This is a genomic window from Staphylococcus sp. FSL W8-1268, assembly GCF_038003965.1.
GTDB classification, from domain to species: domain Bacteria; phylum Bacillota; class Bacilli; order Staphylococcales; family Staphylococcaceae; genus Staphylococcus; species Staphylococcus hominis.
The window spans coordinates 57,672-115,342 of sequence record NZ_JBBOQE010000001.1; the positions used below are offsets into that span (position 1 = coordinate 57,672).

The window sequence follows — 57,671 nt, forward strand, 5'->3', positions numbered from 1 at the left end:
GTTCTAAATTGAGAAATAAATAGATATAAAAATTAAAAAGAAGTCTTAGAAGAATAACATTTATCAAAAAACGCTTAATAGACGTGAAGAATATCGTCTATTAAGCGTTTTATATTAATATTTTATCAGTACATTGCATTTTTCTACGCCAAACAAGGTAGTTAAATGATACTAGTCTTAATTTTTCACAACATACTATTCGCAATCATAATACGCAAATATATTCTCGTAAACTATAAATGATGACCCTTAAACTATTCGTCGTGTTTAAGCACGCGAGTCATTTCTTCAATTTTGCCGGCATGTAATGGAACATGGAAGGCATTTAGTACTAATAATTCATTGAGTGTTTGGCAACCAGCAACGGGTTCGTTAAGTTCTTGTGATAATTGTTCATCCGTTAGTTTGCGCGCACGTTCAGGAAGTGTTTTTAAGTTTTCTTTAATCGTTTCGATTGATGGAACATCTTGTCCTTCCCAGTTAGCAGGGCTAGATCCGTAACCAAATAGTTTAGTATATTTAGCGACATCTATGGCATTTTGACCACCTATTGATAAAGCAGAATCGAAAATCGTTAACACATGTCCAAATTGCCAATGTAACGTATTTGGAAAAACATCATTTTCTTTATCTAATACGCGTTCAACATTCCAATTATCATATACAGATAGTAAATGATTTACACCTATATCAATTACATCGTAAACTGTTTTATCATTCATTTACGTTTCCTCCTATATTTAAAAAGTGTAGTACTAAAAATCTACCCGTTAAAAATTACTCACAAACACTGTGATTAGAAGTATTAGTTTTAATTACTGTATAGCACAAATGGATGTAAAGAGGATTAAGACTAGCAAAGTATCGGCGTTGTATTACTGAAAAAAATGTTATTAAAATAACAATAATAGATATTGATAACAGAGAGACTTACAACATCATCTATTCAATTTCTTAGAAGGTAACTTAAGCTAGTCATCCTTAGCTTGTTTTGTTTTTTCGAATTCTATTCTTACAATGAAGAAATTTCTTAATCATAGCATCAAAATAATGGAAAAAAAGAGTGGGACAGAATGTATTTTGAAATCATCGTCTCATTTCACCAAGTCTATCAAGAAGAATTAGGATTGAAAAAAGCTTAGCATAAGTGCATTTTCAACTCAGTCATCAACTGCTAACATATTAAAAATGCCCAAGACATTTAATGATGTCTCAGGCTTTTTTATCTATTTGTTCAATAAGTTACGTATATACTTTTTTATTTATATAGTCATTATTGTGGTTTTAAAATGACTTTAATATTGTTATCTTTTTTCTGATCGAAAATATCGTAAGCTTGTTTTGCTTCTTCTAAAGGCATGGTATGCGTTATAATTTCTGTTGGATCAAACACTTCATTTTTAATCATTTCATATAATTTTGGCATTTGATGAATAACTGGCGCTTGACCACTTTTTACTTGAACATCTCTATTAAAAATTAAATCTATTGGAAAATTATCTGCAGGTGTAGCATAAATACCAGTTAATTGAATGGTACCAAATTTTCTTACTGATTCTGCTGCTGTAATAATTGGACTAATATTACCGCGTTGTGCTGAGTTTGAACTAATCTCTAAATCATCTTGAGCGACTTGTCCATCCATTCCCACACAATCTATCACAACATCTGCACCGCCACGTGTAGTTTCACGAAGTAATTTTCCAATATTATCTTCTTTAGAAAAATTATACACTTCAGCACCATTGAATTTTTTCGCATGGTTTAATCTATGTTCCACATTATCAATGGCAATCACACGTTCAGCACCTTTTAATTTAGCAAATTTTTGTGCCATTAAACCGATTGGACCACAACCTAGAACAATAACAGTATCACCAGATTTTACGCCCGCATGTTCTACACTCCAATAAGCTGTTGGGACAACATCAGATAAAAATAATACTTGTTCGTCTTTCAAATCACTATCTGGAACTTTGAAAGAAGAGAAGTCAGCAAATGGAACTCTTAAATACTCTGCTTGTCCTCCCCAATGGTTCCCGTGCATGGCACCAAAACCGAAAAGTCCACCATTGTCCATTTTCCAATTTGCAGGGGATGGATTAGAGTTGTCGCATTGAGATTCCATATGGTTATTACAATAGAAGCAGTCACCACAACCGATGTTAAAAGGTATAACCACTCTATCACCTTTTTTTAAAGTCTTAACGTCTTTTCCTACTTCTTCTACAATTCCCATTGGCTCATGTCCAATAACAAAACCAGGATCCATAAATAAATCGCCTTGATGATAAAGATGTAAATCAGAACCACATATACCTGAAGCGGTTATTTTAATAATTGCATCTGTGGATTCTTCTATCGTTGGATCGTTCACTTCACGAACTTCCATATTTTTATGACCTTGATAAGTAACTGCTTTCATTAATATCGCCCTCCTCCTGTCAATCTACCCCTTGTAACACATTATAAACGCTGAAGAGTCATATATTATGTTTAGATGATACGGATATGTCCGAATTAGAAGCTACTTTAGTAGAAAGGATATAGACGCATCGAAGCTGCATTCATTTGTGGAAATGAAGAAAAAGTAGAGGAAGGTCTTGTAACAATAAGACTTAAACGTGAAGACGTATTTATCACAACTAGACGATGTTAGACGAGACAATGTGGAAAAAAATATCATTAATCATTAGACAATTTTGGTTTAGATTATTTGGAGTTATATTGAGTACACTAACCAGATACAAATGAGGTGGTAATGATTGATACATGAAAAGGGAGGAAAGATTGATATTATTCAGACAAAGTTAAAGTATTGGAGTAAGTCACTTTAATAGAGAAGTTTTGCTTTAGAAACTTACATGATGATGAGCAATACTATTGAAGAAGATAAAAAAAGAGATTATACCATCCGTATAATCCCCGTAGATACATAATATATAATTGAACTCCCAACTCATACATAATCTTTCCCCTAAGGCCATTATGCGACTATGCCTTGTATTTGTCTATGTTCAAATATGTTAATAATAAAAAAATGAGTATAACGTTTATATAAACGTGTACATGGTTTTTACACGATCTGCCTAGTTAGGTCATAAGAAATGAACTATCTATTCAAGACCATACGCAAATTTGATTTTATATAGTTCATGGTCGCTTAAATGAAATTCATTAGTATGGAATACATATTTGCCAAATATATTTTTAGCTTCTTTAGGTGAGATAATATATTCATTTTTTAATTTTTCTAACTCTTGAGCTACACTTGTTGCAAAATTATATTGATCATCACGTGTATGATAATCATTAAAACCGTTTTCTGATTGTTTTATTAAGTTTTCTATTTGAGTTGAATACTTATTATTTCTTGATAATCTAGATTTTCTAAGTCTCTCTAAAGTTTTCATCGCTTTAGCGTATTTATCTTCGATTGCTTTTACTCTATTTAATGTTTTTAATGAAGCTCTATTTGGTATAACGCGAGGTGATGAATCATAAGCATATTTATCTTCAATTGCTTTTAAAGTTTCATTAAATTTATCTGTAGCTTGATCTTCATTGTTTTGACTTGCTCTATTTAATTCACTATATGCATTTTGTATTTCTAATTGCTTGGCGACTTCTTTTAAATATTGTGTTAATTCATTCATCTAGACAAACTCCTTTATTTATTTAATTTTCTTTATTGAACATTTTCTTCATTTGTATATATATATATCACTTAATACATATAATAAAACATTATGATTTAATTATAAATTATTTAACAAGATATAATTATTTAGTATTAAGACTATTATATATATTAAATGTAAAAAAACGATAACAATCAATATTAAATATTGTAAAAAGTATAGTTGGAATCTATAACTGATGAACTGTTTATCTTAAATAGTGAGAGAAAGACTAACAGAAACTTAATATAATAGTTAAGTAATAAAAAATGCCCACATCTCATGGGCATTTTTATGATTACATTGTACTGATATCAATAACAAAACGATATTTAACTTTAGATGCCAACACTCTTTCGTAAGCTTCATCAATATCATCTGCTGTAATTAATTCAATTTGTGGGGCGATATGATGTTCGGAACAGAAATCTAACATGTCTTGCGTTTCTTTAATACCACCGATAGCAGATCCAGCAAATGAACGGCGATGACCAATTAAATTAAATACTTGTAAGGATACAGGCTCAGCTGGGGCACCAACATTAACGAGTGTACCATCTAAGGCTAATAATTTAAGATAGTCATCTATGTCTAATTTTGCACTTACAGTATTAATAATTAAGTCAAATGAACCAGCAAGTTCTTTAAATGTTGATTCGTCACTTGTTGCATAATAAGCTGAAGCACCAAATTTTAAACCATCTTCTTTTTTATTTAACGTACGTGATAACACAGTCACGTTAGCGCCCATTGCATGTGCAATTTGAACTGCCATATGTCCAAGACCACCCATACCAATGATTGCTACATTTTTTTTACCTTCATAGGCTTTCCAATGATTTAAAGGTGAGTAAGTTGTAATCCCCGCACATAGTAAAGGAGCAGCAACCTCTAAACTGATATTGTCAGGAATACGTAATACGAAATCTTCTTGGACAACAATATGTGTTGAGTAACCGCCTTGTGTTTTCTCACCATATTTGTCAGTACTTGCATAAGTACCTACACTTCCATTTAAGCAGTATTGTTCTTCGTTATTTTTGCAGTTTTCACATTCACCACAAGAATCCACCATACATCCAACACCTACACGGTCGCCAACTTTATATTTAGTGACGTTAGGACCGACTTCTTTAACAATACCTGCAATTTCATGACCTGGTACGAGTGGATAATCGACAGGCCCCCATTCTTCTCGAGCAGTATGGATATCAGAGTGACAAATACCCGCATATTTAATTTCTATTAATACATCATGTTTATCCAAATCACGACGTTTAATTTCAGTAGCGAAAAATTCAGAATCTGGGCCATTTACAGCTCTTGCTTTTACATTCATCACAGTCATTTCCCCTTATACATATAAGATAGAATATACGCGTTTGTATGATTCTTCATATTGACAATAGAGACTTAGATTAATTAAGTCAACACATTGAACTCAATATGTATAGCACAAGGTGATTTTAAACTAATCGTTGTGAAGCATGTTTCAATGACTTCATATTAGAAAGGAAAATAAAAACAGATCAATAGGCTTTTAATAAAAATGTAATTATATTGATAACATGTTGAGGGACATCCAAGAGACAGCTCTGATAAATATAGAAGTGGAGGAACAAACGATGAACATTGGTATTATTGGGGCAACAGGTAAATTAGGAACTAAAGTATTAGATGAAGCACAACAACGTGGACATGAAGTCACTGCGATTGTAAGAAATGTTGCTAAATTAGATGCTGATAAAGATGTTAAAGTGATTGAAAAAGATGTATTTGATTTAACTTCAGACGATATTAAAGATTTAGACGTGGTAGTCAATGCATTTGGCGCGCCATTAGGTGAAGAAGAAGTGCACGTTGAAGTAGGACGCATATTGATTAACATATTAAAAGATGTAGATACAAGAGCCATTATTGTAGGGGGTGCTGGTAGTCTATTCGCAGATGATGCGCATACTATACGTGTTATGGATACACCAGATTTCCCGGAAATAGTGAAACCAACAGCTAAAGGATCAAGTCGTAACTTACAAGACTTACAACATGCTGAAGGAATTACTTGGACCTTTATTAGTCCATCAGCGGAATTTGACTTTGAAGGTAAACGTACAGGCACCTATACGTTAGGAAAAGATCAATTATTATTTAATAGTAAAGGTAATAGTTATATCAGTTATGCAGATTTTGCTATTGCTATAGTAGATGAAGCTGAAAATAAAGCGCATATTAATGAACGTTTCACAGTTGTTGGTGAAGAAGAATAATAGTGACTCTAGATGCCCTTTAGGAGAAATAATTAAAAAGGCCAATCTAAATTAAAAGTAATTAGCCAAAATATAATGGTAGCCATAAAAACATTAAATGAACTGTTTAAAGAATGTCCTCCTATGTATCTACATGATGGTATTTAGGAGGATATTTTAGCGTGAGACTACATTATTTTGTTTTTTAATAATAGATTCATAACTCATTAATTATATAAAAGTAGGGTATTAAATATAGGAAGACTTTAAAGGAGAGAATTATGATTAATATTAAAAAAGTTACAAGAATTGTATTACCTTTAGCAGGTGGAATGGTTATTGGGAGATTAACAGCTAAAGCTCAAAATGATTATAAACATTATGAAAGACCACCTTTTTCACCTCCAGCTAAAGTATTTCCAATTGTATGGCCACTACTTTATACCTCAATGGGAGTAGCTTATCAATTATCATATGCGCATGCAGCTCATAAAAGAGAGAAACAGTCTATAACACGTGCTCATTATGCACAATTAGGATTGAATTATGCGTGGACGATACTTTATTTCAATTTAAAACTGAGAAAGACATCTTTAATTGAAAGTTATGTATTACTTGCAGCTGGAAATATTACTGCACATCGTTTTTATGCATCTAATAAGTATGCTGGTTTATTAATGTTACCTTATGTCATTTGGTTAAGTTACGCAAGTTATTTAAATGGAGGTAATTTAATCTTAAATGAAGATAAACCAGGTTATACTAGGGATTAACACTGAGTGATATGTATGACAGAATATATAGTAGGATATATTAAGTGACAGTAGGAGATTAATTTTAAGTATTATTCTTTTATAAATTATGTAAAAAAAGCACAAGCACGTATACATACATGCTTGTGCTAAAATTTATGTTTAAACAGGGACAACATTTGTTGCTTGTTCGCCACGTTGACCTTCAGTGATGTCAAACTCTACTTTTTGACCTTCTTCTAAAGTTTTATATCCATCAGTAGCGATACCTGAGAAGTGAACAAACACATCGTCACCGTCTTCTCTTTCGATAAATCCAAACCCTTTTTCTGCGTTAAACCATTTAACTGTACCGTTATTCATATAGAATACCTCCAAGTGCTTTTGCACATCATATTTGTAACAAATTCATAAATTAAAAGAGAATATTCTATAAAAATATACTACAATCCAAAATACGAGCTTTTATTACGTGAAACCAACTATACACCTTTTGAATGAATAAGTACAGCATTATTTTGAAATTTAGCATAATTTCTTTTGGAATTATAAAAATACATAGATAACAAGACTAAGATTTATAATTTATTAAGATCGTTATTTTACATATATCGAATAAATATATGTAAAATGAATGCTAAGGTGGCGAAACATCTAAGATTTTAATTACTTTTTAATATATCCTAAATTGCCACCAACAGTTTCATAAAAATCAAAACGCATGCCTGATTTGATAACTGAGCCATTTAAATCTTTATCTAAAACTGTAAGGGCTAATTTTCCATTAGGTAAATTCTTTGTTGTAAATTGAACAGTATATTCTCCAGATTTAAAACGATGTTTCTTAATATCTAATACGATGAATTGAGTTGGATTTTTTCGATGTTTTACTTCTAGATACTTTAACTCAGAGTTTTTAGAAAGTATTTTTAAGAACACCTTATCATTCTCTTGAGAGATTTTTAGTAATGTAGGATGCATTCTTTTTTTGTAATGTGTTCCTTTAAACGAATAGTAATATATATCGTTTTTCTCATGAAGCGGCTTATCATCTTTTTTAAGATAGAATTTAACAAAACTGATAATGTCTTCTTTATTCCCCTCACGTATTAGTTTGATGGCTTGTCGGTTTAAATCATCATCTGCATAGTCTAAAGCATCGAAATGTTCATCTACCATATGAATGATATTTTGAAAAATAGGAAGTAACTCATTTATGTTTTTAATAAAGCTTTTTTTATAGAATTTAGCTTCTAAAACATCTTTATTAATAATACGATATAGTAAATTAGGCATTAATTTATTATTTTTATACTTACTCATTAAGTGACGATAGGCTTCACCTTGCCATTTCATACGATTAATATGTGTTGATTTTTCTGATTTTACTAAAGAAATATTATCGTCGTAACGGTTAGCACAATAAACCACATCTTGTGTTGTACTAATACGTTTAGTATTGAAAAAGACTTCTGCGAAAAATTGTAAATCTTCTCCAAAAATCATTTCTGGAAATTGAATATGATTCTTTTTAATGACGCTAGCTTTAATCATACGACCAGCAGGTGCTAAATGATAAAATGATTTTCTAAAGTGTTTTAAATCTACTTTATTATATGCAATTTTAGATAGAGCAACGCCACTTCTAGCTATGCGATCACTATGCACATATTTTGTTAAGCCTGTAGCATAGTCTGTCTTGTTTGTTTTTAAAAGTGTATATAACTTTTCTAGAGCATCTTCAGGTAACCAATCATCACCGTCTATAAACATGATGTACTTTCCCTTACTTAAATCAATAGATAAATTTCGTGGTTTCGCAGGTGTACCCGAATTTTGATCTAATTGAATAAATTTGTAATTAGAAAAACTGTCTATTTTTTTAGAAACAATATCAACGGTTTGGTCAGTAGAACAGTCATCCACCACGATTAATTCAAAATCTCTCATATCCATCGATTGTTTTAAGACACTATCTAATGTTTTATTAATAAATTTTTCTTTGTTATACGTACTAATTAATACACTTACTTTAGGCCTATGATTGATTTCTTTACTCTTTATAACCTTCATTTTTATACTCCTTTAATTAGTAATCTTTTTGATAATCTAATGTATTTTAAAAAGTAGTTAAAATACAAATAATAATCTAATTATATTTAATATAATCAATTTTTTCTATCGTTATTTATTGTAATAATCTAATTATAGATTATGTTATATATTTTGTTTTTAAGTATTAATATATCTATTATCATCACAATAATCTTTAATTATCTATAAAAATACCTAAATTAGGTAATTATGATATATATGAGATTGGAAAATAAAATGAACTCTGATTTATTTATAGGGGATGCGAGCGTTTCCAAAGAAACTCAAAAATGTTATAATTACAGTTGAAAACGATTCCAATGAATTGTTATTTGATATAGCTATTTAATTATTGAATTAAATGACTATATCAAGTAATAAATAGGAGAGATAGAAATGAAAGATACAGATCAAATACATACTAAAAATACTGAAGAACAAGGTATCACACTACCCTATTTAAAAAAAGCAGTTATTTTTTCTATTACATTTGGTTTCTTCGGAGTAAACATGGCATTTGCACTTCAATCAGCAATGATGGGAAGAATATTTCAAACGCTAGGCGCCGACCCTAATAATTTAGGTTGGTTTTTTATTTTGCCGCCATTAGCAGGAATGATTGTACAACCACTTATTGGATACTATTCTGATAGAACTTGGACTAGATTTGGGCGTCGGATGCCATATCTTTTAATTGCTGGTCCAATCGGAGCGATTGTATTAGTCCTATTACCTAATGCAGGTTCGTTTGGATTTGGATATGCATCACTTATGGCTTTGTCATTTGGTGCAATTATGACGTTACTTATGGATTTAACTTCAAATGCGTGTATGCAGCCCTATAAAATGATTATTGGAGATATGGTAAACGAAAAACAAAGAGATATGGCCTGGTCATGGCAACAAATCTTCTCAAATTTAGGTGGTATTATTGCTACACTATTACCATTTTTACTAACAATGATGGGAATGAGTAATGTAGCGCCTAAAGGGGAAGTACCGATGACAGTAAAAATAGCTTATTATATTGCAGCAGCGGTATTACTCATTGCTTCTATTTGGACGGTTCTTTCCGTTAAAGAATATGAACCTAAAACATATAACTATTATCACGGCATTTCAGAGGACAATAGAAATGAGAAATTAAATTTATGGCAACTGTTAAAAACTGCGCCTAAACAATTTTGGCAAATTAGTGTAGTTCAATTTTTTAACTGGTTTGCATTAATGTATCTCTGGACGTATTCAACAGGTGCAATAGCAAAAAATGTATGGAATGCGACAGACCCTTCTTCAGCAGGATATCAAGCAGCAGGAAACTGGTATGGTGTCTTATACTGTATACAATTTTTAAGTTCAGTTATTTTTGGTTTTGTCATTGCAAAATCTAAACCCTCTCAAAGAAAATTTTGGTATAGTTTTGGATTAATTTTTGGTGGATTAGGTCTTATTTCAATGTTCTTTATTCATAACCAATGGTTACTCATTATTTCATTTATATTCATTGGTATTAATAACTTAACGATGAATACTCAACCATTCACACTATTAACCGAAGCAATTGATGGAGAAAATTCAGGTGCTTATCTAGGCTTATTTAACACAAGTATTTGTCTACCACAAATTGTCGCTTCTGTAGTAAGCTTTGCACTTTTCCCACTATTAGGAAGTTCAATGCCTGCGATGTTATTATTTGCAGGAATCATGATGCTTTTGGGTGCAATCTCAGTTAAATTTATTAACGCAAAATTTGAATAAAATACTAAAAAATAAAAAATTTATTTATAATTTGTAAGAGCGAAAAATAATTTTTCGCTCTTTTTTTATAAAAACTATCAGCAATGTTTCATAAACAATATCATGATGTCATTAAAAATTTAATACATTTAAGTAATATCAAACCTTGAAGTATAAGTGAAGACATACTAATGATTACGCGGTAAATCACTCGCTATAGAACATCATTCATTTAATTAATATTGACATTATTAAAAATCTCTGTACAATTTAAATCGTAATAATTACGATTTAAAAGGAGAGAATATAAATGAGTAAGATACCTGTAACTGTATTAAGTGGTTATTTAGGTTCAGGGAAGACAACGTTACTAAATCATATTTTAAATCATCGAGAAGGCCGTCGTATTGCAGTTATTGTGAATGATATGAGTGAGGTTAATATTGATAAAGATTTAGTTGCTGATGGTGGTGGACTGTCTAGAACAGATGAAAAATTAGTTGAACTATCTAATGGATGTATTTGTTGCACGTTACGGGACGATTTATTAAAAGAAGTTGAACGACTTGTACATAAAGGCAATATTGATTATATCGTTATTGAATCTACAGGCATTTCTGAACCAGTACCTGTAGCACAAACATTCTCGTATATCGATGAAGCGATGGGAATAGATCTCACTTCGATTTGTCGTTTAGATACGATGGTTACGGTCGTTGATGCGAATCGATTTGTTAATGATATTCATTCAGAAGATTTACTTGTGGATCGTAATCAAGGTGCGGATGTGACAGATGAACGTTCGATTGCGGATTTATTAATAGACCAAGTTGAATTCTGTGATGTACTTGTATTGAATAAAACAGATTTAGTTACAAATGAAGCGCTAGATAAGTTAGAACATATACTTAGAACATTACAACCAGATGCAAAAATAATTAAAACAACGCAGTCTCAAGTAGATATTAATGATGTCTTAGATACAGGACGATTTGATTTTGAAAAAGCTAGCAATTCTGCAGGATGGATTAAGGAACTAACAGAAGGCGGCCATGAGACGCATACACCAGAAACTGAAGAATATGGTATGAATTCGTTTGTCTATTCAAGACGATTACCGTTTCACGCGAAACGTTTCAATGATTGGTTAGAACAAATGCCTCAAAACATTGTTCGTTCAAAAGGGATTGTATGGCTTGCGCAATATAACGAGGTTGCGTGTTTACTGTCACAAGCAGGATCGTCATGTAATATCAGCCCAGTTACATATTGGGTTGCATCAATGTCTAAAGAAAAACGGGAAGAGATACTTGCTCAACGTCGTGACGTAGCGGAAAGTTGGGATATTGAATATGGGGATAGAAATACACAATTTGTCATTATTGGTACCGACTTAGATCAAGAAAAAATAGAAAAAGAACTCGATGAATGCCTGGTGAATAGTAGCGAAATGAATTCTGATTGGCATCAACTTGAAGATCCTTATCGTTGGAAAATAAGAAAACCTTAAGAAATAATGGATATTAAACAAGTTATGATGATAAAAATATTGATTACAATTTTCATATAAACATCATACTACTTTTCGTAATATAGTATTGCAAGCGCAATCTAATACTAAAACGACCAAACCTTATTATAATTACAGTAGGTAATCATAATGGAATAAAAGTATATATATAATTCTCACAAACAACATTATAGTATTGCCTTTTATACTGAAAACGATAAAATTTAAAATATTTGATTGGTCATTTTTTAGTTTTATACAACAAGAGATTAATAAAATTAAAGAGGAAACGACGAAATTATCGTCACTTCCTCTTTTTTTTATGGCATCATTAATTGAATACCTCTAATGATATTTTTTAAAAATAGCACAAGTGCCCATATAAAGAAAATAACTGCGATGAGGATTGCAATAATCCAGCCGATACCGTGTTCACTATTTACAAAAGCTGGGGAAATAGATAGGGTTACTAATCCTAATACCACCATAACCCAACTCATGATGTGATTGAATAACGCATTTCTAGCATGGGTCGAAGCTGGTGGTTGTGCGACGATCCATACAATAAGTGGAAATAATACTGGTGCAAAGAAGACACTTAAATAGCTAATGCCTCCTAAAATATCACTTTCTCTATAATTTTCATTTGGCATATCATGATCACCTCAATTCTATAAAAACATATAATAAAATAAATAGTAAGTAAGACATTCTAAAATTACAACACTGTAAGTTAGTATAAGATTGATGTTGAAAATAGTTAATTAAATATTTTGATGAATATAGCATATAAATGTATTAAATTGTACAATATTAATATATTAACTTTTAAAAGGTGGATATGATGCGGGATTTTTTAAAACTGTTAGGGGCATTACTAACAGTGATCATTACATTTAGCATTTCAATTTTATTTAGTTTCTTAATACCTCTAATGGTAGAAGGAAATATTTTAAACATGGGGAAATTAAATCAGCCGACATTTATTATGTTGTGGATTATTTTTAGTGTTATATTCAATATTATTATTCTTATTTTAGCTTTTTCATTGATTCAGTTTAGTAGTGACTTTGTAAATAAAATGAAATTAATAGCGACGCTAACCTTTTTTGTAATTATTAGTTATGCATGCTTTAGTCATATAGATATGCAAGGTTTAACTGATCATTTAACATTAACGAGTTCTAAACATGCCCGAGAAGTATCAATCAAACTATTACCATTTATTTTAACGATATCATTAGGATGTTATAGCGCTATTTTATCCTACTTACAACATCAAATTGATAAAGAAGAACGTAATATATAATTTTTGAAAGCGTTTTACATATTAATACTCATTTTTTTGAAACAGTGCTAAAATAAAGGTGAGAACAGATAAAGGGGGAGATTAAAATGTTAGCATACAAAAACATTTTAATTGCAGTTGATGGATCAGATGAAGCAGAATGGGCCTTTAATAAAGCCGTTGATGTAGCAAAACGTAATGATGCAAAGCTCACAATTGTGCATGTGATTGATACGAGAACATATACTGCGTATGAAGTGTACGCATCTCAATTTGACCCGTCTAAAGAGTATTCTGAGAAGTTACTTGAAGGCTATAAAGAACTTGCCGTTAAAGAAGGCGTGACAAATGTAGAAACACGACTTGAATTTGGCCCACCGAAATTACTCATTCCTAAAAATTTAGCAAATGAATTAGATGTTGATTTAATTATGTGTGGTGCTTCAGGATTAAATGCAGTCGAACGTTTTATGATTGGCTCAGTATCAGAAGCGATTGTACGTCATGCCCCATGTGATGTATTAGTTGTACGTACTGAAGAAATTCCAGAAGACTTTGAATCAAAAGTAGCAACTCCAGCATTTAGAAGACGATATTTTGAAAGTTCAGAACATAAGTAATGATGACTTAATATATGACTTCATTCTCACGAAGCAGTGAGAATGAAGTTTTTTATTCTGGAATAAAGCAAATGATTATTTCAGATAATATATAAAATATGGTATCATTTTTATTTAAGTGTCGTGTTCTAAATAATAGCGCACAATCATTTAAAAATCTAAGTATAAAAGGAGTATTATATCAACATGAGTCAAATGAAACAACTGTTTATTAAATTTATTGAACCATTGACGAAGATAGAATTTTATCAAAATTTACTAGCCAATATTTTAATTATTGTTGCTTATATCTTATTAGGTATGATTGTTATTGCAATTTCTAGAAAAGTAGTAACGAAATTTTTTAAAGTCAATGAGAAGAAGAAGACACGCTATAAAATTAAAAGAAGTGAGACACTTTCAACACTTGTTCAAAACTTAATTAGTTATGTTGTTTGGTTTATTGTTCTTACATCGATTCTCTCTCGTTTTGGAATTAGCGTCTCAGCTATTTTAGCTGGGGCTGGTGTTGTTGGTTTAGCAGTTGGTTTTGGTGCCCAGACTGTTGTAAAAGATATCATTACCGGCTTTTTCGTTATTTTTGAAGGACAATTTGACGTCAGCGATTATGTTCAAATTAATTCGTCAGGTGTAACGATTGCAGAAGGGACAGTACAAACAATAGGTTTACGATCTACACGTATTCAATCTGATACTGGAGAAGTGTATACCTTACCTAATGGGACAATTAGTGAAATTGTAAATTATTCTAAGACAGATGTATCGCCTCTTATTGCAATTCCGATTTCTCCAAATGAAGATTATGACGTTATTGAAAAAGAATTAAAAGCATTCTTACCAACATTAAAAGATAAATATGATATGTTCGTTGCTGCACCTGATTTACTCGGTTTAGATAGTATTGATGGTAATGAAATGGTAATTAAATTATTAGCTCATGTTAAACCAGGCATGCATTTTCCAGGCCAACGTTTATTAAGAAAAGAAATCATAAGTTACTTTAACGATGTAGGCATTCATACGCCTAAACCAACACTTGTGAAATTAGAAGATGAAGAAAAATAAACAAATGTTTATAATAATAGGCTTTTAAATTTTTTTCATAAGTTTTTTATAATAACTTTTTATGACTAAAAATTTATTTAATTATCATCATATAAACTGATAAATAATTAATGATTTCTAATTATTTAAGGTTTGCCTATATTACACTTTAGGTGTAATATCAAACTGTAATAAATAGAAAGGGATGATAAGTAATGTGGGTGAAAGACTTTTATTATGATGGTAATGCGTACATCAATAAAAATGTATGGGAGTACATGTGTAAAGATAATGTGACGTTTGATAAAGCCATTGAGGCACTTAATTTAAATTATAAAGATGCGGTTGCGAATGAGAGGGACATTCCAAATTTAGACATTGAGAGAAAAAATATTGTAACAAGTGACTTTTGGTAAGCATGACTATATCAATAAACAGCAGTTACTACGTCAAATACGTAGTAACTGCTGTTTTATTATGTTTTATACTTAAATTGTTCAATCGCATTTTTAATGTCATCTCGAACACGTTGGAATGCTGACCCATATTTTCGGTCATCGAAGCCCCAATGTTCTTTTTTAACACCTGATGGCATAGTAGGACAATGCGCATCAGCATGACTGCATAATATGTTACTATTAAGTTTGATTGTTTTAAAATAGTATCATTAATTAAATCCGAGGTATGATTTGAAATGTCGATACCACTTCTTTCATTGCTTTAATGTCTTTAGGATTAACATCATGTGTTTCAAGGCCTCCGGAATATACATTCCATTCATCACCTAAAATTGCTTTTCCAAAACCCTCAACCATTTGGCTACGACAAGAATTCCCTGTACAAATAAATGGTTTTTTTGGTCATGATAAACCTCTCTATCTATAAAATGAATCTGACTCATTTTACACTAAACCTAACCATTTCCAATACGTTAAGCTAAATAAAATCACAAGAATATAACCTATAATAGTGAGAGGAATACCTGATTTTAAGAAATCTTTAACCGTAAATGTATCTGTACCGTAGGCTAACATATTTTGTGGTGCACTCACTGGTAATAAGAATCCAAAGCTAATCACAAATTGTTGTATTAAAACAAAGCCGATAGAATGCTCGCCTAACCCTAATGTTGATGTTAATGAAATAAATACGGGTATCAGTGCAGAGGATAAGCTTGTTGCACTCGCAAAACCTAAATGAATTAAAATATTGAATAATGTAATGAGTGCAATCGTTGCGATAATTGGTAACTCTTTTAGTCCCATTAACCCAAATGTTTTATCACTGAGCCATTGGGCAGCGCCTGTTTTAAGTAAGACGTTACCAAGTGAGATGCCTACACCAAAGACGATAATTGTCCCCCATGGAATTTTCTTTTCAACGCCTTTCCAAGTAATCACACCGATTTTAGGCATGAGCATCATACCTAATGCAATTAAAGTAACACTTGCTGAATCGATAGGGTGAAGTACTTTTTCAGTAGACCAAAAGATCAGTAATAAGATAGAAATGACAATGAGTCGCCATTCTCTAGCACTCATTGGACCTAGTTCGTTTAAGTCATGTTTAATCAATTCTTTACCACCTTCAATGGCATCTCGTTCAGGTGGTATTACTTTCATCATAATGAAATATAAGGCAATAGACATCAGTATAGACCACGGTGCAGCGTATAAAAACCATTCACCCCAAGACACGTTATAGCCTAAGTTTTGATTAATGAAATTGATAGCGACGATATTTTGCGCAGCGGCAGTTTTAATACCGATATTCCAAATCGATACCGCTTGTACGGATGTAATAATTAAGAGTGATGCTAGTTTACTATCTTTACTCACTTTAAAGGCTGCAATCATCCCGAGTAAAATGGGTACAACAGCACCAGCACGAGCCGTAGCAGAAGGTACAAAAAAGGCTAATACAATTGATACTAAAATTGCACCGATAACAATATGTTTTGTTTTATTTCCTACAATAGAAAGGACATAAAGTGCTAGCCGTTTATGAAGATTGGTTTCTTGCATGGCAGCTGCTAAGAATAAAGCGGCGGTCACAAGTGCTACTGCAGAAGTAGAAAAACCACTAAATGCGAGACTCAGAGCATTGTTTGTGCCTAATAATTCGCTTCCCTTCAGAATGGCGTTTCCACTTTTAGGATGACCAAGTTGTTCTGAGAGATGTTGAACAGGACTAAAGCCAAGTAATAATATAATAAGTCCTAAAATTAAAGTAGCTGAAACTGGATAAGATACTGCTTCAGTAACCCACATGATTACAGCAAAAGCAAGAATGGCAAGTGCTGCTTTAGCCATGACCGGTAAGCTACTTGAAGTAGGTAATAATAAAATCATTACTAATACGATAAAACTAATCACAATCCATAATGGTTTATATTCTTTATTAGATGTTTCTTTTTTAGATTGATTAGTGATTTGATTCCCCTTTGTCATTATCATCGTCCCCCTTAAAATAGTTACACTATTATTTTAACAAGAAAGCGCTTTATTTTAGGAGTTATATTTTAAAATACACAAAATTTTCAAAAAACTATTAATTAAAGCTAATAAACATAGAAATATTGAGATGAAAAGAAACGAAACAATGAATTTAATGGGAATTCTGTTTCACTCTGTTACTTATATATTAAAGTTGTCCGAAATCATTTTTCTTAATATTGTTAACTTAACAGTTGGTTCTTTAGGTTCAGTAATATGGATATGTTGATCATTTTTAATTTTATTTATAGCAATACATTCTCCACTCATTGTTTCAGGCATTACTTTACTTTTGCTATTAAATGTTTCAATAATGCCTTATTTATCTAGAAGAAATTTTTTCATAATAAAAATCCTTTTATAACTTTCGGTCCTTTTTCTGACTGTAGTAAAACAACAATTATATATAATTATTTAATCATTTTCATTTTTTTAAATCGTCCATTGACAATTTCGATATGAAATGCGATTATTAAAACGTAATAATTACGATTTAGGAGAGAAGAAAATGATTAAGAAAAGTTTAATGTTAGTCTTCATCAGTATTTTAACGTTGTCACTTGTAGCTTGTGGAACATCCAATAGTGGTAGTGATAAAGATAAAAAATCAGAGAACAATGAAAAGCTTGAGGTAAAAACGACAGTATATCCACTGAAATCTTTTGCTCAACAAATTGGTGGTAAATACGTTCATGTTGAATCAGTCTATCCGAATGGAATGGATCCACATACATATGAGCCGAGTCAAAAACAAATGGTCGATATTGGTAAATCAGATTTATTTGTATATACAGGGGATAATCTAGACCCAGTCGCTAAAAAAATTGCAAATGCGATGAATGATAAAAATAAAACATTATCATTAGAATCATCTTTAAATAAAGCCGATTTGTTAAAAGGCGAAGAGGATGAACATGAACACGGTGAACACGAAGAACATGGCGAGCACGAAGAACATGAGCATCATCATGGTAAATATGATCCTCATGTTTGGTTAGATCCTGTATTAAGTCAACAATTTGCGAAAGATATAAAGGATGAATTAGTTAAAAAAGATGCTAAACATAAAGATGACTATGAAAAGAATTATAAAAAATTAGTTAGTGATTTGAAGGATTTAGATAAAGATATGAAACGTGCTGTTAAAGGTCAAGAAGGTAAAACAGTATATATTTCACATGATTCTATTGGTTATTTAGCTGATCGCTATGGTTTTAAGCAAGAAGGAATCGAAAATATGAATGCTGAAGAACCAAGTCAAAAAGATCTTACAACTATTGTAAAACAAATTAAAGAGGATAAGGTAAACTATATCCTAGCTGAAGAAAATGTGTCGAATAAAGTTGCAGACACGGTTAGAAAAGAAACACATGCAAAAACAATTTCATTTTATAATATGGGTTCTCATACTAAACAACAAGATAATGACAGTAATACGTATCAATCATTTATGAAGAAAAATATTAAAGCTATTGAAAAAGCTTTAAAAAATGAATCTTAAAATTAAAGTATATTAAAGTAAAGAAGTAAGATATGAAGATCAAGTAAATTCTATCTTACTTCTTTTTTATAGGCTTCCTTTTTCAAAAAAAAGTGGTATATTAAATTTAAATAATATGTAGGGCATTATTTATTATTTTTATGAAGTAAGGGTTTATCACTAATAGATTGGAAGGAGACAGCGTCATGAATATTTATAGACTACGTTACCAACACCATAAAGACATTGTAGATGACAATATTTTAACGGTATTTGTATTGGCCAAAAATGAAGAAGATGTAAGGAAATTTGCGAAAACGGTAAATTACAAAGTTGAAGATGTTAAACATACAACATATGAAGCTTATGAAGAAGCTAAAGCAAAAGGTGAAACATATCGCCTTGAACATGCAGATACATATATTAGCTAAGTCTGTATAACTAAAAATTATATAATTAAGGATAAATATCGATGAGTATAAGGTTACACTTAAAACTTCTTTTTGCATAAAAAATGAATGTAATCATGCAAAGAGAAGTTTTTTTATATATTATTATCTAACTTTTTTAAAAATTCTAAAGAAATTGATTTTAAAAAAATGTATAATATCTATTATGACTTTAAGAGGGAAACGAGGAAAGACAATGAAACAGAAACTTACATTTAAAGAGAATCTCTTTATTGGGTCGATGCTTTTTGGTTTGTTCTTTGGAGCAGGAAACTTAATTTTTCCACTTCATCTAGGGCAAATGGCAGGCGCAAACGTATTACTTGCGAATTTAGGATTTTTAATTACAGCAATCGGTTTACCATTTTTAGGAATTATTGCGATTGGTATTTCTAAGACGAATGGTGTATTTGCAATTTCTTCACGCGTAAGTAAAATTTATGCATACATATTTACGATTGGTCTTTATCTTGTTATTGGACCCTTCTTTGCTTTACCAAGACTTGCAACAACATCATATGAAATTGCTTTTTCACCATTTGTTTCTCCAAGCAGTGGAAAATGGATTTTACCTGTCTTTAGTATGTTGTTCTTTATCGTAGCTTGGTTTTTTGCACGTAAACCCTCTAAAATCTTAGACTATATTGGCAAGTTCTTAAATCCAGTCTTTTTGATTTTATTAGGTATCGTGGTCGTACTTGCATTGATTCACCCAATGGGCAGTATAAGTCATGCACCAATAAGTCCTGACTACAATAAGAGTGTATTATTAAAAGGTTTTATCGATGGGTATAATACATTGGATGCACTGGCATCACTAGCATTTGGAATCATTATTGTAACGACTATTAAAAAATTAGGTATTACAAATCCTAATGATATTGCTAAAGAAACAGTGAAATCGGGGGCCATTAGCATTATTGGCATGGGTGTCATCTATACACTTCTTGCAGTAATGGGAACAATGAGTCTTGGAGAATTTAAAGTAAGTGAAAATGGGGGCATTGCCCTTGCACAAATTGCCCAACATTATTTAGGTGATTTCGGAATTATTGTTTTATCACTTATTATTATTGTGGCGTGTTTAAAAACGGCAATTGGTTTAATTACAGCTTTTTCAGAAACATTTACAGAACTATTTCCTAAAACGAACTACATTGTATTAGCCACTATGGTTAGTGTATTGGCGTTTATATTTGCGAATGTCGGATTAACAAAAATTATTATGTACTCATTACCCGTATTAATGTTTATTTATCCATTGGCCATTACACTGATTTTACTAACCTTAGTAAGTCATTTATTTAATAATTCGTCAATTGTGTATCGATTTACTACATTATTTACAGTGATTGCTGCATTTTTTGATGGTATTAAAGCGAGTCCAGAACCTTTTGTGAAAACGAACTTCGCACAATCATTAATCGATTTTGCTGAGAATTATTTACCATTCTTTGATATTGGTATGGGATGGATTGTCCCAGCATTAATTGGATTTATTATCGGACTTATTGTCTATAAAGTTCGTGGCAACAAACACGAAGTTCAAGCATAATTAAGCCATTTACTATAAGCTATAAGAAGTTGAAATCATACGATCTTATAGCTTATTTTTTTATATATTTAAAGGTATAAATATATTTATAAAATGCATTAAAATGAAGATAATAATAATTTTGAGGAGAAATAAAGATGGACTATAAAATAGATAAAACATGGGCAATCTTTTATAAAGCCTTAGCTCATAAATTGTTAGAATATCAAAATTGTCGTGATCAATTGATTGAGAAAATACAAGAACTTTATATTAACACTCAAATCAATATGCCTAAATTAGAAATTAATAATGAAATGATAGATATGGATCCATTTACTGTGTTTGGATTATTTAATAAGAGTTCTATGACTAAAAAAAATAGAATTAAAATTATAGAAGAAATGGCCAAACTATTTGATGTGAAAGCAGATATACCACAAAATTTTGATGGTATTCCGACAGTGATGAATTTACGTGCTACATTTTATAATTTTAAGAATGATCGTGAAGCACAAGATATTGAAAATTTATGGTCGTTGTTTGAAATTGCTTTATTGTATTCAGCAGATAAAAGTGAAGATAATGAAAATAACTTTAAGAGAAAATTTAATCAAGTGATGGCTCAGCCTGGAATCGGTATGGGTAAGTTAACCAGTGGATTATTTTGGATTGATTCTGACACATTTGCCAATTTAGATTCTCGAGCGATTTGGTATATTTTTGAAGAAAGCGAAATCAGTACAAAGTATATCAATTTTGAGGTTAACTTAAAACAATCATTAACTGCGACCACGTATTTAATGATTATTGAAAAATTAAAATTATTTTTAAAAGAGGATAACTATTTGAATGATTTTATTGATTTAAGTTATGAAGCATGGCGCAAATCAAAGGAAGTCAAGCAAAGTTCAAAAGTAAAAGATATCGATGCAGATAAGGATTTAGAAGTCGTGAATTATTGGATTTATTCTCCAAAACCACAAGATGTTGATTTTGCTTCTTTTATTGAGAATGGAGAAATGTCTATTGGATATAACGAGTTAGAAGATTTCTCGAAATATGCATCTAAAGAAGAGATTAATCAAAAATTACAACAATTGAACCATAATCAGCATCATTATATTCATACGGTTAATGCCATATGGGAATTTAGTAAAGAAATGAAACGTGGGGATATTGTTTATGTGAAAAAAGGACAGACTGATATTGTAGGATGGGGCGTTGTTTCATCCAATCATCAATATAAAAATGATAAAAATATCATTCAGCTTGTTTGGAAGGAGAAAGGAAACTGGAAGATTCCAATCAAAACATTAAATAAGACGCTCACTAAAATTACGCCATATAGTGAAACGATTCGGAAATTTAATGAGTTATTTTCAGTTGAACATTCTGATGGAGTGGTTGCTACACAAACGACTTATCCCATTTATACAGCAGAACAATTCTTAGACGACGTATTTATGAATGAAGAAGACTATGACACGCTTGTGCAATTAATTAGAAGAAAAAAGAATGTCATCTTACAAGGGCCACCAGGCGTAGGTAAAACGTATGCAGCGAAACGATTGGCTTATTCAATGATAGGTGTTAAAGATAAAGAACGTGTGAAACTTGTACAATTCCATCAAAGCTATTCATATGAAGATTTTGTGATGGGTTATCGTCCTACTGAAACTGGCTTTGAATTGCGTACCGGTGCGTTTTACAATTTTTGTAAGCAAGCAGAAGAAGATAATGAGAAAGACCATTTCTTTATTATCGATGAAATTAATCGTGGCAATTTAAGTAAGATATTTGGTGAGTTGTTTATGTTAATTGAAAATGATAAGAGGGGAATGGAAATAGAATTACTCTATGCAAATGAGAAATTCTGTGTTCCAGATAATGTTTATATTATTGGTATGATGAATACAGCAGATCGAAGCTTAGCCATGCTTGATTATGCACTACGACGTCGATTTGCATTTTTTGATATGAATCCTGCCTTTGAAACCATACAATTTAAACATTATCAAGAAAATTTAAAAAATCCACAATTTGATGCATTAATTGATACAATTCAAGCACTGAATGTCGACATTCGAGATGATGATATGTTAGGTGAGGGGTTCGTTATTGGCCATAGTTATTTCAGTAATATGGTTGATGTCACAGAGTCTGAATTATCAAATATTATTGAATTCGAAATGATACCATTATTAAAAGAATATTGGTTTGACGACCCTTCAAAAGTGGATAGTTGGAAGGTACGTTTAAGGGAAGCGATTCAATGATTAACATTCATAATATTTATTATATGTTGTCTTACGCGTTTACAGTTTTGAATAAGAAAGGCTATCAACATATAGCAACAGAATCATTTAATAATGTGGCAGATTTATATAGTGCGCTCCTGATTAAAGGCGTATCGAGTCAATTAAAATATGGTCTTCAACATGACTATTTAGAACACAATGACTCGCTTAATGTGATACGAGGAAAGATTAATGTCACAGCATCCATACAACAAGGAACAATGATGCATAAACAGTTAAATTGCACGTATGATGAATTTTCAATTAATACGTATATGAATCAAATTTTAAAAACAACAATGCTTAATGTTCTAAAATTAGATATTTCGCGCACACGTAAAAAAGCGTTAAAACGACTGCTGATATATTTTGAACAAGTAGATATATTAGATTATCGACATATTGATTGGCAGTTACGATTTGATCGTCATCACGAAACATATCGTATGTTAATGGCTATTTGTTACCTTGTTACGCAAGGACGAATTCAGTCAGAAAGAAGCGGTTCAAGAGAAACGATGATGTTCGAAGATGAACAACAGATGGCGCGTTTATATGAACGGTTTGTTAGGGCTTATTATAAAAAGGAATTTCCACAGTTAAAAGTCACCGCGTCTCATATTCCATGGGCCATTGATGATGATTATCGTCACATGTTACCGACAATGAGAAGTGATGTTATGCTAACTTATGGTACGCAATGCTTAATCATTGATACGAAATATTATACGTCGACGTTACAACAGTATTTTGATACAAGAACGATTCATTCTGGAAATTTATATCAAATATTTGCGTATGTAAAAAATGAAGCATTTCACTTAAAATCGAAACAGATAAATGTTGCGGGGATGTTATTGTATGCGAAAACGGATGAACAACTTGTACCTGATAATACGTTTCAGATGAGTGGCAATACGATTAGTGTCAAAACATTGGATTTAAATCAAGATTTTATTCATATTGCTAAACAACTAGATGATATTGTATATAATTATTTTAAGATATAAAATAGTTAGTAGATATTGTAAAATTTCAACAATTCATATACGATATATGCAAATTAAAATGACAATTTTGACTTATAACAAAGGGGTTAATGACAATGAAACACATGCATTTATCTGTTTTAGCTTATAGTACAGGTCTACATCCTGCCTCTTGGAGACTACCACATTCATATGTTGAAGAAGTTGGAGATATTGATTTTCAAATTAAGTTAGCGAAATTAGCCGAAAAAGGTAAACTGGATGCATTCTTCTTAGGTGATGGTCAATATATATCTGGAGAAGAAACGGGACATATTTCTTATTATTTTGAACCACTAACGGCGCTTGCTGCCATTTCACGTGAAACACATTCAATTGGTTTGATAGGTACCATTTCTTCTTCTTTTTATGAACCTTATCTTGCAGCACGTATGCTTTCAAGTTTACATCAAATATCTCATGGGCGTATTGGGGCAAATATTGTAACATCTCAATTTGATTTAGAAGCACAAAACTACTCGATGCAAGCTTTACCACATCTTGAAAAACGTTATGAACGAGCAGATGAATTTATTAATGTAATGAAAAAATTATGAGAATCATTTACTGTAGAGGCTATCGTTAATCACAAAAACTCAGGAATTGGCTTAAATCATCAGTATATTCATCCACTTCATTATCAAGGAAAGTATTTTCAAGTTGCCGGAGCTATTAACATTCCAACACCAAAATATGGTCGACCACGTTTATTTCAAGCAGGAACTTCTATTCCAGGTCGTGATTTAGCAGTACGACACGTGGATGCTATTTTTTCAATTGCATGGAATTTACAAGATGGCCAACAGTTCAGACAAGACATTCATCAACGTGCCATGGAAGCAAATCGTCAACCCCCTCTTGTATTACCAGGTCTCACTGTTTATGTTGATGAGAATGAAGAGGATGCTTATAAACTTAAGCAACAATTAGATGATATGATTCCACTTGAAAAACGTAAGAAACAATTATCTAAAGCCATTGGTCTAGATATAAGTGAGTGGACACTAGATGAAGTCGTGCCATCATTGCCACCTTATGATGCATTAGAGAAAAAAGTTGTAAAATCTGTTTATGAAGCTGTACAGCGTGCTGTTATGACCGAACACCTTACCTTACGCGATGTATTAGATCGATTTGGTACTTGGGTAGGGCATAAAACGATAGTGGGGACACCGGAACAAGTAGCGGATGAAATGATTGAATGGTTTGAAAAAGAAGCGTGTGATGGTTTTATGTTAATGTCACCAACATATCCAAACGCATTTGAAAAATTTATTGATTTAGTCATTCCAGTTCTTCAAGCGCGTGGCATGTTTAGAAAAGAATATGAAAGCCATATGTTAAAAGATCATTTAAATATAAATACAGAGAAACTATAATTAAGCTTCTCTTTTATTTAATAGATATCATGAAAAAAGACTTCCTCCATTAGGGGGAAGTCTAAAATGTTCTTTATATTATTCCATTTTAACTTTCGCTTTGTCTGATTCTTTTTTATATTTTTGATACATAATCCAAAGAATAATTGCCCATACGGGTATAAATAATACTCCAATTCTAGTTGAACTGTTAATTAATAAGATAATAAAGATAAATGCGAAGAAAGCTAGAATCGCAAATGCCATATATTTTCCGCCAGGCATTTTGAACTTACTATCTTTGTGTAATTCAGGATTACGTTTGACATAATTTAGATAGGCAATCATGATAAGTGTCCAAATTAAAATATTCAATACTGTTGAAAATATCGTAATTTGAACGAACACTTTTGTTGCATCTTTAAATACTGCATTCAAAATAACTGAAATACTTAATAAGCCGCATGTAACTAAAATAGCATAGTGAGGTACACCATGTTTATTTGTTTTATGCAAGAATGATGGGCCTTGTTTACGACCTGCTAAACCGTACATTGTACGACTATTTGCGAAAATACCACTATTACATGATGAAGCAGCTGCTGTTAAAACGACAAAGTTAATAATACCGGCAGCAAATGGAATACCAATCAGGCCGAATAATTTTACGTAAGGACTGTCTGCAGGGTTTAATTTATCCCAAGGTACGACAGACATAATCACTGCTAATGAGCCAATATAGAAAATTAAAATACGCGCAGGTACATTGTTAATTGCTTGAGGAATCGTTTTGTGTGGGTTCTTAGTTTCCCCAGCTGTAATTCCAATTAACTCAATACCAATAAATGAAAAGATAGCCATTTGAAATGCCATCAAGAAACCTTGAATACCATTCGGGAAAAATCCACCTCTAGACCAAAGGTTCGTTACACTTGCTTGCCCGTAAGAGGTTTTCATTCCAAGCACAATCATCACAATACCAACAATGATTAAGGCTACAATTGTTATCACTTTAATAATTGACAGCCAGAATTCTAACTCTCCAAATAGCTTTGCACTGAATAAGTTCAAAGCGACTAATACTAAGATAGTAAATGCAGCTGTTAGCCAGTTTGGTACTGTAGGATACCAATATGAAACATATTTAGCAACTGCTGTCACTTCTGCCATGCCTGAAATAATCCAAGTTAACCAATACGTCCATCCGACCATAAATCCAGCAATTGGTCCAATATAATGATGGGCAATATCCCCAAATGATTTGAATCCTAAATTCGATAAGAGGATTTCTCCCATTGCTCTCATAAACATAAATAATACAAAACCGACAATAACATAAGTCAATAAAATAGACGGTCCGGCTAAATGTACAGATTCACCTGATCCAAGGAACAGTCCTGTACCAATTGCGCCACCAATAGCGATAAGTTGAATATGTCTATTACTCAATTCTCTTTGCAGTTTATCTTCTGCCATAATTTTCTTCCCTTTCATGAGTAATCTTATGACTGAAACTTTATGACTGAATCCAATACCCTTTGTTATAACATAAATAATTTTTCTAAATTTCAAATTATTTATTTGTTAAGGTTAAGGATACCCTATTTAGTTAATGTTAATCAAATAATAGTTTAATGAATAAGTGTTAATACATTATTAATTATAATTAATAATGTATTAAATTGAGTGTCTTTTTAAATCTATAAGCAAATTACTTCTCTTTATTTTCAATTTATTTAATAATCTAGGTTACGTAATTAAAATATGAAAGTAGGGAAATGAATGAACGATTTTAACGAAATATTGGAAAGTAGAAAATCTGTGAAAGGATTTGATTCAAATTATAAAATTCCACATGAAGAAATGAATGAAATCATTAGAAAGGCAACAAAAGCACCTTCATCAGTGAATATGCAGCCGTGGCGTTTTGTTGTTGTAGAAAGTGATGAAGCGAAAGCAAAATTACGTCCATTAATTCGATTTAATACATCACAAAATGATACATCATCAGCGATGATTGTTATTTTCGGTGATTTACAATGTTATGAGGAAGGCGAGTTTATCTATAACAAAGCGGTTGAGGAAGGACATATGCCTCAAGAAGTAAAAGACCAAATGTTACCTTTTGTAATGGATACTTACAAAAATAGTTCACGTGAAGTTATGAGTGACATCGTAAAAGTGGATAGTAGTTTAGCTGCGATGCAATTAATGTTAGTTGCAAAACAATATGGCTATGATACGAACCCTATCGGTGGTTTTGAGCATGACAAAATTGGCGAAGCATTCGGATATGATTTAGAACGTTACGTTCCAGTGTTAATCGTTGCGATTGGTAAGAAAGAAAAAGAACCTCATACATCATATAGAATGCCAGTTGATAAGGTAGTAGATTACCAATAATTAAAGTTTAATATAAAATATCAAAAAATATATTTTCATAAACGATTATAAAAGAAAGTTCTTTAAATAAAAATTTATGGGAATATATTTTTTCTTTAAAATGATTAATTCTTTTATAAATGGGAATAACTAACTGTATCCCGTAATAAGGAAACAATGTACATAACAATGTATTTACGATACCAATCTATATCTAGGAGAGATAAGTATGGATCAATCAAATGAAAACAAAAAACAACAACAATTAGATGCTCTAAGAAAAAATAATGATGGTACAGCAATGACTACAAATAGTGGTATGAAAGTAAGTGAAGATGAAAATTCACTGACAGTAGGGGATAGAGGTCCGACTTTACTAGAAGACTTCCACTTCCGTGAAAAAATGATGCACTTTGACCATGAACGTATTCCTGAACGTGTGGTACACGCACGTGGATTCGGTGCACATGGTGAATTCCAAGTGTATGAAGATTTAAGTGAATATACAAGTGCTGACTTCTTAACACACCCTGAAAAAACAACACCTGTATTTGTGCGTTTCTCTACTGTACAAGGTTCTAAAGGATCTCCAGATACAGTACGTGACATTCGTGGTTTTGCTACTAAATTCTATACTGATGAAGGTAACTTCGATTTAGTAGGTAACAACGCACCTGTATTCTTTATTCAAGATGCAATTAAATTCCCTGACTTCGTACATGCATTAAAACCAGAGCCACATAATGAAATGCCACAAGGTGGTTCAGCGCACGATACATTCTGGGATTTCATTGGTCAAAACCCTGAATCTATGCACGCAGTATTTTGGGCAATGAGTGATAGAGGGATTCCTAAAAACTTCCGTCAACAAGAAGGTTTTGGTGTACACACATTTAGACTTGTAAATAAAGAAGGTCAATCTTACTTTGTTAAATTCCACTGGAAACCTAAACAAGGTTTAGAAAGCTTAGTATGGGATGAAGCACAAATCTTACATGGTAAAGACATTGATTTCCATCGTAAAGATTTATATGAATCAATTGATAAAGGCGACTATCCTGAATGGGAATTAGGCTTACAAATTATCAAACCTGAACAAGAATTTGACTTTGATTTTGATATTTTAGATCCAACTAAATTATGGCCAGAAGATCAAGTACCTGTGAAAATTGTTGGTAAAATGACGTTGAACCGTAATGTAGATAACGTCTTTGCAGAAACTGAACAAGTTGCGTTCCACCCTGCACATATTGTTCCAGGTATTGATTTCTCTAATGACCCATTATTACAAGGTCGTTTATTCTCTTACACAGATACACAAATTTCTCGTCTTGGCGGACCAAACTTTAACCAAATTCCTATTAACCGCCCAGTTGCAGACGTTCATAATAATCAACGCGATGCAATGCATCAATCATATATTCATCAAGGTCAAACAGCCTACCATAAAAATGGCTTGAACAATAATGACCCTCATACGACACCTAAAGAACAAGGTGGTTTCGAGCATTATCATGAAAAAGTAGAAGGTTATAAAGTACGTCAACGTAGTGATAGTTTCAAAGATTACTATACTCAAGCTAAATTATATAAAAACAGCTTAACTGAAGCAGAACAACAACATTTAGCTGATGCATTTTCATTTGAAATTGGTAAATGTAAATCAACAGAAGTAAAACAAAATGCTGTTAATCAAATTAATAAAGTTGATCGTAAATTAGCTGAATACGTAGCAAATAATGTAGGTGTAGAAGTTCCGGCAGAAAACGAAGAAGTGCAATCAGATGCTAAAGATAGCCAATTAACATTAGAAAAATTTGATATCCCACTAAAAGGACACTCTGTAGCAGTGCTTGTAAATGGTGATATTAGCGCTGAAACATTAAAATCATATGCAGAAGTATTTGTTAACAACGACTTAAACTATGCATTTGTTGGACAAACAGCTAAAAACCTTAATGATGATGAAATTGGTATTACTGAAACTTATAGCACAGCAAGTTCAACAGTATTTGATAGTGTAATCGTTCTTTCAGACGGTAAAGAAATGTTACCGACTGCGATTGACTTTGTTGAAATGAGCTATAATCATAAAAAACCTGTTGTAATCACTGAAGAAGCGAAAAATGTATTACAAAGTAATCGTATTGATTTAGATGCGCCTGGTGTTGTAGTATCTAGCGAACCACAAGCTATCCTTGACGCATTCAAACGTTACAGATATTTCGATAGAAAATAATGAATGATTTTTTGAAAAAGCCTGAGACATAATGTGTTGTCTTAGGCTTTTTTAATATATTGGCAGTCGATGATTGAATTGAACATGCGTTTGTTCCAAATTCTTTTCAATCAACACAAGTTGGAGATACGTTACTGGAGTGGACGATAAATTCAAAATGAATGCTGTCTTGCACTCTTTTGAGTAAGGAGGAGATATGATGAATCGAGGTATTAATCATATTGGTCTTACGGTTCCTAGTATTGAAAAAGCCACTGCTTTTTTTAAACAGGGACTAGATGGAAAAATTGCATATGATAGTCAAACTAAAAATGATGAACCAAGAGGTGGCGAATATGTCGAGCATATCTTAGGGCTAGAAAAAGGAACTTCAATTATTCATAAACGCATGATGGTGTTTGGTTGTGGTCCTAATATTGAAATGTTTGAATTCCAACACGCTCAACAACATGAACCACAATCACTACAAGATATAGGTTTTACACATATTTCTTTTTATATTGAAAGTGACGAATTTGAACATGTATTAGAACGTGTCAAACAGGCAGGAGGAGAGCCACTATCTGAACCACATTCTAATACAAAATATGAGAATACAGAGAATAATAAAACCGTTTATATTCGAGCGCCATGGGGAAGCTTAATCGAACTTCAAACTGTACCTAATGGTTTTTATTATCCAAAAGATAGTGAAGCGAAGGTATTTATTCCTAAAAGTAACGATGAGTAATAAAATGGACGCAGTAGTGCATTACATTTTTCGACAGTGACGATTTTGTGTACATTTTCTAGAAACAGGGTAATAAACTAGAAAGCCTATCAAATGGCTTAATGACAGTTTAAGGGAGTAGAACAAATGATTGATATTCAAATTCAAAAATGTGACTTAATTGAAGTAATTGAATCAATAATCAATGAAAAAGTCGAAGTTGACAATCAAGATGCATGTGAATATTTAGCGACTGAAATTGTGAATGGATTAGAAAGCTACAATAGTGAAGAAACTCAAGCAAATAATTTATTAGGATTGAATAGTGCATTACGTCATGAAGTCAAAGCTTCTAACCACTCTAAAAAGATCACACTTTCAGCAAATGAAGAAGCATTCTCGTCAAACGATAATAATATAGATGTACGTTCATCTAACTAGACTGAAAAACTTACAGCACTTTATGACATCATGTTCTTACAAATCTTACATAATAAAAAGCACTTCCTAACGAGTGAAAATGTCTTCATCTCATTCGGAGGTGCTTTTATTTATATGAAATTAGAAAAATAATGCTTTAACTATTCTGAAGAAAGAACCAAGTAATTGAAAGACATCACCAGACATTAGACAACCACCTTTCCGCAAAAAATTATATTAAGCTTCGTTAGTTGAAGTTAGCGCTTCTGTTTGAACTAAATCATCTGCTAAATCATACCAAAACTGTTGTAGTTCTTCTCTTGAACGTTTTGTATCTGTACTGTCTTGACCTACAAAATCGACATGATCCCAGTCGTGTTTAGTAGGTGTTACTTGCCAAATACCTTTTTGATTTGTATCAGTTGCTTCTGTATAAGCTTGATTGAAAGGATGTTGAGATGAAATCACAGATACAAGACCATCATTTTCTCTCCATTCTTTTTCAGTAGCTTTACCAATCACATTTCCTGTCACTGTGAATGGTAAGAACATATTATAGTCTGCTTTTTGTTTTCCTATTAAAGTCGGATGCGTTGCCTCAGCTGTATACGTTTTATAAACGATATTTGGATTAAGTGATGTTTTGCGGTTAAGATCTGTCGCGCCATCACGTGTTAAATCATAAAAACCATTATCTTTAGATTGCCATAATTTAGAGTTTTTAACGCGTAAAAGGTAAGAGATGTAGCTTTCACCAGGTTGTTGTTTTAGACCCCATTGAGACAAACCGAAGTCTACACGTGAATTTTTATTACCTAATCGTTTACCTAAATCAAAAACCACTTGACGAACAAGTGCTTCATTTCCTAATTCATCTGCAGCGTGGGTACCATTATGCGGTGTGCCTAATGTTGTAATTGAAGAAACCATATTATCGTGTCCACCTTGTAGTAAAGGAGAAATGTCACCACCATGTGTTTTTTGGTATTCAATTTCTTCTTGACTACCATTTCTTAATAATTCTTCTAATTGACGAACAGTTTGTCCTCCCATACTATGACCAACTAGATGCACTTTTTGACCAGGTTGCCAATCTTTATAAACGCCTTCGTATGTTTTACCATAGCGTTCATGTCCATATCTTTCTGCATGTGCAGCACCATAATCTACAGTACCACCTTTAATATAGTAATAAAGTTCAACGGCACGGTCATAGTTACTACCAAATGCACTGATACTTGCTTCATAAGCGTTATAACCATTTTGTTCTAAATCTTGACGAATGTTTAATTTATCGCCGCCCCAATAATGTGATAAAACATTAGGATTGATATCATCAGTAAATCCATTAAAACCATGAACAAGAATGATTGGATCTTGGTTTTTGTATTGACCTTGTTTAGCAACTTTATTGGTTTGATCTTTTGTTTCTGTCGTACCTTGCTGTTGAGATGTATTATTTGTTGTTGCTACTGCATTATTAGCTAATGTCTCTAAGCCAGCCTGTGAATTTTTTTGATCTTTAGCATCTTTATGTCCAACAGTTTCATTTGTTGTACCGTCAATTGAGATCGCTTCATCTTTAGTGTTTAAAGTATTCACTGTAGGTGCAGCAGGATCTGTGGGTTGTTTAGCTGTCACTGTTTGTTTTGTTTCAGTTGTGTCTACAGTATCGTTTGTTTTTCCAGTAGATGGTGCCTCTACGTCATTATTTTTTATTGCATCCTGATTTACATTTGAATCTTGTTGAGTTTTTGATGGTGTTAATTCTTTACTCTCTGTTAGAGGTGTTGACTGAGATGTTTTTGTTGAATGACTGTCAGTTGTTTTTGAAGTATTGTCTTTTGTAGATGATGTGTTGGTTTCAGCAGTCGTTGTTTGAGTTGTTGTTTTCTCTTCTGTCGGACTTTCATTTGTCACGTTTTCTGAAGAGTGAGCTTGATTTTTAGTAGTTGATGTTTCAGTTGTGTTATCTTTTTTATCTGAGGCTAGTGTGTCTTTTTGAATTGTGTTTTTAGTCGATTCTTGTGTTTCAAGAGAAGGTTGCTCCTCTTTAGTTGAAACTGATTCAGGGTCATCAGAAGATGTTTTTGTAGTTGATGCTTCTTCAGTTTCAGCTACTGAATGTTTTGTAGATTGATGAGTTACAATGTTGTCAGTTGTTCCTTCATTAGTATTTAATTGATCAGTGCTATCTTTAACTTGAGTTGAAGCTTTGTTTTCATTATGTAAGCGTTGTGCTTCATTTTCATTAGTTACTGATTGAGATGTAGAAGTAGCTTGTTCGTCAGATTGAACATTGTCTTGTTGTGTTTCTTGATTATCAGATTGTTTTTTATGATCCCCAATAGATTGTGCTACAGCTGATTCAGGATTTCCCACTTCCTGATGTGTTTCTGCTGCCTGTGCAGCACCGCCTCCCATAAATAGCAATGTCGCTACTAAAATGGATGATGCACCCACACTGAATTTACGAATACTGTATCTGTTTTCACTTTTTTTCATAAATAGCACCTCTATTAATAGTTTTTTGTTATAAAATATATAGATTAAATAAAAATATTAATTATTGAACGTGGAATAAATCCGAAAAGTTTACTAAATATCGCTTTAATATTTTCCAAAGTAACCATCCTTTCTTAACAGACAATTTAGAAAGCGTTTACAAATATGGCGAAAAATTGTCGTATGTAGAACAGAGCTACATACGAGATTTAACCATCAACGTTGTCTATTGAGTGTAAATAGATAGTAACGCTATATGAAAGCGTTGTCAATAATCTGTCACAATTACATAGAGTAAATGTACATTTTAAGGATATATGAACTTGAAATGTGTAATAACATCGTAAACTAAGAAGCGAAACCCTAATAAAGTAAACTGTTCCTTAAAAATCATTACTTGTGTATATTCAAATGTAACTCGGGGTTTTTAGGCGAACGAGGTGGTGTAATACGTCTCCCTTTTCCAAGAGACATTTGGATAATCGATGATACTAACATAATCGAATTGAAAATAATCATTAGTAGAAATACTTTATGATCAGCATCAATAGCAATATCTTTTATACGCTTAATATAAATTGAAGTGTTTGTAATATTTTCTGTATAAACAGATTGTGTTCCTTTTTGAATATTATATTTAATCAGATAGGCAATCACTGGAACAAGAAATGCTGCCGCGTAGTTACGTATTGTGTGCATCGTTTGAGAACGCTGACCAGCTTGAAGTAAATCGCCATCTAATAATGTTGCCATAGCACCACTTACAAGTGTCATACTTGCACCAAAACCAAGTAGGAAACCTTGAATATAAAGTAAATGAATATTTACAATATCATGTAAAATCATCCAATGAACACTGACATAAAGTAATGCTGATGAGCCTAATGTGCCTAAAACACCAGCTCCCACTGCACTATAGATAAACATTTTAATAAATCCTGTCACAATGACACCTATGAAAAAGAATAAATAAAAATGTAAAGATATAGTGAAAGGTAATTTTAAGATTCTAATTATATACACATTAATTCCTGCAATACCACATAATAAGGCTAAATGTGAAGATATAGCCATTGTTGCACCAACAAATGGTTTCTTTGTTAATAACGTTTTAAAGTGAACAAATGGATGTTTTGCTTCGTGATTAAAAACTACAAAATTTACAATGAATAAAATTGCTATAATTAGGATAGGCCAGACCCAGAGAGACCCGTACCCTTTTTGTGTAAGCATCCCCATCGGTAGCGTAAGAGCAATCGTACTAAGAACTAATGAAATAATCATAGGACGACTAATATGAATAGGTTCAGAATGTTGATATTCTTCTTTTGTTAAGAATATTGAACCTAAAATAAGACATAAGATAGCTGAAATAATATTAATAATAAAGATCCAATGCCAACGATCTAATTCTAAAGATAGACTACCTGATAGACCTCCCAATGCATTTGCGCCAAATAAACCTACAATAACCATTAATAAGAATACATTGCGGTATTGTCTAGGGAAGTTGAGAAAGAGTTTTGGTAAAAGTGTGAAGAATAAGACGCCGGTACTTAAACTTTGTAAACCTTTAGCAATAGATAAAATAATTAGGTCGAAAGAAAAAAGCCCGATAATCGAGCCGATTAAAAATAGAGTTACAAAGAATAAAAAATTACGTCTAAACCCGAATTTGTGTGTCAATGTATGTCCAAGTGGCACGCCAAGTGCAAAGGCAAAGTTAGCAATCACAGAAGGTATAATGAGATATTGAGAACCTATACTAAATGATGTTTGTAAAATACCTTGATTTAAACTATAAGCCAAATTTGAAAAATATTGTGAACCAATGCCGAAGATAGTTAGTATGCCAAGTATTGATATTTCTAGCATTTTTCCTTTTTTAGATGACCAAAAGTCCATTTTTTTCACTCCGATATATGAATATGGTGTATCGTCATTTCGCAACTTAACTATTATACTCCTGTAAATGGGAAAAATAAATAAGAGTGTCTTATATATAAAATATAAAATAAAAAGAAACCTAAGAATTTAATCTTAGGTTTCTTAGATAGCGGAGGGAGAAGGATTTGAACCAACGCGAGCTAAAAGCTCCTACTAACCATAAAATGGTTAGCCTCTTAAGCCAGGCTTGAGTATCCCTCCATGATTTTACTTTAATACTATACTATATATTTTGAAGTTTGTAAAGAAAAATATTTTCTATGTAAATACTTTATAAATGTAAATTAAAGTTAAAAATAAATTGTTTTATAAAAAAGACGCATACTGTCCTTTGTTTGTTTTATAATATTGATGTACATATTTTATTTTAAACATAAAACAAATTCATTTCTAAATGGAAGAAAGCAGGGGACAAATTAATGTTAAAATCTAAATTTGGTAAATCATTAGTAGCGAGTGTCATTATTGGTGCCAGTGTACTCGGATATTCCGCCCAACATCAAGAGGCTAAAGCTGTAGAAACCAACTATTATTATGACGGTATACAAAGAGGCTCATATCAAGCCTATTTAAAAGCGAAAAAAATTAGTAACAGCAGTATTTCAATTCAACGCTATCCAAATGCCTCGCAAAATAATTTAAAGGCGATTGGTCGTGTATCTAATTTAAATGGCTGGAAAAAAGGCTCTCGCGATGCATCTGTAAGAAAACAAGATTCTATGGGAACAGGAACAGTGATTGGGGCTCATACATTTGTAACAAATGCACACGTGATCGATGATCAATATGGTCGTGCAGCGGCTCCGAAATATATTAAATTTCAAATGAATCGTGATGGAAGTCGTATGCCATATGTTTTCCAAGCAACAGAAGTGATTAAAGTACCACAATATGATATTGCAGTGGTTCACACAAAACAAAATATGTCTAAATATGTGAAACCAGTTAAAATTGCAACGGATTCAGAGATTAAACAATTGAAATTCAATTCGCCACTTTATTCATTAGGATATCCATGGCAATATAACGACAACACAAAAGCCTATTTTAATAAACTTCGTGTAACTCAATTTTCAACAAATGGTACCGAGATTCAAACGAAAGATATTTTTAGATCAGGCGCTTCAGGCTCACCAATGTTAAATAGTACATTTACAAAAATGTATGGCTTAAGAACATATGGATATAACTTAATGGGTGGTTCAACGGATGCTTATGCTAAACAAGAAATGTCTGGTGGCGAATCATTTAAAGGATATGCTGGTCGTTTCGTACGTCAACATATTAAGTAATTGATATAAAAAAGTACATGCTTTAGATAATGAAGTGTGTACTTTTTCATAACGACATACAGAGTCTGTTTAATATTGTCAGTTGAATATATATTTTTTATTTTAAAAGGAGCGAAATAAATGAAGAAACATTACTTAGCTATCGGCGCAATAACGGCGACAACTTTACTTGCAGGTTGTGATTTAGGAGATATGATTGGGCTCAATAATTCTAGTGAAAAATCAGAACATACTACATCACAAAGTAACCAACCATCAAATAAAAACACTTCAGATAATCATAAAAATAATACCCAACAAGATAGTAATAAAAGTTCAAATGATAGCAATCAACGAGAGAATAAAACAAATAGTAATATCGACAACTTATCTCAAGCTGAAAAAGTAGCGTTGGCTTTAAATGATCCTTCAGTGTCAGACTATGCTATTACTGCAAATGAATTAAGAAATCATTCATATTTTGCGAATTATAACGGTGGCGGCGAACAAAAAAGTATAGATACGTATCAATTAGAAGCATTAGACAATGGAGTAGAGGGTGCACCAAGTAATATGAAATTCTATGCTACTCAGCCTGCTAAAGGCTCATTTTCTACGCTTATTGGAGTAGGAGGCGATAGGGTTACAATTATCGCAACCCAAAGTCCAGGCACATACAGTCAATTTGTAAATTCACAAACAGGTCATGAATTAGATCTCCATACCTTACTTGAGAAATACGGTGAGAATTCTAATTATAAGGAGATTGTGAATCAAATCGTTTTTACTAATGGAAAAACATATACTGATTCAAACAATACAACTAGTGAATCATCTTCATCTACTGAAAAAGTAACACGTGCAAATGTCATTGATAAGGTAGAAGATTATGAAGGTCATCAATTAGATACTGATACGTACACATATAAAGAACCAGAACAAGATGAAAACGGAGATTGGGGCTTCTCAATTTTAGATAAAAATGGAGATTTAGTTGGCTCATATATCGTTACTTCTGACGGTGTAGTAACAAAATATGATGAACATGGAGATCCAATTGATTAATAAAAAGCAACAGCTGATTTTAATGGTCAGCTGTTGTTTTCTGTGTAAGTACGTTTAATTTCATCTAAACGCTCAATAAAACTATCGATATATGATTCTGGAGCAATAATTTTTGCTAGAGGGGCAAGTTGATAAGCAATATAATAAGCATCAAATCGCGTGCAATTTACCCATGCCAAAATGGTGTCTTCATTACGGGAAACAATCTCTTTAATTGAAAATTGTTGTTTAAATTGATTCCAAATGGTTGTACTCATTTCAAATAATACTGCATTATTCGCGAAGTCTTTAGAAAATTTTGTATCTAGAACGTGTAAGGATGATATCGATTTCAAAGAAACAGCATGTATTTTATGTTGAAATTCGTAAGTAAACCAATAATCATAATGCATATACAAAATAGATAATGGTTTAATAGTTATTTTGTTATGATCTACTTCAATACGCACTCTATGTTTATTGACGATGGCTTTTTGAAGATCCATTAATAGTTTTCCAGGAAGTAAATCATCACGTACTTTGAATTGATGTAACATCGTCATCAAAATATGTTTATCTTCTATTCTGACAGACGACAGCGCATTTAAGAAAAATTTGTAAATATCGTAATGAAGAATAGGTGTGAGACTTTGTAACTTAATGAGTAAACTTAGTACACCAAGACTTTGTTTGTTCGTAGTATCATGTGTGAGTTCATAACCGCCTAATTGATAATTATAGACGATTTTAGTATGATTGCTTCTCCAAAAATGACTTTCATAAAAAAATGTATTAATTGTATTAATATCACGTTGAATAGATTTTTTGCTGACATTTGTAAACCGATCTAAGTCTTCTTGAGTGACAACATGACCATTTAATAATAATGTCAACATATTAAGTATACGTGTTGCTTTATCCAAAGATATATCTCCCTTTTATTAAAGTGAAAAAGTTTTTAAAAATAATTATATAGCTTGTAATAGAGTTTGTTACTATATAATTTGACAAAATATTAATAGTTAAACATTGATTTTAACATTAATATTGAATGGATAAAGAATGGTGAGACCGTAATAATGCGTAAACTGTATCTAACGATGGGGTAGAAAGATGATGTGTTCTAGCCTTACGATAAATAAAACCTTGAATTGCTTCTACTTCAAGGGGCTGATGATTCATAACATCATAATACATACTTGTCCCCATATGATCTGGATAACCAGCATAGATATGCATAATATCTGCAACAATCGTGTTAGGCAATGTAATACCTTCTGCCATAGCGACTTGTTTTCCTTCTTCTAATAAGCGCGTGCATAATTGATAGACTTCCGAAATTTTTAAAATTTGTGCAGTATTGCCACCTAATGCAGTCATCGAATTAATACCAAGATTGACAAGTAATTTATACCAAATCGTTGTTTCTATGTGATCTTCTAATATAAGTTCTATTTTAGTATGTTCTAAATAGCGTTTAAGTTGTTCAGTCCGACGATCATGCTGAATATGCAAACGGTAATCTCTGAAATGGATCACTTCATCGTCTTTTTTCTGCCCACTAATATAGACCACAGCTTGGTAGACATATTTAAATGGTAAAGTTGAACGTAAACCATATCCATTTTGAGCTAAGATAATAGTTGTCTCATCATGAGTAAGACGGTTTAAGTCTGGAACTAAAGATTCAAGTTGATGCGTTTTGACTGCCACGATAATCACATCGAAGGGGTCAGCCATAGACTTAATGTCTTTAACCATGACATGTTGATTTGCAGGTTGAAAGTGAATGGACTTATTTGTTCTTCCAAGTAATGTAATATGAGGTAATACTTGTTGTAATTCGTAGGCAATCGTTGTACCTACAGCGCCTGGTCCAATAATCGCAATACGCATTTATAACTTTCCTTTCTTTAAAATATTACATATAATTATACGTGATGTTATTGAGATAATGTTATAGGAGATCGATAAAATAATGAAAAATTTGTCAAAACTTATGGAAATGAAGCAAAATGGTACAAAAATTTCAATGGTTACAGCATACGATTATCCCAGTGCAAAACAAGCGCAACAAGCCAATATTGATATGATTCTGGTTGGTGATTCGCTAGGAATGACAGTTTTAGGTTATGATACAACCACTCAAGTTACTTTAGATGATATGATTCATCATGGTAAAGCTGTTCGTCGAGGCGCCGATGATACATTTATCGTTGTAGACTTACCTATCGGAGCGGTAGGCGTAAGTGCGGAACATGATTTAAATCATGCGATAACGTTATATCAACAAACCAATGCGAATGCATTAAAAGCAGAAGGTGCCCATTTAACTGACTTCATTAAAAAATCGACACAAATTGGTATTCCAATTGTTGCACATCTTGGTTTAATGCCACAAAGTGTCGGTGTTATGGGTTACAAGTTACAAGGTGGTACAAAAGACGCAGCAGAACAACTTATTCGCGATGCACATGCCGTTCAAGAAGCGGGTGCAGTGGCTTTAGTATTAGAAGCTATTCCAAGTGACTTAGCTGGATTAATTAGTAAACAATTAGACATTCCAGTTATTGGTATTGGAGCAGGCAAAGATACAGACGGACAAGTATTGGTGTATCACGATATGTTGAATTATGGTGTAGAACGCTATGCTAAATTCGTAAAACAGTTTGCAGATTTATCTGTAGGTATTGATGGTATGAAGCAATATGATAAAGAAGTGAAAGCGGGAGCATTTCCTGCAGAAGCACATACGTATAAGAAAAAAGTATTAGATGAGGTTAATAAAAATGACACAAGTAATTAATACTGTAAAAGAAATGCAAACAATCGCACAACACATAAAAGCGTCTGGTCAATCAATAGGTTTCATTCCAACAATGGGTGCGCTTCATGAAGGACATTTAAGTATGATGCGACGTTCAGTTGAAGAAAATGATGTGACAGTCATTAGTGTATTTGTAAACCCATTACAATTTGGACCTAATGAAGATTATGATGCATATCCCCGCCAAATTGATAAGGATGTTTCTTTAGTTAAAGCTATTCATGTCGATTATGTATTTCATCCTTCCGCTCAAGAGATGTATCCAGATGAATTAGGCATCACATTAAAGGTGGGACGTCTAGGGGAAGTCTTAGAAGGGCCACAACGTCCGGGACATTTTGATGGTGTCGTTACAGTAGTTAATAAATTATTTAATATCGTAAGTCCTAATAAAGCTTATTTTGGTAAAAAAGATGCACAACAATTAGCAATTATTGAGAAAATGGTAAACGATTTTAATCATCCTATTGAAATTGTCGGCGTCGATATAGTACGTGAAGACGATGGGCTTGCGCGTAGTTCTCGTAATGTGTATTTGACTGATGAAGAGCGTAAAGAAGCGGTTTATCTAAGTAAAAGTCTAAAATTAGCCAAAGACATGTATGCAGAAGGTGAACGTCGAAGTCATATACTTGTAGGTGCAATAAAAACATACTTACAAGAACATACAAGCGGTCATATCGACGAAGTCGCAATTTATAGTTATCCTGAACTTGAAGTTGTTAATGAAATAAATGGGCAAATTTTTATCGCTTTAGCTGTGAAATTTTCTAAAGCACGTTTAATAGATAATATTATTTTAGGGAGTAAATAGAGAAAATGATTAGAACAATGATGAATAGTAAAATTCATAGAGCACGTGTCACAGAATCCAATTTAAATTATGTAGGAAGTATTACGATCGATGCCGATATTTTAGATGCGGTTGATATTCTTCCAAATGAAAAGGTTGCTATTGTAAACAATAATAATGGAGCACGTTTCGAAACATATGTGATTGCGGGTGAACGTGGTAGTGGGAAAATTTGTCTCAATGGTGCTGCATCTCGCTTAGTAGAAGTAGATGATATTGTTATTATTATGACTTATGTACAGTTGGACGAACGTGAATTAATCGATCATGCACCTAAAGTAGCGATTATGAACGAAAATAATGAAATAATTCAAATGATTCATGAAAAAGAAAATACAATAATTAAGTAATTAAGTGAGCGTGCAGTCTTAAAGAGATTATTTTGGAAAGACTAGCACGCTTTTTATATAAATTTTCTTAAACCCTAAAAATAGATTGTCATTCCTGTTATAATAGGCGCTATGTTAAAAAAGGAGCGTTGATTATGACAGAAACATTAAAAGACGAATGGTTAAAAAATCCTGGTAAAAATATAATGGCAGGTATTGTTGTTGCTTTAGCACTAATTCCAGAAGCTATCGCGTTTTCAATTATTGCCGGTGTAGATCCTATGGTAGGATTATATGCTGCTTTCATTATTGCTACCGTTACAGCGATTGTTGGCGGACGGCCTGCTATGATTTCAGGTGCGACAGCAGCAGTTGCACTGGTTGTAACACCGCTAGTCAAGGATTATGGGGTGCAATATTTATTTGCAGCAACCATTTTAATGGGATTGATTCAGTTATTACTTGGTATTTTAAAAGTAGGACGATTGTTAAAATTTATTCCACGCTCAGTAATGATTGGATTTGTGAATGCATTAGGTATTATGATTTTTTTATCTCAAGTTGAACATATTTTTGGTATTTCTATTGATACTTATATCTATGTCACGATTACATTATTAATTGTATTTATCTTACCTAAATTCTTTACTATAGTCCCAGCGCCACTTATTGCGATTGTCGTTTTAACTATACTTTATCTAACCATGGGTGCTAATATTCATACAGTAGGCGACTTAGGTACCATTAAACAAGCTTTACCACACTTTACTATTCCTCACGTACCTTTTAATCTAGAAACATTAAAAATTATCTTCCCTTATTCGTTATCTATGGCGATAGTGGGACTCGTTGAATCTCTGTTGACAGCTAAGATTGTAGACGATTATACAAATACCTATAGTAACAAAAATAGAGAGGCTCGTGGACAAGGTATTGCCAATATAATTACAGCTTTATTTGGTGGAATGGGCGGTTGTGCCATGATAGGGCAGTCAGGGATTAACGTAAGATCAGGTGCGAATAGTCGCTTATCAACTTTAACAGCGGGATTATTTTTAATTTTCATGATTATGGTGCTTGGTCATATAGTGATACAAATACCTATGCCAGTGTTAGCAGGTATTATGGTTATGGTTTCTGTAGGAACTATTGATTGGGGTTCATTTAAATATATTAAACATGCACCCAAAACAGATGTGTTTGTAATGATTTTAACAGTGGTTATTGTATTATTTACACACAATTTAGCACTGGGTGTTGTTATAGGAATTGTATTTAGCGCATTGTTCTTTGCGACTAAAATCTCGAATATTAAAGTAGAGACAAGAAAAGAAAATAATCAATATTTTATTGTTTTTAAAGGACCCATCTTTTTTGTGTCAATTGATACTATGATGACCCAAATCGACTTTAATGTTCAACGTGAAACAATTCAATTAGATTTTAGTGACGCGCATATTTGGGATGACTCGGCTGTAGATGCTATTGAAACAATCGTGCGTAAACTTGAAGATAAGCATAATGAAGTATATGTTAAAAATTTAAATAAAGATAGTCGGAAAGTGGTTTCCGAGTTAAGTCAATTAAAAGAAAACCAACTTATTTAAAAAGAAGAGTCCGGGACATAAATCCTGGACTCTTCTTTTTTTGCAATTTATTATTTTAATCCTACATATTCTTCTAATGTTTTACCAGATTGATATACTTTGGTTGCAGTATCTTTTCCTAAATAACGTAAATGCCATGGTTCGTATTGATAACCAGTAATTTTTTCTTTTCCTTTAGGATATCTCACAATAAAGCCGTATTTATGTGCGTTTTTCGCAATCCATTGACCTTCTTTTGTTTTTCCGAAACTTGCATATAAGTTTTTATCTGAATTAACGCCACCGATGTCAAATGTAAGACCTGTTTGATGTTCTGAGTAGCCAGGACGTGCGCTATACTTATCTGCAGCTTTTTTACCATCACGTGCAACGTAGCGATTGTATAGTTGTACTTGAGTAGGATAACTTCTGTAACCACTCATTTTGTATAATTGAATGCCATCTTTTTGTGCAGCACTAAATAATTGTTGTAAAGCTTGTTGGGCTTTTGGATCTTCACCAGGATTATAATTTGAAGGAAGACCGATATCTTTGTTTACAATTAAGACACCATCGACATACGTACGACCGTTTTTAATGACTTTTGTATGTCTTTGTTGATTGTCATCACTTTTATTAGGTTGAGATGTTTGTTTAGTATTATTTTCATTTTTACCATTATTATCATTACTATGTGAGCAAGCTGAAAGTAATAAAGCGCTTGTTATTAAGATTGCAGAGAATTTTTTCATGCTTAAACTCCTTTAAATTTTAATTGCTATAAACAATAATGAAACATTGTACACAGTGTAACATAGTTTTTTAATTATATAAGACACAACTTTTATGAAAAAGTGGTATTTTAACAAAATTTATATTTATCTTCCCCTTCAAATAATGTATAAATAATGTATAGTATATTAATAAAATGAGAAGAATGTATGAGGGGCCAATAGATGAAAAAAATTTTATTTTTGGGTAGTATCATGATGATGTTATTAGCTGCTTGTAGTACGCATGAATCTTCAAAAGAAGATCATAAATCAAAATCAAATCAAAATAACGTTCAAAAAGCTAAAAAGAACGAATCAGATAAAAAAGATGAAACGTCATCGACCAATACGTCTAAATTATCCACGAAAGAACGATTAGCATTAGCATTCTGTATTGATGGTGTCGATCAATATACATTGACTAAAAATGAAATTCTAACTGGAATTTATGAATATAGATTACCTACGGGCAAACATAATTATAAATTAGTTGATTTTACATTAGTTAAAATGAAACAACCAGTAAAACATGCACCAAAACATATGCAGTTCTTTACGGTTTATCCAGATAAAAGTACCTATCAAGCGCTAATTGGAGTTAATAAAGATACAGTTTATGTAGGACGTATGCAAAAAGGTACATTGGATTATAACGATTTACTTGATAAAGGAAAAGAAGCTAGTTTAGAAGAAGTATATAAACATAATAAAGATAATAAAGCTTTACCAGAACTTATAAGTAAAATGCATATTTCAAACGCGTTACCTGATAGTGCTAATGATAAAGGGAATCCGTTAGCTTCAAATGATTTAGAAAAATCTGGTAGTGTCAATACACGTTATCGTAACGAAGTGTATCAATTAATTTCTGATTTTGATGAAGTAGAATTAAAAAAATCAGGTTATTTATGGGATGATGTGAAAATGACAGATCATAATGGGAATTGGATTGTGAATTATCGTAACAAAAAAGGTGAAATTCTAGGCACTTATAGAACAAAACATGGAAAGATTCAAAAGTTAGATGAAAAAGGTAACATTGTAAAAGAAGAAAAATAAATTATCGTTTAATAAAACGTTGTGAGAGGATTAAATTAAATCTTGTCATAACGTTTTTCTTATTTTAGCAGTACAATCAAACGCTGTATCAGTTAGAAAAGTGATTAAAGGAGCACCATGGAATATTGTGATTTTTTCAATTGGTATGTATTTAGTGGTCTTTGGATTGAAGAACGTTGGTATTATAAGTATGTTAGGACAGATATTTTCAGCAATATCCAATCATGGACTGTGTACAAATATCATGATTGTAGGTTTCATCTCGGCTATATTATCTTATATGATGAATAATTTATCGACCGTGCTCATTGATGCGATTGTTATTCGTCAATCACAAGCAGCGCATATACTTAAAGAAGATATGATTTATGCTAATGTGATTGGATCTGATTTAGGCCCTAAGATTACACCTATTGGTTCTTTAGCAACACTATTATGGCTTTATGTCTTATCACAAAAGGCAATTAAAATATCGTGGGGCATTTATTTTAAAACAGGTATTGTCATAATGGTTCCAGTCTTATTTATGACTTTATTAGTATTATATATTACATTACAGCTCTTATAAAAAAGCCAAAAATCAAAAGATTTATGGCTTTTAATCATTTAAGTGACGATAAAATATAATATCACCGCGATAACTTTTTCTGAATAAGGCATTGACGATCAATATCTAGCATGATATTCGTAGGGATATCATGAAGTATGTCATGTTTAATAGTAAATATTGCATAGTCTTCTTTGAAATAACAGTAAGTGATGTCATTTAATAAATTGTTATAAAAATTGTAATCTTATCATTTACTTATAAATAAGGTATGATAATAAATATATTTTATATTCAAAGTTCATATAAAAAAGGATGGGATACTATGGAACAAAAGAAAGAAGGGAAATTTAAATTAAAGACGCCACATACTTATGCAATATTAATGTTTATTATTCTAGTTGCTTGGCTTATGACATATATTATTCCAGCAGGAGAATATGTTAGAGAAAAGAAAAATGGACAAACATTAGTGGTGTCAGGTACATATCACACTATTTCGTCAGAACACATTAATTTTTTAAATATTTTTAGAGCAATTCCAGAAGGACTTATAAGTGGAGGCGAAATTGTATTTTATGTATTTTTAGTAGGTGGTGCATTTGGGATTGTGCATAAGACAGGTGCATTTGAAAATGGCGTCAATAAAGCTATGAGAACATTAGGAAGAGCGAATTTTTTAATGATTCCTTTAACTATGACGGCTTTTTCAATTTTAGGTTTTACGATTGGTTTGGCAGAAGAAACGATTATTTTTGTTCCAATTGGTATTATTATTGCACGAACATTAGGATATGATGCATTGACAGGAGCAGCTATGGTGATTTTAGGGGCCGCGAGTGGGTTTAGTGGAGGAATGTTAAATCCATTTACAGTAGGGGTTGCTCAAACTGTTGCGGAACTTCCGATGTTCTCTGGTTGGGGGCTTCGTACCATCATATATCTCCTTATACTAGCAACTGCTATTACAACTGTCATGGTCTATGCAAATAAAGTCAAACAAGATAAGACGAAGAGTATTGTATATCATTTAGAACAAGAAGAAGGACTTATTCAACAAGATATTGAATATCAACACTTTAGTAAAAAACAAGCAGGTAGTTTAATCATTATTATGGCCACAATAATATTTAATGTTTTTGGTATTTTTAAATTCGGATGGGGCTTTAATGAAATGAGTGCCAATTTTTTACTTGCAGGTATTTTAGCTGGATTTGTAGGTGGGCTTGGTTTTAATGGAACATTTGATGCCTTAGTTGAAGGAATGCAAAATATTCTATTTGGCGCGATGATTGTTGGATTTGCAAAAGGAATTATCGTTTTATTAGAGAATGGAAAAATTATTGATACTATTGTTCATGGAATGACGACGTTACTAACAGATGTACCCTCGTCTTTAGTCATTATCGCAATGTTCATATTGCAATTTATGCTTAACTTTTTTATCCCATCAGGATCAGGTCAAGCTTTAACGACTATGCCATTGATGGTGCCTATTTCAGATTTACTTCACATTAATCGACAATTGACAGTGCTTGCCTTCCAATATGGTGATGCAATCAGTAATATTCTATTTCCTACATCAGCAATTTTAATGGGAGCCCTAGCTGTAGGTAAAATTTCTTATACGGAATGGGTAAAGTTTGTATGGAAACCTATATTAATATGGATAATGATATGTAGCGTTGCTATGTCTATTGCTTTAGCTATAGGTTATTAAGGAAAATATACACCTAAGGTAGACTAACGTTTGTCTGAAGGTATTGAGAAGGACGTCTTAAAAAGATATAAAAGTAAAGGTATTAAATAATGTCTCCCTTTAGGAGACTTGTTTTAATCATTAAAGATAGTTTATAGCCTTAGTAAATAAAATATATAAATTGTTCTTTTGTGCTACTATTTATGGAATAAAGGAGTAAAGTTAAAACTTTGTTCAAAAGTTCACAAACTTTTCATGGTATTTTTCATACAAAGTGCTAACATAATAATTGAAAGTTATATTACTTTAAGAGGTGTAGTAAATGGGCAATTCTAAAAAAGTAGCACTTGTTACAGGTGCGGCACAAGGTATTGGTTTCAAAATAGCAGAACGTTTATTTAATGACGGTTTTAACGTTGCTATTGTCGATTTTAATGAAGAAGGCGCAAAAAAAGCTGCTGAAGCACTTTCAAAAGAAGGTCAAGAAGCAGTCGCATTTAGAGCTGACGTATCTGACCGTGAAAATGTTTTCGATGTGACACGTAAAGTTGTAGAACATTTTGGAGAGTTAAATGTAATCGTAAATAATGCTGGTTTAGGACCAACAACGCCTATCCATACAGTCACACCTGAACAATTTAATCAAGTTATCGGAGTAAATGTTGGAGGCGTATTCTGGGGCATTCAAGCGGCTTTAGAACAATTTGAAAAATTAGGTCATGGCGGTAAAATTATAAACGCAACATCTCAAGCAGGTGTTGAAGGTAATGCGGGATTATCGTTATACAGTAGTACGAAATTCGCAGTTCGTGGATTAACTCAAGTTGCTGCGCGTGATTTAGCTGACAAAGATATTACAGTAAATGCATTTGCACCAGGTATCGTTGAAACACCTATGATGGAAGGTATTGCTAAAAAATTAGCCGAAGAAAATAATCAACCAGAAGAATGGGGTTGGAAACAATTCACTGATCAAATCACATTAAAACGTTTATCTAAACCAGAAGATGTAGCTAATGTGGTTGGTTTCTTAGCTAGTAGTGATTCTGATTATATTACTGGTCAAACTATTATTGTCGACGGTGGCATGAGATTCCACTAATTTAAGCAAATTATTATTTTTAAAACTGATATGCACCCTAAAAGTTGGACTTAAAATCTAACTTTTGGGGTGCATTTTTATATTCTTTTAGAAGACATATCTGTATATGATGAAATATTTAACCTTATTGATGTTCATAATATATCAATAATAAATGGATCCATCTAAATTATATAACTCATTAAAAATGAGTATTTAGTAAAAAATAATTAAAAGACAATGAACGTTTTAATTTTGATTGTTTATGCATCTTATACATCATACTTCTTAACTTTGTTTTAAAAAATATTTAGAGATTCAATCAAAATTAAAAATACTCTTATTTAGATAGGATATTTTATATTTAAAAAAATAATGATATATAGTAAATTTAAATGTAAATATAGTATATAATATGATTCATATCTTACAGAAAGGAAGACATCAATGAGATTAAACAATATGAATATAGTTTCTGGTATCTTATGTGTATTATCATTTCTACTTGCAGTTTCGATTACATTTACAGATATGTTTTGGTATTTACCTGGCTTTTTTGTCATGCTATTGTCAGTGGTTTCAAGTGTTGTAGGTCTAATGAGTGGCAACAAAGTATTTAATAGTATCACGTTATTTTTAACAATTATTTTCTTTCTTATTTTTTCAAGTCCATTATTACTTGCTTAGAAAAGAAAACGATTTTATATCATACTAATATGAACGGCAATCTTTGCAGCTATAATGTGAAGATTGCTTTTTTAAATTAAATTAAAAAACATTGAAACGCTTTCAATTAATACGTATAATATTTACTAGTTTGAAAAAGGAAGGATAGTATATGAAAGTAAATAAATATTTGATTTTTATTTTGGGTGCTTTAGGAGGTTTGCTTTACGGTTATGATAACGGTATTATTTCCGGCGCATTACTTTATATTCCTAAGGACATTCCTTTAAATAATGGTGCGATGGAAGGGTTAGTTGTGTCATCAATGCTTTTCGGAGCGATTGTAGGTGCAGGTGGCAGTGGACCTTTATCAGATAGAATTGGTCGTCGTCGCTTAGTACTATTTATCGCATTGGTATTTATTGTTGGATCACTTGTTTTAGCACTTTCAACAAATATTGTTATGCTTATTATTGGTCGTGCCATTGTTGGACTTGCCGTAGGGGGTTCAATGTCAACAGTACCTGTATATCTTACTGAAATGGCACCTACAGAACTACGTGGATCTTTAGGTTCACTTAACCAATTAATGATTACAATTGGTATTTTAGCTGCATACTTAGTGAACTATGCCTTTGCAGATATGGGCGCTTGGCGCTGGATGTTAGGTTTAGCTGTAGTTCCTTCATTAATTTTATTAATTGGTGTAGCATTTATGCCTGAAAGTCCACGTTGGCTTCTTGAAAATAGAAGTGAAAAAGCAGCGCGTGACGTAATGAAAATTACATATAATCCAGATGCAATTGATGCTGAAATTAAAGAAATGAAAGAAATAGCTTCTCAATCAGAATCAACATTCTCAGTAATCAAATCACCTTGGTTACGTCCGACGCTTATTATTGGGTGTATCTTTGCGATTTTTCAACAATTTATCGGAATCAACGCAGTTATTTTCTATGCCCCAACGATTTTTACTAAAGCAGGTCTAGGTGGCTCTGCTTCAATTATCGGTACAGTCGGTATTGGTGTGGTAAACGTATTAGTAACGATTTTGGCATTATTTATTGTTGACCGTGTCGATCGTAAAAAACTCCTCGTTATAGGAAATATCGGAATGATTGCTTCATTGGTTATTATGGCGATGCTTATTTGGTCAATCGGTATTCAATCATCAGCCTGGGTCATTATTATTTGTTTATCATTATTTATCGTGTTCTTTGGAATTTCATGGGGTCCAGTTTTATGGGTCATGTTACCTGAATTATTCCCAACGCGTGCAAGAGGAGCAGCAACAGGTATTGCAGCATTAGTATTAAACTTTGGTACGTTAATCGTTGCACAATTATTCCCAATTTTAAATCATAATTTAGATACAGAATGGGTATTCTTAATTTTTGCTGCTATTGGCATACTAGCGATGTTCTTTGTGATTAAGTATCTTCCAGAAACACGGGGTCGCAGTTTAGCTGAAATTGAACATGAGTTACGATTACGTACAGGTGTTAAATCTGAATAACGTATGTATATCGCTACTTCAATGATTTGGAGTAGTGATTTTTTATTTTTTAAAAAAAGGGTAAACATAAAAAAGCAATGCTATGAACGGAGGAATTAAGATGAAACAGTCAAAAGATTTAGAACGATTACTTAAATCTTTAGACGGACAAAAATATGGCGCTTATAAACGAACGAAAGGGATATATCAATTTGATCAATTCCGTCTAGCTATAGATCATGTCCAAGTCGATCCTTTTGCGCCACCTTCAAAAATGCGTGTCATTATTGGGAAACATGAGACTGAAATTCCTAATGAATTATTAGACACTAAAGATAAACGTATAGCGACTTCAGACTTTTTAACTCGAACAGTGGATACCCAGTTAAAACATTTCAATCGTACAGTGAAAGGCTCTGGTAAAAATGGGAAGATCTTTATTGATCATCCAGGACAAGAGATACTCGAACGTACATCTGTAGTGATTAATAATAAAGAGATTGAAATACGTATTGAAGTTGGACTACCAGCAGCTGGACGTAAGATTCTAGGAAAAGCAGCATCACATACGATAATACATGGCATTCCTCAAATGGTAGAAAAAGCGATACGATACGAAAATTTAAATCAACAAGCATTGAACGAACAAGTCGCATTAAAACTAGACCAGACTTATATGAGACAACAACTTGAAACAGAGCACTTAGTCGCATTTGTGGCAAATGGTTCAATTTTACCAAGAAAAAGTGGTGTGTCAGACGCTCCAATGAAAGGTGCCATTCAATTCACAAGTCCTAAGAAATTTGAACATACATTCAATCTTCCAAGTGGCCGGGCAGTCACAGGGATGGCTATTCCACAAGGAATTACACTTATTGTCGGTGGAGGTTACCATGGTAAATCGACACTATTAGAAGCGCTTGAGCGTAGTGTATATGATCACATTCAACATGACGGTCGAGAATTTGTGGTGACTCAACATGATGCGATGAAAATACGTGCTGAGGATGGTCGAAACGTTGAAAATGTCGATATTAGTCCATTTATTGATAATCTGCCAGGAAAGAAAGATACGACACACTTTTCTACAGAAAACGCAAGTGGTAGTACATCTCAAGCCACAAATGTAATCGAAGCTTTAGAAGCAGAAAGTTCATTATTATTAGTCGATGAAGATACATCAGCTACTAATTTTATGATTCGTGATGGTCGTATGCAACAACTGATTGCTCCTGAAAAAGAGCCCATTACTCCATTTTCTAATAAAGTAAAATCATTATATGAAGATTATAGTGTTTCTACTATTCTTATTGTGGGCGGTTCAGGAGATTATTTTGATGTTGCTGACCAAGTGTTAATGATGGATGAATATCATTTAAAAGACGTAACAGAAGAAGCAAAAGAAATTGCGAATACTGACGGCTATAAGCGAGAAATTGACGGTGATCAGTCATTCGGAATGCTATCTCACCGCATACCGTTAACGGATTCTTTCTCTAAAAAAGGAAAAGAAAAACGTTTTAAAGCAAAAGGATTACATTCTATTATGTATGGTCATAAGCCTATTAACCTAACAGGATTAGAACAACTTGTGGATGATAGTCAGACAAACGCTATTACGGTGATGTTAGATTACTTTAGACGTCATGGCATCAATAATCAGAATTCCATAATTCAAGCCACAAATGAGATGTATCACTTAATTGACCATGAAGGGTTAGAAGCGCTCTCTCATTTTAATGGACATCCAGGACATCTTGCCTTACCACGTAAACAAGAATTTATCGGTACCTTAAATCGATATAGAGGATTGAAAGTGAAATAAAAAGAGCAGATATTATCTTTTTTAGTAGGCGGGTAGTCTTATTTTTAAAAAATTAAAAGTCTGCTTAATAGTGAAGCATCTGAATTAATAACGGAAGAATACGGGAAACTACGAAAAGAAGATTAAAGAAATAAATATTTATCGATTGGACATATGTAAATCATAGACTCACTTTTCTTTTTATTAAAGGAAAGTGAGTCTTTTCTAATTAAAATAGCAAAAGTATTAGGGAGTGAAACAACAAATTTAAAATAAATTCTATCCCGCACCTTCAACATTTTAGAAATGTTTGGATATTTATCATTTGATTAATCGTGCGCGATTGTTTATACTAAAATAAATCTTGCACGATTGAAAAGAGGTGTTGTATTGGACAAGAACGAGATGACTTTAGCGAATCAATTATGTTTTTCTGCATATAATGTGAGTCGCTTATTTGCTCAATTTTATGAACAACAACTAAAGCCATTTGGATTAACCTATTCACAATATTTAGTGTTACTGGCTTTATGGGAAGAAGATAAACGGACATTACACGACATTGGTAAGCAACTTGATTTATCAAGTAATACGTTGACACCACTTTTAAAAAGATTAGAACAATCAGGATGGGTCATAAGAGAACGTTCTGAAACTGATAAACGTCAACTGATGGTGACACTTACTGAAAAAGCACATCAACAACAAGAAGCAGTTTTTGAAGCGGTATCCGAATGTTTACCTTCAAATTTTGATAAAACGAAATATAACCAAGCAAAAGACGTATTAGAACAATTAGAACATGGTTTGAAACAACTCAATAAAAAATAAAGAAGAGGATGAGTTAAATGAAAACATACGACGTTACATTTATTGGTAGTGGACATGCAGCTTGGCACGCAGCTTTAACATTAAAACATGCAGGTAAAGAAGTAGCAATTATCGAAAAAGAGCGTATTGCGGGAACATGCACAAACTGGGGCTGTAATGCTAAAATCTTACTTGAAAATCCATTTGAAGTGTTAGAAGAAGCAACACACTATCCTGGTATTGTTGAATCACAAAATCTTAAAGTAAATTGGTCAAACTTAATGGATTATAAACATAAAGTGATTGATCCAATGGCTGGTCAGTTAAAATCATTATTTGAACAACAAGGTATTGATGTATATGATGGTACAGGTGTAATTAAAAATGAACATACAGTTGAAGTAAATGGTGAATCTATTGAAACTGAAAATATCGTCGTTGCGACAGGTCAACATAGCAATCAATTACCTATTGAAGGTAAAGAATATACACATGATAGCCGTGACTTCTTATCGATGGAAGACACACCAAAAAGTATCACATTCATTGGTGGCGGAATTATCAGTATCGAATTTGCATCTATCATGATTAAAACTGGCGCTGACGTTCATGTGGTTCATAATACAGATGAGATTTTACCAGGATTTAACCGTAATCATGTAGATAAATTAGTTAAAAAATTAGAAGATGAAGGCGTTAAATTCTATCTAAATGAAAATACAGCTGCAGTTAAAAAAGAAGGAGACGCGTTTACACTAACAACTGAATCTGGATTATCAATCAATACAGAATATGTACTTGATGCAACAGGAAGAGTTCCAAATGTTGAAGGTATTGGATTAGAAAATGTCGGTATCAATTATAGTAAAAAAGGTATTGAAGTAGATGAGTACTTAAGAACAAATGTTAAAAATATTTACGCAAGCGGTGACGTTTTAGATAAAACGATTCCTAAATTAACGCCAACTGCGACGTTTGAATCAAACTACATTGCTGCACATATTTTAGGTATGGTACAAGATGAAATTAAATATCCAGCTATTCCTTCGGTACTTTATTCGCTTCCACGTTTATCACAAATTGGTGTAACTGTAGAAGAAGCAAAAGAAAATGATCAATATACAGTAAAACATGTGCCATTCGGTAAACAAATGGTATTCGAATATAAGAATGAAACAGAAGCTGAAATGTATATTGTACTAGATGAACATAAACACTTAGTAGGTGCTGAAATCTATGCAGATGCTGCCAATGATTTAGTAAACTTACTTGTATTTATTATTAATCAACATATGACAGCGGAAGATTTAAATCAACTTATCTTTGCATTCCCAGGTGCTTCAACAGGCGTAATCGATTTATTAAGATTAAACATGCTATAGGTAATAATAAAACGGTTAGTTCTTGTAACTAATCGTTTTTATTACGGAAGAATGAAATGTTTAAATTTCTCTAAAATGTAAATAACTATATTGTATGAAAAATGAAATGTCATCTCATTTGGAGGGATTTATATTATGGTTAAAGAATTTGAATCAAATGGTGTTAACGTAGAAATACCAGATGAATTAGAATCAGTTGTTGCGTTAGAATATTCTTTTGTAGAAGCATTAGCTAAATTAGAATTGAACGTCACAGGTATTGCTGATGACAAAGATAAAAATAACTTAGAAGATTCTATTAAACGATTAGTAGGTAACTACACATCTGTTGGTTCACGTTTGGAGCCTGATACAGAATTAATTAAAAAAGCAGAACCACAATTAATCCTAGCAGATAAAACAAGACATGAATCAATATTTGAAAAATTAAATACGGCAGCACCAACAGTATTATTAGAAAGTTTTGATGCTAACTATGACCAAAGTATTGAAACATTTAAACAAATTGCAGAACTCGTATCTAAAGAAGATAAAGGCCGTGAACTTGTTGTTCAACACAATGAAAAAGTTGAAGACTTAAGCAAAGATATTAAACTTGATAAAGACGTATCAACTATTGCTGCTGTACCAACACATGATGGCTTATATGTTCATGCATCACATTCATATGTTGGACAATTCTTGCAAAAAGTTGGTTTTAATGGTTCTATTCCTGAAGATATGGAGAACCACCTACCTGAATATATGGGTGCAGATTACTTAAAAGTAGATACAGACCGATTTGCAAGCTTCAATCCAGAACGTATATTGATTATGGTAGATGAAGATAACAAAGCAGATTATGAAAAATTAAAAGAATCAGAAGCGTGGTCAAATATTGAAGCAGTTAGAAATGATCGTGTACACGATGTAAACCGTGAACGTTGGGCAAAATACAGAGGCTTAATCGCATCAGAATTAATCTTAGAAGATTTAACAAACATTGAAGAATAATGATTAAAAAAGCGTGCATTTCAAAATGGTGAAATGCATGCTTTTTATTTTAAATATAATCATATAACATGTTCACTTATTTAAACATTATAGAAGTAACTAAGAGAGTTATTCCAGACAGACAAATTGAAGTTATACATATCACTATGAAAGGTTTAAGTGCCTTTGAAATAACTTTTTTTAAAACGATATTCAATCCTAGAGCAACCATCGCCATTAACATACATACCGTTGTAATAACATTTATAATATTCATAAGTAATGAAGGAATAGGAACAAATGTATTGATACAAGCCATTATGATAAATCCAATGAGAAAGTAAGGAATATCGATTTTTTTTTGTACTTGACTTGAGTGTGACTTATAACGCATATACAAAATTAAGACAATGCTTAATGGAATAAGTAAAAACACACGGCCTAATTTTCCAAGTAAAGCAAATGTCATTGCCTCTGGCCCGCCAATATCTGCTGCTAAGACGACATGAGCGATTTCATGTAGACTGATACCTGTCCAAGCGCCATAAGTTATAGTAGGTATGTTAAAAATAGCCTCGATAGCTGTATAAATAAGTGCAAATATAGTTCCAACTAGTGCAATAATACCTACACTTATTGCAGTGTCTTTTTCTTTAGATTTTAAGATTGGTGCTGTAGCTGCAATAGCTGCAGCTCCACATACTCCTGTACCAATACCAAGTAGTATAGAGATATCTTGATTTCCTTTAATAATTTGATTCAAAATTAAAGTTAAACTTATTGAAAAGATAATTACGATAATATCAATAAGTAGTAATTTCCAGCCTTTACCTAGAATATCTCCCATATTTAATTTTAACCCATATAAGATAATCGCAAATTTTAATAAACGTTTCGATGCGAACGTAATACCTGGACGAATGTGTTCTGGATATCCCATCACTTGGCGATATAGCATCGCAAAAATAATAGCAATAGCTAATGCCCCAATCGTATGTAAAATAGGAAATTCAGCTAATATATAACTGATCATTGCGATCATAAATGTAAACATAATACCTTTCATAAATGAAGGCTGCGTGATTGATTTCATAGTACTTTCACCTCGATATGAAATCTTAGCACGTTATTGTTATAACGTTAAATAAATAATAAGTATAGTATATATATCAAAAATGTTATATTAGACTTAAAGGAGAATGATGTATGGATCCGTACAAGGTATTAATTGAAGTAATGAAAACAGAAAGTTTTACTAGAGCAGCAGAAAATTTATATACTTCGCAGCCTTCTGTGAGTCGTGATATTAAACGTTTAGAATTAAAATATAATATTAAAATATTTGAATTTAAATCTCCATATTTAAAACTAACTAGAGATGGCGAAAAGCTATTACAATATGCATTGCAGCGGGAAAGTATTGAACAAGAATTATGGCAAAACTTAACATCGGAATCTGAGATCATCTCAGGCACTTTAACAATTGGAAGCAGTTATACATATGGTGAATATTTATTATCAAAACAGCTTACCAGTCTTATGCAACAATACCCTAAGTTACATATTCATTTACGTGTTAATAATTCAGATTCTGTTATAAATGATATTAAACACAACAGAGTAGATATAGGTATTGTAGAAAAGGAAATTCAAGAT

General features: G+C 32.2%; 49 protein-coding genes, 1 tRNA gene and 3 pseudogenes (1 of these 53 only partly in view). 35 read left to right on the forward strand and 18 right to left on the reverse strand.

Features of this window, described 5'->3' with window-relative positions:
- Nucleotides 1-254: 254 nt before the first annotated feature.
- From NST64_RS00315 to NST64_RS00330, 4 genes are all read right to left on the reverse strand, one after another.
- Nucleotides 255-722: a bacillithiol transferase BstA gene (locus NST64_RS00315; protein WP_049417549.1), complete on the reverse strand. Its 468-nt coding sequence runs from the start codon at nt 720-722 to the stop codon at nt 255-257.
- A 551-nt stretch (nt 723-1,273) separates the two neighbouring features.
- Nucleotides 1,274-2,425, reverse strand: coding sequence for a zinc-dependent alcohol dehydrogenase (locus tag NST64_RS00320; RefSeq protein ID WP_049417548.1), 1,152 nt, complete (start codon nt 2,423-2,425; stop codon nt 1,274-1,276).
- 691 nt (nt 2,426-3,116) lie between these two features.
- Complete coding sequence (locus NST64_RS00325; protein WP_049417545.1) at nt 3,117-3,656, reverse strand: hypothetical protein; 540 nt, start codon at nt 3,654-3,656, stop codon at nt 3,117-3,119.
- Nucleotides 3,657-3,978: 322 nt separating this feature from the next.
- The gene (locus tag NST64_RS00330) at nt 3,979-5,022 is read right to left on the reverse strand and encodes an NAD(P)-dependent alcohol dehydrogenase (protein WP_049417543.1); all 1,044 of its coding nucleotides are present in this window, start codon (nt 5,020-5,022) and stop codon (nt 3,979-3,981) included.
- Between the two features lie 283 nt (nt 5,023-5,305).
- On the opposite strand from NST64_RS00330, the gene NST64_RS00335 reads away from it, so the two are divergent.
- The gene (locus tag NST64_RS00335; RefSeq protein ID WP_049417538.1) at nt 5,306-5,947 is read left to right on the forward strand and encodes an NAD(P)-dependent oxidoreductase; all 642 of its coding nucleotides are present in this window, start codon (nt 5,306-5,308) and stop codon (nt 5,945-5,947) included.
- A 260-nt stretch (nt 5,948-6,207) separates the two neighbouring features.
- Nucleotides 6,208-6,699, forward strand: coding sequence for a TspO/MBR family protein (locus NST64_RS00340; RefSeq protein ID WP_107632257.1), 492 nt, complete (start codon nt 6,208-6,210; stop codon nt 6,697-6,699).
- A gap of 141 nt (nt 6,700-6,840) precedes the next feature.
- On the opposite strand, the gene NST64_RS00345 is transcribed toward NST64_RS00340, so the two are convergent.
- Both NST64_RS00345 and NST64_RS00350 read right to left on the reverse strand, forming a co-directional pair.
- Entirely contained in the window at nt 6,841-7,041 is a 201-nt protein-coding gene (locus tag NST64_RS00345; protein WP_017174716.1) for a cold-shock protein, read from the reverse strand.
- Nucleotides 7,042-7,344: 303 nt separating this feature from the next.
- Nucleotides 7,345-8,751, reverse strand: a complete 1,407-nt coding sequence (locus NST64_RS00350; RefSeq protein WP_002449263.1) for a glycosyltransferase family 2 protein — start codon at nt 8,749-8,751, stop codon at nt 7,345-7,347.
- A 417-nt stretch (nt 8,752-9,168) separates the two neighbouring features.
- On the opposite strand from NST64_RS00350, the gene NST64_RS00355 reads away from it, so the two are divergent.
- Together NST64_RS00355 and NST64_RS00360 are read left to right on the forward strand one after the other, a co-directional pair.
- Nucleotides 9,169-10,530, forward strand: coding sequence for an SLC45 family MFS transporter (locus NST64_RS00355; RefSeq protein WP_002449336.1), 1,362 nt, complete (start codon nt 9,169-9,171; stop codon nt 10,528-10,530).
- A gap of 289 nt (nt 10,531-10,819) precedes the next feature.
- A complete protein-coding gene (locus tag NST64_RS00360) occupies nt 10,820-12,019 on the forward strand; it encodes a GTP-binding protein (protein ID WP_002449372.1) in 1,200 nt (399 codons plus the stop codon).
- 320 nt (nt 12,020-12,339) lie between these two features.
- Here the strand turns inward: NST64_RS00360 and NST64_RS00365 are convergent, their stop codons facing one another.
- Nucleotides 12,340-12,672, reverse strand: coding sequence for a hypothetical protein (locus NST64_RS00365; RefSeq protein ID WP_049431596.1), 333 nt, complete (start codon nt 12,670-12,672; stop codon nt 12,340-12,342).
- Nucleotides 12,673-12,863: 191 nt separating this feature from the next.
- On the opposite strand from NST64_RS00365, the gene NST64_RS00370 reads away from it, so the two are divergent.
- The 4 genes from NST64_RS00370 to NST64_RS00385 all read left to right on the forward strand — a co-directional run bounded on the left by NST64_RS00370 (nt 12,864) and on the right by NST64_RS00385 (nt 15,387).
- Complete coding sequence (locus NST64_RS00370; RefSeq protein WP_049437715.1) at nt 12,864-13,328, forward strand: hypothetical protein; 465 nt, start codon at nt 12,864-12,866, stop codon at nt 13,326-13,328.
- 86 nt (nt 13,329-13,414) lie between these two features.
- Nucleotides 13,415-13,927 (forward strand): universal stress protein, encoded by a 513-nt coding sequence (locus tag NST64_RS00375; protein ID WP_002449321.1) that lies wholly within the window; start codon nt 13,415-13,417, stop codon nt 13,925-13,927.
- 186 nt (nt 13,928-14,113) lie between these two features.
- On the forward strand, nt 14,114-14,992 hold the full coding sequence (locus NST64_RS00380) for a mechanosensitive ion channel family protein (protein WP_002449266.1): 879 nt from the start codon (nt 14,114-14,116) through the stop codon (nt 14,990-14,992).
- A 194-nt stretch (nt 14,993-15,186) separates the two neighbouring features.
- Complete coding sequence (locus NST64_RS00385; protein WP_002449526.1) at nt 15,187-15,387, forward strand: hypothetical protein; 201 nt, start codon at nt 15,187-15,189, stop codon at nt 15,385-15,387.
- A 59-nt stretch (nt 15,388-15,446) separates the two neighbouring features.
- Here NST64_RS00385 and NST64_RS00390 read toward each other — a convergent pair.
- The 3 genes and pseudogenes from NST64_RS00390 to NST64_RS00400 all read right to left on the reverse strand — a co-directional run bounded on the left by NST64_RS00390 (nt 15,447) and on the right by NST64_RS00400 (nt 17,748).
- Nucleotides 15,447-15,786, reverse strand: a pseudogene (locus tag NST64_RS00390) (arsenate reductase/protein-tyrosine-phosphatase family protein).
- Nucleotides 15,787-15,873: 87 nt separating this feature from the next.
- Nucleotides 15,874-17,421 (reverse strand): SLC13 family permease, encoded by a 1,548-nt coding sequence (locus NST64_RS00395; RefSeq protein WP_340731009.1) that lies wholly within the window; start codon nt 17,419-17,421, stop codon nt 15,874-15,876.
- A 186-nt stretch (nt 17,422-17,607) separates the two neighbouring features.
- Nucleotides 17,608-17,748 (reverse strand): hypothetical protein, encoded by a 141-nt coding sequence (locus NST64_RS00400; RefSeq protein WP_153801330.1) that lies wholly within the window; start codon nt 17,746-17,748, stop codon nt 17,608-17,610.
- A gap of 226 nt (nt 17,749-17,974) precedes the next feature.
- Here NST64_RS00400 and NST64_RS00405 point away from each other — a divergent pair, with 226 nt between their 5' ends.
- From NST64_RS00405 to NST64_RS00430, 6 genes and pseudogenes are all read left to right on the forward strand, one after another.
- Nucleotides 17,975-18,967, forward strand: coding sequence for a metal ABC transporter solute-binding protein, Zn/Mn family (locus NST64_RS00405; protein WP_002449309.1), 993 nt, complete (start codon nt 17,975-17,977; stop codon nt 18,965-18,967).
- Nucleotides 18,968-19,152: 185 nt separating this feature from the next.
- A complete protein-coding gene (locus tag NST64_RS00410) occupies nt 19,153-19,377 on the forward strand; it encodes a hypothetical protein (RefSeq protein ID WP_002449204.1) in 225 nt (74 codons plus the stop codon).
- Between the two features lie 214 nt (nt 19,378-19,591).
- Nucleotides 19,592-20,950, forward strand: coding sequence for a branched-chain amino acid transport system II carrier protein (gene brnQ, locus NST64_RS00415; RefSeq protein WP_107632255.1), 1,359 nt, complete (start codon nt 19,592-19,594; stop codon nt 20,948-20,950).
- 137 nt (nt 20,951-21,087) lie between these two features.
- The gene (locus tag NST64_RS00420) at nt 21,088-23,208 is read left to right on the forward strand and encodes an AAA family ATPase (protein ID WP_107632254.1); all 2,121 of its coding nucleotides are present in this window, start codon (nt 21,088-21,090) and stop codon (nt 23,206-23,208) included.
- Nucleotides 23,205-24,239 carry a 5-methylcytosine-specific restriction endonuclease system specificity protein McrC gene (gene mcrC / locus NST64_RS00425; protein ID WP_340731010.1) on the forward strand — a complete coding sequence of 345 codons (1,035 nt, stop codon included), beginning with the start codon at nt 23,205-23,207 and terminating at the stop codon, nt 24,237-24,239. The genes NST64_RS00420 and mcrC overlap by 4 nt, the downstream gene beginning before the upstream one ends.
- A 104-nt stretch (nt 24,240-24,343) precedes the next feature.
- Nucleotides 24,344-25,636, forward strand: a pseudogene (locus tag NST64_RS00430) (NtaA/DmoA family FMN-dependent monooxygenase).
- Nucleotides 25,637-25,714: 78 nt separating this feature from the next.
- Here the strand turns inward: NST64_RS00430 and NST64_RS00435 are convergent.
- The gene (locus NST64_RS00435; RefSeq protein WP_107632251.1) at nt 25,715-27,091 is read right to left on the reverse strand and encodes an amino acid permease; all 1,377 of its coding nucleotides are present in this window, start codon (nt 27,089-27,091) and stop codon (nt 25,715-25,717) included.
- Between the two features lie 306 nt (nt 27,092-27,397).
- Between NST64_RS00435 and NST64_RS00440 the strand changes: the two genes are divergently transcribed.
- The 4 genes from NST64_RS00440 to NST64_RS00455 all read left to right on the forward strand — a co-directional run bounded on the left by NST64_RS00440 (nt 27,398) and on the right by NST64_RS00455 (nt 31,386).
- A complete protein-coding gene (locus NST64_RS00440; protein ID WP_107632250.1) occupies nt 27,398-28,018 on the forward strand; it encodes a nitroreductase family protein in 621 nt (206 codons plus the stop codon).
- 208 nt (nt 28,019-28,226) lie between these two features.
- The gene (locus NST64_RS00445) at nt 28,227-30,236 is read left to right on the forward strand and encodes a catalase (RefSeq protein ID WP_002449504.1); all 2,010 of its coding nucleotides are present in this window, start codon (nt 28,227-28,229) and stop codon (nt 30,234-30,236) included.
- A gap of 196 nt (nt 30,237-30,432) precedes the next feature.
- Nucleotides 30,433-30,966, forward strand: a complete 534-nt coding sequence (locus NST64_RS00450) for a VOC family protein (protein ID WP_002449191.1) — start codon at nt 30,433-30,435, stop codon at nt 30,964-30,966.
- Between the two features lie 126 nt (nt 30,967-31,092).
- Complete coding sequence (locus NST64_RS00455) at nt 31,093-31,386, forward strand: hypothetical protein (protein ID WP_107632248.1); 294 nt, start codon at nt 31,093-31,095, stop codon at nt 31,384-31,386.
- A 216-nt stretch (nt 31,387-31,602) separates the two neighbouring features.
- Here the strand turns inward: NST64_RS00455 and lip are convergent, their stop codons facing one another.
- The 3 genes from lip to NST64_RS00470 form a co-directional block, all read right to left on the reverse strand.
- Entirely contained in the window at nt 31,603-33,870 is a 2,268-nt protein-coding gene (gene lip, locus NST64_RS00460) for a YSIRK-targeted triacylglycerol lipase (protein ID WP_017174735.1), read from the reverse strand.
- A 393-nt stretch (nt 33,871-34,263) separates the two neighbouring features.
- The gene (locus NST64_RS00465; RefSeq protein ID WP_037554240.1) at nt 34,264-35,775 is read right to left on the reverse strand and encodes an MFS transporter; all 1,512 of its coding nucleotides are present in this window, start codon (nt 35,773-35,775) and stop codon (nt 34,264-34,266) included.
- 152 nt (nt 35,776-35,927) lie between these two features.
- Nucleotides 35,928-36,018: transfer RNA gene (locus NST64_RS00470), tRNA-Lys, on the reverse strand.
- A gap of 218 nt (nt 36,019-36,236) precedes the next feature.
- Between NST64_RS00470 and NST64_RS00475 the strand changes: the two genes are divergently transcribed.
- Together NST64_RS00475 and NST64_RS00480 are read left to right on the forward strand one after the other, a co-directional pair.
- Complete coding sequence (locus NST64_RS00475) at nt 36,237-37,109, forward strand: trypsin-like serine peptidase (RefSeq protein ID WP_002449519.1); 873 nt, start codon at nt 36,237-36,239, stop codon at nt 37,107-37,109.
- A gap of 120 nt (nt 37,110-37,229) precedes the next feature.
- Nucleotides 37,230-38,153 carry a hypothetical protein gene (locus NST64_RS00480; protein ID WP_002454621.1) on the forward strand — a complete coding sequence of 308 codons (924 nt, stop codon included), beginning with the start codon at nt 37,230-37,232 and terminating at the stop codon, nt 38,151-38,153.
- Between the two features lie 26 nt (nt 38,154-38,179).
- Here the strand turns inward: NST64_RS00480 and NST64_RS00485 are convergent, their stop codons facing one another.
- Both NST64_RS00485 and NST64_RS00490 read right to left on the reverse strand, forming a co-directional pair.
- Nucleotides 38,180-39,055: a helix-turn-helix transcriptional regulator gene (locus NST64_RS00485; protein WP_107632441.1), complete on the reverse strand. Its 876-nt coding sequence runs from the start codon at nt 39,053-39,055 to the stop codon at nt 38,180-38,182.
- Between the two features lie 118 nt (nt 39,056-39,173).
- Nucleotides 39,174-40,028, reverse strand: a complete 855-nt coding sequence (locus NST64_RS00490) for an oxidoreductase (RefSeq protein ID WP_002454623.1) — start codon at nt 40,026-40,028, stop codon at nt 39,174-39,176.
- An 82-nt stretch (nt 40,029-40,110) separates the two neighbouring features.
- On the opposite strand from NST64_RS00490, the gene panB reads away from it, so the two are divergent.
- The 4 genes from panB (at nt 40,111) to NST64_RS00510 (ending at nt 43,748) form a co-directional block, all read left to right on the forward strand.
- Nucleotides 40,111-40,938: a 3-methyl-2-oxobutanoate hydroxymethyltransferase gene (gene panB / locus NST64_RS00495; RefSeq protein WP_002449348.1), complete on the forward strand. Its 828-nt coding sequence runs from the start codon at nt 40,111-40,113 to the stop codon at nt 40,936-40,938.
- Nucleotides 40,922-41,773 carry a pantoate--beta-alanine ligase gene (panC, locus tag NST64_RS00500; RefSeq protein ID WP_107632442.1) on the forward strand — a complete coding sequence of 284 codons (852 nt, stop codon included), beginning with the start codon at nt 40,922-40,924 and terminating at the stop codon, nt 41,771-41,773. Before panB ends, panC begins: the two co-directional genes overlap by 17 nt.
- Nucleotides 41,774-41,778: 5 nt before the next feature.
- On the forward strand, nt 41,779-42,162 hold the full coding sequence (gene panD / locus NST64_RS00505) for an aspartate 1-decarboxylase (protein WP_002449536.1): 384 nt from the start codon (nt 41,779-41,781) through the stop codon (nt 42,160-42,162).
- Between the two features lie 134 nt (nt 42,163-42,296).
- On the forward strand, nt 42,297-43,748 hold the full coding sequence (locus NST64_RS00510; RefSeq protein WP_107632443.1) for a SulP family inorganic anion transporter: 1,452 nt from the start codon (nt 42,297-42,299) through the stop codon (nt 43,746-43,748).
- A gap of 50 nt (nt 43,749-43,798) precedes the next feature.
- On the opposite strand, the gene NST64_RS00515 is transcribed toward NST64_RS00510, so the two are convergent.
- Nucleotides 43,799-44,479, reverse strand: a complete 681-nt coding sequence (locus NST64_RS00515; RefSeq protein WP_002449285.1) for a M15 family metallopeptidase — start codon at nt 44,477-44,479, stop codon at nt 43,799-43,801.
- Nucleotides 44,480-44,683: 204 nt separating this feature from the next.
- On the opposite strand from NST64_RS00515, the gene NST64_RS00520 reads away from it, so the two are divergent.
- The 10 genes and pseudogenes from NST64_RS00520 to NST64_RS00565 all read left to right on the forward strand — a co-directional run bounded on the left by NST64_RS00520 (nt 44,684) and on the right by NST64_RS00565 (nt 56,036).
- Entirely contained in the window at nt 44,684-45,559 is an 876-nt protein-coding gene (locus tag NST64_RS00520; RefSeq protein ID WP_002454627.1) for a hypothetical protein, read from the forward strand.
- Nucleotides 45,560-45,611: 52 nt separating this feature from the next.
- A pseudogene (locus NST64_RS00525) lies at nt 45,612-46,127 on the forward strand (ArsB/NhaD family transporter); the annotation flags it as partial.
- Nucleotides 46,128-46,431: 304 nt separating this feature from the next.
- A complete protein-coding gene (locus tag NST64_RS00530; RefSeq protein ID WP_049431629.1) occupies nt 46,432-47,826 on the forward strand; it encodes a YfcC family protein in 1,395 nt (464 codons plus the stop codon).
- A gap of 301 nt (nt 47,827-48,127) precedes the next feature.
- The gene (locus NST64_RS00535; RefSeq protein ID WP_107632444.1) at nt 48,128-48,907 is read left to right on the forward strand and encodes a (S)-acetoin forming diacetyl reductase; all 780 of its coding nucleotides are present in this window, start codon (nt 48,128-48,130) and stop codon (nt 48,905-48,907) included.
- Nucleotides 48,908-49,333: 426 nt separating this feature from the next.
- Nucleotides 49,334-49,573, forward strand: coding sequence for a hypothetical protein (locus tag NST64_RS00540; RefSeq protein WP_107632440.1), 240 nt, complete (start codon nt 49,334-49,336; stop codon nt 49,571-49,573).
- A 151-nt stretch (nt 49,574-49,724) separates the two neighbouring features.
- Entirely contained in the window at nt 49,725-51,068 is a 1,344-nt protein-coding gene (locus NST64_RS00545; RefSeq protein ID WP_107632439.1) for a glucose transporter GlcP, read from the forward strand.
- 100 nt (nt 51,069-51,168) lie between these two features.
- Nucleotides 51,169-52,872, forward strand: coding sequence for an ABC-ATPase domain-containing protein (locus NST64_RS00550; RefSeq protein ID WP_107632438.1), 1,704 nt, complete (start codon nt 51,169-51,171; stop codon nt 52,870-52,872).
- Between the two features lie 369 nt (nt 52,873-53,241).
- Complete coding sequence (locus NST64_RS00555) at nt 53,242-53,682, forward strand: MarR family winged helix-turn-helix transcriptional regulator (protein ID WP_107632437.1); 441 nt, start codon at nt 53,242-53,244, stop codon at nt 53,680-53,682.
- Nucleotides 53,683-53,699: 17 nt separating this feature from the next.
- Nucleotides 53,700-55,043, forward strand: a complete 1,344-nt coding sequence (locus NST64_RS00560; RefSeq protein ID WP_107632436.1) for a dihydrolipoyl dehydrogenase family protein — start codon at nt 53,700-53,702, stop codon at nt 55,041-55,043.
- A 135-nt stretch (nt 55,044-55,178) separates the two neighbouring features.
- Complete coding sequence (locus NST64_RS00565; RefSeq protein WP_049417483.1) at nt 55,179-56,036, forward strand: ABC transporter substrate-binding protein; 858 nt, start codon at nt 55,179-55,181, stop codon at nt 56,034-56,036.
- A gap of 76 nt (nt 56,037-56,112) precedes the next feature.
- Here the strand turns inward: NST64_RS00565 and NST64_RS00570 are convergent, their stop codons facing one another.
- Nucleotides 56,113-57,108 carry a YeiH family protein gene (locus tag NST64_RS00570; protein ID WP_340731011.1) on the reverse strand — a complete coding sequence of 332 codons (996 nt, stop codon included), beginning with the start codon at nt 57,106-57,108 and terminating at the stop codon, nt 56,113-56,115.
- Between the two features lie 113 nt (nt 57,109-57,221).
- Here NST64_RS00570 and NST64_RS00575 point away from each other — a divergent pair, with 113 nt between their 5' ends.
- Nucleotides 57,222-57,671: the 5' portion of a LysR family transcriptional regulator gene (locus NST64_RS00575; protein WP_107622491.1), read on the forward strand. 372 nt of this gene lie beyond the right edge of the window; 450 of the gene's 822 nt are visible here — the first part of the coding sequence; it begins with the start codon at nt 57,222-57,224; its stop codon lies off the right edge, out of view.

Excerpts from the sequence above, each read along its gene's own strand:
- NST64_RS00315 (WP_049417549.1), bottom strand. The coding sequence starts at position 722 with ATGAATGATAAAACAGTTTACGATGTAATTGATATAGGTGTAAATCAT.
- NST64_RS00320 (WP_049417548.1), bottom strand. The coding sequence starts at position 2,425 with ATGAAAGCAGTTACTTATCAAGGTCATAAAAATATGGAAGTTCGTGAA.
- NST64_RS00325 (WP_049417545.1), bottom strand. The coding sequence starts at position 3,656 with ATGAATGAATTAACACAATATTTAAAAGAAGTCGCCAAGCAATTAGAA.
- NST64_RS00335 (WP_049417538.1), top strand. The coding sequence starts at position 5,306 with ATGAACATTGGTATTATTGGGGCAACAGGTAAATTAGGAACTAAAGTA.
- NST64_RS00340 (WP_107632257.1), top strand. The coding sequence starts at position 6,208 with ATGATTAATATTAAAAAAGTTACAAGAATTGTATTACCTTTAGCAGGT.
- NST64_RS00345 (WP_017174716.1), bottom strand. The coding sequence starts at position 7,041 with ATGAATAACGGTACAGTTAAATGGTTTAACGCAGAAAAAGGGTTTGGA.
- NST64_RS00350 (WP_002449263.1), bottom strand. The coding sequence starts at position 8,751 with ATGAAGGTTATAAAGAGTAAAGAAATCAATCATAGGCCTAAAGTAAGT.
- NST64_RS00355 (WP_002449336.1), top strand. The coding sequence starts at position 9,169 with ATGAAAGATACAGATCAAATACATACTAAAAATACTGAAGAACAAGGT.
- NST64_RS00360 (WP_002449372.1), top strand. The coding sequence starts at position 10,820 with ATGAGTAAGATACCTGTAACTGTATTAAGTGGTTATTTAGGTTCAGGG.
- NST64_RS00365 (WP_049431596.1), bottom strand. The coding sequence starts at position 12,672 with ATGCCAAATGAAAATTATAGAGAAAGTGATATTTTAGGAGGCATTAGC.
- NST64_RS00370 (WP_049437715.1), top strand. The coding sequence starts at position 12,864 with ATGCGGGATTTTTTAAAACTGTTAGGGGCATTACTAACAGTGATCATT.
- NST64_RS00375 (WP_002449321.1), top strand. The coding sequence starts at position 13,415 with ATGTTAGCATACAAAAACATTTTAATTGCAGTTGATGGATCAGATGAA.
- NST64_RS00380 (WP_002449266.1), top strand. The coding sequence starts at position 14,114 with ATGAGTCAAATGAAACAACTGTTTATTAAATTTATTGAACCATTGACG.
- NST64_RS00385 (WP_002449526.1), top strand. The coding sequence starts at position 15,187 with ATGTGGGTGAAAGACTTTTATTATGATGGTAATGCGTACATCAATAAA.
- NST64_RS00395 (WP_340731009.1), bottom strand. The coding sequence starts at position 17,421 with ATGACAAAGGGGAATCAAATCACTAATCAATCTAAAAAAGAAACATCT.
- NST64_RS00400 (WP_153801330.1), bottom strand. The coding sequence starts at position 17,748 with ATGCCTGAAACAATGAGTGGAGAATGTATTGCTATAAATAAAATTAAA.
- NST64_RS00405 (WP_002449309.1), top strand. The coding sequence starts at position 17,975 with ATGATTAAGAAAAGTTTAATGTTAGTCTTCATCAGTATTTTAACGTTG.
- NST64_RS00410 (WP_002449204.1), top strand. The coding sequence starts at position 19,153 with ATGAATATTTATAGACTACGTTACCAACACCATAAAGACATTGTAGAT.
- brnQ (WP_107632255.1), top strand. The coding sequence starts at position 19,592 with ATGAAACAGAAACTTACATTTAAAGAGAATCTCTTTATTGGGTCGATG.
- NST64_RS00420 (WP_107632254.1), top strand. The coding sequence starts at position 21,088 with ATGGACTATAAAATAGATAAAACATGGGCAATCTTTTATAAAGCCTTA.
- mcrC (WP_340731010.1), top strand. The coding sequence starts at position 23,205 with ATGATTAACATTCATAATATTTATTATATGTTGTCTTACGCGTTTACA.
- NST64_RS00435 (WP_107632251.1), bottom strand. The coding sequence starts at position 27,091 with ATGGCAGAAGATAAACTGCAAAGAGAATTGAGTAATAGACATATTCAA.
- NST64_RS00440 (WP_107632250.1), top strand. The coding sequence starts at position 27,398 with ATGAACGATTTTAACGAAATATTGGAAAGTAGAAAATCTGTGAAAGGA.
- NST64_RS00445 (WP_002449504.1), top strand. The coding sequence starts at position 28,227 with ATGGATCAATCAAATGAAAACAAAAAACAACAACAATTAGATGCTCTA.
- NST64_RS00450 (WP_002449191.1), top strand. The coding sequence starts at position 30,433 with ATGATGAATCGAGGTATTAATCATATTGGTCTTACGGTTCCTAGTATT.
- NST64_RS00455 (WP_107632248.1), top strand. The coding sequence starts at position 31,093 with ATGATTGATATTCAAATTCAAAAATGTGACTTAATTGAAGTAATTGAA.
- lip (WP_017174735.1), bottom strand. The coding sequence starts at position 33,870 with ATGAAAAAAAGTGAAAACAGATACAGTATTCGTAAATTCAGTGTGGGT.
- NST64_RS00465 (WP_037554240.1), bottom strand. The coding sequence starts at position 35,775 with ATGGACTTTTGGTCATCTAAAAAAGGAAAAATGCTAGAAATATCAATA.
- NST64_RS00475 (WP_002449519.1), top strand. The coding sequence starts at position 36,237 with ATGTTAAAATCTAAATTTGGTAAATCATTAGTAGCGAGTGTCATTATT.
- NST64_RS00480 (WP_002454621.1), top strand. The coding sequence starts at position 37,230 with ATGAAGAAACATTACTTAGCTATCGGCGCAATAACGGCGACAACTTTA.
- NST64_RS00490 (WP_002454623.1), bottom strand. The coding sequence starts at position 40,028 with ATGCGTATTGCGATTATTGGACCAGGCGCTGTAGGTACAACGATTGCC.
- panB (WP_002449348.1), top strand. The coding sequence starts at position 40,111 with ATGAAAAATTTGTCAAAACTTATGGAAATGAAGCAAAATGGTACAAAA.
- panC (WP_107632442.1), top strand. The coding sequence starts at position 40,922 with ATGACACAAGTAATTAATACTGTAAAAGAAATGCAAACAATCGCACAA.
- panD (WP_002449536.1), top strand. The coding sequence starts at position 41,779 with ATGATTAGAACAATGATGAATAGTAAAATTCATAGAGCACGTGTCACA.
- NST64_RS00510 (WP_107632443.1), top strand. The coding sequence starts at position 42,297 with ATGACAGAAACATTAAAAGACGAATGGTTAAAAAATCCTGGTAAAAAT.
- NST64_RS00515 (WP_002449285.1), bottom strand. The coding sequence starts at position 44,479 with ATGAAAAAATTCTCTGCAATCTTAATAACAAGCGCTTTATTACTTTCA.
- NST64_RS00520 (WP_002454627.1), top strand. The coding sequence starts at position 44,684 with ATGAAAAAAATTTTATTTTTGGGTAGTATCATGATGATGTTATTAGCT.
- NST64_RS00530 (WP_049431629.1), top strand. The coding sequence starts at position 46,432 with ATGGAACAAAAGAAAGAAGGGAAATTTAAATTAAAGACGCCACATACT.
- NST64_RS00535 (WP_107632444.1), top strand. The coding sequence starts at position 48,128 with ATGGGCAATTCTAAAAAAGTAGCACTTGTTACAGGTGCGGCACAAGGT.
- NST64_RS00540 (WP_107632440.1), top strand. The coding sequence starts at position 49,334 with ATGAGATTAAACAATATGAATATAGTTTCTGGTATCTTATGTGTATTA.
- NST64_RS00545 (WP_107632439.1), top strand. The coding sequence starts at position 49,725 with ATGAAAGTAAATAAATATTTGATTTTTATTTTGGGTGCTTTAGGAGGT.
- NST64_RS00550 (WP_107632438.1), top strand. The coding sequence starts at position 51,169 with ATGAAACAGTCAAAAGATTTAGAACGATTACTTAAATCTTTAGACGGA.
- NST64_RS00560 (WP_107632436.1), top strand. The coding sequence starts at position 53,700 with ATGAAAACATACGACGTTACATTTATTGGTAGTGGACATGCAGCTTGG.
- NST64_RS00565 (WP_049417483.1), top strand. The coding sequence starts at position 55,179 with ATGGTTAAAGAATTTGAATCAAATGGTGTTAACGTAGAAATACCAGAT.
- NST64_RS00570 (WP_340731011.1), bottom strand. The coding sequence starts at position 57,108 with ATGAAATCAATCACGCAGCCTTCATTTATGAAAGGTATTATGTTTACA.